This is a genomic window from Mesorhizobium sp. M0898 (assembly GCF_040319695.1).
Classification (GTDB): Bacteria; Pseudomonadota; Alphaproteobacteria; order Rhizobiales; family Rhizobiaceae; genus Mesorhizobium.
In genome coordinates this window covers 1-56,514 of the sequence record NZ_JAMYOE010000037.1, presented here as the reverse complement: position 1 = coordinate 56,514, position 56,514 = coordinate 1, and the positions used below count along the sequence as shown (strand labels likewise).

The window sequence follows — 56,514 nt, the reverse complement described above, 5'->3', positions numbered from 1 at the left end:
CCGTCCCCCCCTGCTCCGTGTTCGCGTGGTGCGGGGCGTCTTGTATATACACAACCAACTCTAACTGTGGGGCGCTCTTCTACAACCACAAATTTTCCCGGGGGGGGGCCGCAAAAGCCCCCCCCCACGTCGACGAAGGTGACGATCGGGATCGAGAAGCAGTCGCAGAATCGCACGAAACGAGCCGCCTTGCGGCTGGCATCCGAATCGAGCACGCCGGCCAGCACCATCGGCTGGTTGGCGACGAAGCCGACGCTGCGGCCCTCGATACGGCCGAAGCCGGTGACGATGTTTTTCGCAAAATTCTGCTGGATCTCGAAGAAGTCACCCTCGTCGGCAACTTTAAGGATCAACTCTTTGATGTCGTAGGGTTTGTTGGCGTTGTCGGGGATCAGCCGGTCGAGCGACAGATCGTGATCGGTGACCGATTGGTAACATTCGATCTCGGGAATTTCCGCCGTGTTGGATGCGGGCAGCAGATCGACCAGCCGGCGCATCTGCAGCAGCGCCTCGACGTCATTGTCGTAGGCTCCGTCGGCGATTGAGGACTTCGTTGTGTGGACGGAAGCGCCGCCGAGGCTTTCGGCGGTGACCGTCTCGTTGGTGACGGTCTTCACTACATCCGGCCCGGTGACGAACATGTAGGAGGTGTCGCGGACCATGAAGATGAAGTCGGTCATCGCCGGCGAATAGACGTCGCCGCCGGCGCAAGGGCCCATGATCAGTGAAATCTGCGGAATGACGCCGGAGGCAAGTACATTGCGTTGGAAGATCTCGGCGTAGCCGCCGAGGGCTGCCACGCCTTCCTGGATGCGGGCGCCGCCGGCGTCATAGAGGCCGATGATCGGCGCGCGATTGCGCAGTGCCATCTCCTGCACCTTCACCACCTTTTCGGCATGCGCCTCGGACAGCGAGCCGCCGAACACGGTGAAATCCTTGGCGAAAAGATAGACCGGGCGACCGTTGACGGTGCCCCAGCCGGTAACGACGCCGTCGCCGGCGATCTTGGTTTTCTCCATGCCGAAGTCGGTCGAGCGGTGCTCGACATACATGTCGAACTCCTCGAACGAGCCCTCGTCTAGAAAGACGTCTATGCGTTCGCGGGCGGTCAGCTTGCCCTTCTTGTGCTGGGCGTCGATGCGGGCCTGGCCGCCGCCCATGCGGGCGATCTCGCGGCGGCGCTCGAGTTCCTTCAGCACGTCCTTCATGACCGGTCCCCGAAACGGAAAGCTGCATTGTGGTAATCATGCCCGCGAGAGAGCGCAAGCGCCGCTTCCTCATGGCTTTTGCTGCGCTGCAACATCAGGCCCCTTGCATTTCGATGCGAACTGGGCCATATGCGGCGGCATAGGCGCTTGGGCCGGGACACTCCGGCCTTCTCGATGAATGAGACTGGTTGCGTCTGTTTTCCCTCTTCCCGACATATCGGCAAGGTGGCGAAAAAGCCCCGTGGCATGAAGCCTGCGGGCACGACAGCGCAGCCGTGCGGACGATGACGTCCGCCCGCCTTGTCGTTTCATGACAATTTTCGACGGCAGGTTGCGCCCTGCCGCCATCGATGTTTGCGGCCAGGAGCCGCATGAAAGAAGAATATTTTGACCAATGAAAACACTTTGACCGGTAAGGACACTGCGGAACTGAACGGTTTCGCCGCACTTGGAATCACCGGCGCACTGCTCAAGGCCACCAATGCCGCCGGTTTTACCGATCCGAAGCCGATCCAGGCCCAGGCGATCCCGCCGCAGCTCGAAGGCCGCGACATTTTCGGCATCGCCCAGACCGGCTCGGGCAAGACGGCGGCGTTCGCGCTGCCGATCCTGTCGAAGATCATCGCACTTGGTACCAAGCGCCGGCCGAAGACGGCCCGAGCGCTGATCCTGGCGCCGACACGTGAACTCGCGGTGCAGATCGAGGAGATGATCAAGCTGCTCGCCAAGGGCGCGCATGTCTCGACCGCGCTCGTGCTGGGCGGCGTCTCGCGCTTCAGCCAGGTGAAGAAGGTTGCGCCCGGCGTCGACATCCTGATCGCAACGCCCGGTCGGCTGACCGACCTTGTGCGTGAAGGCGACCTGATGCTTGCCGACACCAAATGGCTGGTGCTCGACGAAGGCGACCGCATGCTCGACATGGGCTTCATCAACGACGTGAAGCGCATCGCCAAGGCGACGGCGCCGGACCGTCAGACGGTGCTGTTCTCGGCGACCATGCCGGCCGAGATCGCCGAACTGGCGAAAGGCCTGCTGAAGAACCCGATCCGCGTCGAAGTCGCTCCTCACAGCACCGCGGCAGCCGAGATCGTGCAGGGCGTCGTCTTTGCCCGCACCAAGCAGAAGCGCCAGGTGCTGGCCAACATGCTTGCCGATGAGGCGATGAAGTCCGTCATCATCTTCTCGCGCACCAAGCATGGCGCCGACAGGGTGACCAAGGATCTCGAGCGCGACGGCTTCAAGGCCGCCGTCATCCACGGCAACAAGTCGCAGAATGCCCGTCAGAAGGCACTCAACGATTTCCGTGAGGGTTCGGTGCGCATTCTCGTGGCGACCGACATTGCGGCACGCGGCATCGACGTGCCCGGCATCAGCCATGTGGTGAATTTCGACCTGCCGGACGAGGCGGAGAGCTATGTCCACCGCATCGGCCGCACCGGCCGCAACGGCATGGACGGCATCGCCATCACACTCTGCGACCCGTCTGAAAACAGCAAGCTGCGTCAGGTCGAGCGCATCATCCGCACCAAGCTGCCGATCGTTGCCGACCATCTCGGCAGCCCCGATCCGCAGCGCAATCCCGCCGAGAAGAACGAGCGCAGCTTCGAACCGGCCAACGATCGCAACGACCACAATGGCCGTCGCGACGGCAGGCGGCCCGGCGGCGCAAACAACGGCTTCGGCAAGAAGCGGTTCGGGGACAAGCCGGCCTTTGCGGGCGAGCGCAAGCCGGAAGGCGCCAAGCCCTTCAAGGGCAATAACAAGCGCCGCTTCGGCGGCAAGCGGCCAGCAGCGCGGGCCGCATAATCTGACCGTGTTGCGGTCGGCCAAGCCTGGCTTGGTCACACACGATTGAAGAGAGCGACCGGAGCGATGCTTCGGTCGCTCTCTTGCTTTGGGGGCCTTTGGTTCACTTTACCACCGCCTCGATCCACACGACGATCCGCTGCGCGAGGAAAACCGTGGTCGATGGCGACAGCGCGTCGCCGGCAATGGCGTGGTTGTCCGGGTCGCCGGTATCGTCGACCGGTACCAATTCATGTGCGGCGCCCCAGCGACCCGCAAACACGATCGCTCGCCCATCACCGATCCTACTCGACTGGCGGCTTGCGGTCGAAATTCAGCGGCCGCGCATTCCAGCGGGTGACCGTGCTGATCACCCATCGGCAGAACGGCCTCGGCAGCATCCTGAGCAGTTTCAGCGTCCAACTCAGGCGGCGTGGGAAAGTGACTTCGAAGCCGCCGTATTCGATGCCTTGCGCGATGCGGCGCGAGGCCAGATTGACCGGCATCAAGCCTGGCATCGGCAGGAAGTTCTTTTCGGTCAGCCGCGTGTCGACAAAGCCCGGATTAATCACCTGGATGCGGACGTTCATCTTGTCGAAATCGTATTTCAGCGACTCGGCCAGGATATTGACCGCCGCCTTGGTGCCGCCATAGGCGGCGGTGGTGGGCCAGCCGAAATAGGCGGTGACCGAACCGATCAGCACGACATGGCCGCGCGAGCGCACGCGCATGCGTTCGATGACCGGCAGCAGGCCATTGATGATGCCAAAATAATTGACTTCGAAAGACCGACGGAAATTGCGCGCCACAAGATCCTCGCCCGGCGTTGCGATATAGCTTCCAGCGTTGAACACTGCCAACACGATCGGACCGAGATCTTTCTCGATCGCTGCAACCGTCTTCGCCATGCGTTTTTCGTCGGTCACGTCGCAAGGATAGGCTGCGACACGGCCCGCCATCTGCGCCGTTTCGACGATGAGCGTATCGATCGGATGGTCATCTGGCGCAGTCACCGCGACGACATAGCCCCGAGCGGCAAGATCCTTGGCCAGCGAACGGCCGATACCGCTGCTGCCGCCCGTAATCCAGGCGACGCCATGCTTCGGATTGGCCCGATAGAGTGTCATGTTGCGCCCCGCCGGCTCTTCTTAGCCTGTGCTCTACCGGTGAAGAAATCGAATGAAAAGAGTGCTTTTCGGTACATGGTTGAAATGAATACCGGTCGGGCGCTCCTGGCTGCAGGAATTGCAGTGTGCGAAATGCGACTGGACCAGGCAAATTCTTGCCTTGAAACCGAAGCTTCGGGTTTCTAGGGTTTCGCCGCACCCACAAAGGAATCTCCATGCCCCGTTCTGTGATCGACGTGATCGGCAACACGCCCCTGATCCGCCTCAACAAGGCCTCGGAAGCAACCGGCTGCGAGATCCTGGGCAAGGCCGAATTCATGAATCCCGGGCAGTCGGTAAAGGACCGCGCCGGCCTGTTCATCATCCGCGATGCCGAACAGCGCGGGCTGCTGCGGCCCGGCGGCGTCATCGTCGAGGGGACGGCCGGCAACACCGGCATCGGATTGACACTGGTTGCCAAGGCGCTTGGCTACCGCACCGTGATCGTCATTCCTGACACCCAGAGCCAGGAGAAGAAGGATACCATCAAACTGCTCGGCGCAGAGCTGATCGAAGTGCCCGCCGTGCCCTACAAGAACCCGAACAACTACGTGAAGCTGTCGGGCCGGCTGGCCGAGCAGATGGCGAAGAGCGAGCCGAACGGCGCGATCTGGGCTAACCAGTTCGACAATGTCGCCAACCGTGACGGCCATATCCGCACCACGGCCGAAGAAATCTGGAACCAGACCGACGGCAAGGTGGATGGTTTCGTGTCGGCGGTCGGTTCCGGCGGCACTCTGGCAGGCGTCGGTTTCGGGCTGAAGGCCAAAAACAATCAGGTCAAGATCGCGCTGGCCGATCCGCTGGGGGCAGCGCTCTATTCCTTCTACACCAGCGGCGAGCTGAAATCCGAGGGCAGTTCGATCACCGAAGGCATCGGGCAGGGGCGGATCACCGCCAACCTCCAAGGCTTTACACCCGATTTTGCCTTCCAGATCCCCGACGAGGACGCGCTGCCGATCGTATTCGACCTGATCCAGGAGGAGGGGCTTTGCGTTGGCGGTTCGACGGGCATCAACATTGCCGGCGCCATTCGCCTGGCGCGCGAGCTAGGCCCCGGCCACACTATCGTGACCATGCTTTGCGACTACGGCACGCGCTACCAGTCGAAGCTGTTCAATCCTGAATTCCTGCGCGAAAAGAAGCTGCCGGTGCCGGGGTGGATGGAGCAACAGAGCACGATTTCAGTACCGTTCGAAAGGGTTGCGTGATGGCGCACAAGACCGAAGCGCTGTTTCGTGACGACGCCTATCTGGGGACGGCCGACGCCACCGTCGTCGCAGTCAATGATCGCGGCGGCATCATTCTGGACCGGACGGTGTTTTACGCCACATCGGGCGGGCAGCCGGGCGACACCGGCAGCCTCGAACGCGCCGACGGCACCGGCATAGCGATTGCCGCTACGATCACCGGCGAAACCAAGGACGAGATCATCCATGTGCCGGCGCCGGAGCAGGCAGTTCCAAAGGTGGGCGAGCGCATGAGGCTCGCCATCGACTGGCCGCGGCGGCAGTTGCTGATGCGCATGCATTCTGCCTGCCACCTGCTTACCGTCGTCTGTCCGTTCCCGATCACCGGCGCCGCGGTTTCCGAGGACGACAGCCGTATCGATTTCGACATCCCGGATGCCGGCTTTACCAAGGAAGACGTGACGGCCAGACTGATGGAACTGGTGCGAGCCGACCATCCGATCTTCACCCGGCTCATTTCCGACGAGGAACTGGCATCCAATCCGGGCTTGGTGAAATCCAAGAATGTGCGGCCCCCGGCCGGCACGGGAAGGATCCGATTGGTCTGCATCGGCGAGAACGCCTCGATCGACAGCCAGCCTTGCGGCGGCACCCATGTAAAGAGCACCAGCGAAATCGGCGAGATCCATATCGGCAAGATCGAGAAGAAGGGCCGCGAGAACCGGCGCTTCCGCATTCGCTTTGGTCCTATGCCGCCAGCCTGATATAGGACTGCAACGGGCGGGACAGGAGAGAAAAGATGGCCGACGACAGTCCTTTCACCATCGATGCCGATTGGTTACAGAAGCGGCTCGGCGAACCCGGCCTGACGATTGTCGACGCGTCCTGGTATCTGCCGGCGCAAAAGCGTGACGCGCGCGCCGAGTACGACGTAGCGCATATTCCAGGCGCCCGCTTCCTCGACCAGGATGCGGTTTCGGACCCCGACGCGGCTCTGCCGCACACGCTGCCGTCGCCGCAGCATTTCGCGCAATATGTCGGCGCGATGGGTATTTCGGCCGATGACACGATTGTTGTCTATGACGGGCCAGGGTTCTTTTCTGCACCGCGCGCCTGGTGGTTGTTTCGCGTCATGGGCGTGTTCCAGGTCTATATACTCGACGGCGGGTTCGATCGTTGGAAAGCCGCCGGACGGCCGGTGACGGCGGAGCCGACGAAGATCGCGCCTTGCGTGTTTTATGCCAACTTCGATGCCGCCCGCGTCGCCAGCCTTGCCGACATGCGCCGGATCGTCGAGACGGGGGAGAGCCAGATCGCCGACGCGCGCTCGCCTGGCCGTTTTGCCGGCACCGAGCCGGAGCCGCGCCCCGGCATCCGCTCCGGCCATATGCCGGGCGCGCACAACGTGCCATTTTCGGCGCTTTCGGAAAACGGCGAATTGTTGCCGAAGGACAGGCTGCGCAAAGTGATCGAAGGAGCCGGCATCGACCTGTCGAAGCCGGTCGTCACCTCCTGCGGGTCGGGCGTCACCGCGGCAGCTGTCACGCTGGCTTTGGAGACGCTTGGCCATGCCGACAACAGGCTTTATGACGGTTCATGGACCGAATGGGGCGGGCTTTCCGACACGCCCGTCGTGACGGGCAAGGACTGACGGGGATGGAAGACGGATCGCTGGAAGACATCGACGTCACCGTGACGTTTCTCGAAATGCATGTGCCGCCTGCGTATTCGCCGCCGCTGCCGTACAACCGCCAGATCGCGCTGCTCAAGACCAAAGACATTCCGCTGCATTTCTACCGCTATTTGATGGATCGGGTGGGCCGCAAATGGCACTGGGTCAATGTGCTGAGGCTGAGCGACGAGGAGCTTGCGGCGGGCATCCACCGCGAGGACCGCGACATCAGGGTGCTTTATCTGGATGGTGCGCCGGCCGGCTTCTTCGACCTCAAGCCGCATTTGCCGGAGGAAGTGGAACTCGCTTATTTCGGAATGATGGAGCACGCGACCGGGCAAGGCATCGGCCGCTGGTTCCTTGGTGCGGCAATCGCCGCGGCATGGTCGCACGGGCCAAAGCGGGTGACGGTGCAGACCTGCACCCTCGATCACCCAGCAGCACTGCCGCTCTATCAAAAACTCGGCTTTACGCCAGTGGCGCAAAAAAAGGAGGTCGTACATCCGATGTCTTTTGCCGAGCGCGCGGCCAGCGTCATGCGGCCCTGATTTTCAGGCCCGTTCATCCGAGCTTCAGCTTGTCTTGCAATGTCCCAGAGTCTCTGGATCAACACTCAAAGGCGAGCCCGACTTGAATGAGCTTGGCTCTTTCCATATCGCTATCGTCTAAAAACCCGATGGGTGATGGAGGATCGCACGATGGCAATACGCGTGGTAATGGCCGGCGCGACCGGCTGGGTCGGCAAAGCGCTGGTTCCGGCGATCGGGGCGCAAGGCGACATGGCGCTGGCCGGGGCTGTATCCCGCAGCGGCGCGGGGCAGGATTCCGGTCTGCTGGTTGGTATGCCGGCTAATGGTATTGCCGTTTCGGCCTCGCTGGCCGAGGCGCTGGAGGCGCCGTCGGACGTGCTGGTCGACTTCACCAAGCCGCATGTCGTGAAAGACCATGTGCTGCTCGCCATCGACAACGGACGGCACACGGTGATCGGCACGTCGGGACTGGGAGCTGCCGACTATGCCGAGATCGACGCCGCGGCGCGCGCCAATGGCGTCGGCGTTGTTGCCGCTGGCAACTTTTCCATCACCGCCACGCTGATGAAGCGGTTTGCACTTATGGCGGCAAAATACGTGCCGGATGTCGAGGTCATCGATTATGCTAGTGCAAAGAAGCCCGACGCGCCCTCCGGAACCGCACGAGAGCTTGCTGAAGCGCTGGCCGACATCCGCAAGGCCTCAACGGCAAAGCCGGTCTCCGAGGTCTCCGGCGTGCCGGCCACACGCGGTGGTGCGGTCGGCGCAGGCGAGGGGGTGCAAGTGCACGCGCTTCGCCTGCCGTCCTACATCCTGTCCTGCGAGGCGCTGTTCGGTTTGCCAGACGAGCGGCTGACCATACGCCACGACGCCGGCTCGTCCGCGGCGCCTTACGTGGCGGGCACGCTGCTCGCCATCAGACGGGTACAGCAGATCAAAGGTCTGGTTCGTGGTCTCGACGCGCTGATGGATTGATCCATTTCGGCAGGAATCGGGTGGGAAACGCTGTCTTGCGAGCATAATTTCCGGTCGACGACACCGGAGATTTTGCCATGACGCTAAAATTCAAAGCCTTGCCAACCAATGCTGTCCGGGCACTTCAGCGCGGCGGGCCGGATGCTTATGGCTTGAAGCCAGAGCGGCAAATTTCGGATGGCGACGGCGTGCCTTGCCGTCATTGCTTGAAAAATATTGCTTTGGGAGAAGCCTATCTTGTTTTGGCCTATCGACCTTTTCCGGAGCTGCAGCCTTATGCCGAAACGGGGCCGATCTTTCTGCATGCGAAAGAATGCGAACGCGCCGCCGAGGGGAAAATGCTTCCCGAAATGCTCGAAAGCAGCGATTACATTGTGCGCGGTTATGGCAAGGACGACCGCATCGTTTACGGCAGCGGCGGCGTCATTCCGACCGACGCCATTGCCGCACGGGCAGAGACGTTGTTCGAACGCGACGACATCGCTTACGTCCACATCCGCTCGGCGCGCAACAATTGCTATCAGTGCCGGATCGACCGCGCGTAACCGGACAGGCTGCACCGGCTTGGCTGTCGTACTCTCGTCGCATACCAGCGGTAGAAAGAGACTGTCGATCGATTTGCCGACCGCGGATGAACCGGCGGGAATTTTCGACAACCGAGGAAGCGGGGCTTTGGCTCCGCTTTTTTGTTGTCCGGTTATTCTGCGCGCCCGACACTTTTCAGTTTTTCGACATAAGAAAAACCCGTCGGACGAATCCGACGGGCACTGGAGAGGCAGATTCGGAAGCTCAGGCGGCGAGAACGGCCTTCGGCTCGACCAGCTCGTAACCGAGCGCTTCGGCCACCGCGCGATTCGTGATCTTGCCCTTGTGGACGTTCAGCCCGTTGCGCAGATGGTGGTCGTCTACCAGCGCCTTGAGGCCCTTGTCGGCGAGCTGCAGGCCATAATGCAGCGTCGCATTATTGAGCGCGTGGGCCGAGGTGACCGGCACCGCACCCGGCATGTTGGCGACGCAATAGTGGATGACGCCGTCGACCTCATAGGTCGGCTCGGCATGGGTGGTGGCGTGCGAGGTCTCGAAGCAGCCGCCCTGGTCGATGGCGACGTCGACCAGCACGGCGCCTTTCTTCATGCCCGACAGCATCTCGCGCGTCACCAGCTTGGGCGCTGCTGCCCCCGGGATCAGCACGGCGCCGACGACGATGTCAGCCGAAAAACATTCTTCTTCCAGCGCCTCGACGGTCGAGTAGCGGGTGTGGACGCGGCCGCCAAAGATGTCGTCGAGCTGACGCAGGCGCGGGATCGAGCGGTCAATGATGATGACGTCGGCGCCAAGGCCGGCGGCCATCCGTGCAGCATGCAGGCCGACGACGCCGCCGCCGAGCACGGTTACCTTGCCGGGGAGCACGCCGGGCACGCCGCCAAGCAGCACGCCGCGGCCGCCATTGGCCTTTTGCAGCGCCGTTGCACCCGCCTGGATCGACAGGCGGCCGGCAACTTCCGACATCGGCGCCAAGAGCGGCAGACCGCCGCGCTCGTCGGTGACGGTCTCGTAGGCTATCGCGGTCACGCCGGAGGCCAGCAGGCCCTTGGTCTGCTCCGGATCCGGGGCAAGATGCAGATAGGTATAGAGGATCTGGCCGTCGCGGAGCTGAACCCATTCGTTGGGCTGCGGCTCCTTGACCTTCACGATCATGTCGGACTTGGCAAAAACGTCGGCTGCCGTCTTGGCGATCGTGGCGCCGGCGGCACGATACGCGTTGTCGTCGGCGCCGATGCCGGCGCCGGCGCCGGTCTCGATCAGCACTTCATGGCCATGCGCGACATATTCGCGGACCGAACCCGGCGTCAGGCCGACGCGATATTCGTGATTCTTGATTTCCCGGGGGCAGCCGATGCGCATCGTTCTTCTCCTGATCCGGCCCTTTGGGGCTCGTTCCCTGTCTAGAGATAGTGAACCACGAATCGTTCGGTAAGTGTTTGCGAATGCGCTTGCCTGAGAAGCCACTGTTCGATAATCGTTGCGCGAAACATTAGAATTGTCGCAGGAACCCGCAAAAATGCCGCTCGACAGGATTGATATCGCCATTCTCGAGACGTTGCAGAAGGATGGGCGGATACCCAACGCAGCGCTCGCCGAGAAGGTCGGCCTGTCCCAGTCGGCCTGCTCGCGGCGGCTGGACAATCTGGAGAAATCCGGAACCATCCGCGGCTATCACGCCCGGCTGTCCAACGCTGCACTTGGGCACCAGATGACGGCGATCGTGCATATATCGCTGTCCGGGCAATTCGAGAAGACGTTGTCGGATTTCGAGGCAGCGATAAAGCGCTGCCCGAACGTCTTGTCCTGCCATTTGATGTCGGGCGAATATGACTACATCCTGCGCATAGCGGCAAAGGATCTCGTCGACTACGAACGTATCCACAAGGAGTGGCTGTCGGCAATGCCGCATGTGACGAAGATCAATTCGTCCTTTGCCTTGCGCGAAATCGTCGATCGCACAGCCGTGGGAATGAAGCCTGAACTCGCCTAGGCCCCGAACTCGCCTAGGCCTTGGATGCCTCAGTCACCACACGGTCCATCGGAATGTCGTGCGGCTGCGGGTAGATGGTGACGATGCGCTGCAGTTCGTAGCCGACGCCGACGACCAGCGGTTTGAAGGGCATCGCGGCAAGCGTGCGATCGAAGAAGCCGCCGCCATAACCCAGGCGAAACTGCCCGGGATCGATGCCGACGATCGGCGAAATAACGATGTCGGGCAACACCGGATCACCCTCGGCCGGTATCGGGATATTCCAGACGCCCTTCTCCAGCCGGTCTCCGTGGGTATAGGCGCGAAAGACAAGCGGCCGGTCTTTCTCGACGACGACGGGCAACGCCGTGCGCCCGCCCCGCGCGTTAACGGTTTCCATCCACGGGCGCAGGTCCGGCTCGCCGCGAAACGGCCAGTAGAGGCTGACCAAACGGCCGGCGATGTCGCCGATCACCGCGTCGAGCCCTTCGGCAATACGCTGCGACATAGCTGCGCGCGTGTCGGCTGAAACGGCAAGGCGGGATGCGATCAACCGCTCGCGCTCGGCCTTGCGCCAGCGCCTTACGTCGGTCCAGTCGGATAGCGGCGCTTGAAACTCCGGATCGAGCTCGTGCATAAAACAAGGCGGCGAGGCGTACTGCGCTGAGCCTTCGTCTTCATCGCTAGCCATGCTTCACCTGCAATACAGTTCCAACCAAGTAGTATCCTGGACGCAGGCTATATCCGGGAACGAGTCCGCAGCATGCGTATTCACGACATCAAGCGACGACTCCCAGGTAGTTGCAGCGCAGGCATTGCTGCACTGCACAATGATACTTACATCAGCCTTGGCGAGAGGGATGAGCGAGATGAACACAGCCAACCATCACGTCGTCGTCGTAGGTGCCGGTTTCGGCGGCCTCGAGTTCACCCGCGCACTAGCCGGCTCGCCGGTGCGCATCACGATGATCGACAGGCGCAATCATCACCTTTTTCAGCCGCTGCTCTACCAGGTGGCGACGACGGCGCTGGCCACCTCCGAAGTCGCCTGGCCGATCCGCCATCTTCTGCGCAGGCGCAAGGACGTGACGACGCTGCTCGCCACCGTTACCGGCATCGACCGCACCGGCAAGCGCGTGCTGCTGCAGGACGGCGGCACGGTCGCTTACGACACGCTGGTGCTGGCCACCGGCGCGCGGCACGCCTATTTCGGCCATGACGAATGGGAACCGTTCGCCCCTGGCCTGAAGACGCTGGAGGACGCCACCACCATTCGACGGCGTATTCTTTTGGCTTTCGAGCAGGCCGAGCGGGAAACCGATCCCGCCCAGCGCCAGGCATTGCTGACCCTGGCGATCGTCGGCGGCGGGCCGACCGGCGTGGAACTGGCCGGCACCATTGCCGAGCTGGCGCACGACACGCTGCGCGGCGAGTTCCGCAACATCGACACGCGGCAGACGCGTGTGGTGCTGATTGAGGCCGGTGACCGCATCCTCTCCAATTTCGCTCCCGAACTCTCCGATTATGCAACGAAGGCGCTCGAACGGCTCGGCGTGACCGTCGAACTCGGCCGGGCGGTTACGCGCTGCGATGCCGAGGGTGTCGTCTTCGGCGACACACATTTGCCGGCCAGGACAATCCTGTGGGCGGCGGGCGTCGCCGCTTCGCCGGCCGCCGAATGGCTCGGCGCGGCAGCGGACCGCGCGGGCAGGGTGCTTGTCGAGCCCGACTTGAGTGTGCCGGGAAACCCGGAGATTTTCGTCATCGGTGACGCAGCGCACGTCCTGCGGCCGGATGGCCGGCTGGTGCCGGGCGTCGCGCCCGCCGCCAAGCAGCAGGGACGGCATGTCGCCGCGACGATCAAGGCAAGGCTTACCGGTGACACGACACCGCGTCCTTTCAGCTACAGGCATGACGGCGACCTGGCGACGATCGGCAAGCGCGCCGCGGCCATCGATTTCGGCTGGATCAAGCTTACCGGCCGGCTTGCCTGGTGGCTATGGGGCTTGGCGCATATCTACTTCCTGATCGGCTTTCGTAACCGGCTTGCGGTTTCCCTGAGTTGGCTATGGATCTACTTCACCGGTCAGCGCAGCGCGCGGCTGATCACGCAGGGCGACGACGACAAGGGCTGATTGTTCGCTGCCGGACATTCATCGGCGCGTCACCTCCTCTTGATGGAATCGGCTTCTGGACTCGACTGGATTTCGGCGCGAAGCTTTGCTTCGGGCAGGACTTGTCACGTCGTGGAAGAAAGAGAAAACGAATGTCCCAATTGCGCCACCTCGTCTCACGCCGCGATTTCCTCGCCGGCGTCGCCGCCAGCGGAGCGCTGATCATGCTGCACCCGTTCTCCGCCCGGGCTCAAGCCAATCAGGCGCATCTGAGGATTATGGAGACGACCGACATCCACGTGAATGTGCTGCCTTACGACTACTACGCCGACAAAGCTAACGACACGATGGGGCTGTCGCGAACGGCATCGTTGATTGAAGCCGTGCGCAAGGAAGCAACCAACACGATGCTGATCGATAATGGCGACCTTCTGCAAGGCAACCCGATGGGCGACTACATCGCCTACGAGAGGGGGATGAAGGATGGCGATCTGCATCCGGTCATGAAGGGCATGAACCTGCTCGGCTACGAATGCTCGACCCTCGGCAACCACGAGTTCAACTACGGCCTGTCGTTCATGGACAAGGTGCTGGCCGGTGCCAATTTCCCATTTGTCTGCGCGAATTTGATCCGCGGCACGGAGCTCGCCGCGAACCCGCGCGACGACAGGCTTTATCTCAAGCCTTACGTCATCCTCGACAGGAAGATCAAAGACGGGTCGGGCGCCGAGCAACCGATCAGGATCGGCATCATCGGCTTCGTGCCGCCGCAGATCATGGTCTGGGACCTGAAAAATCTCGAGGGCAGCGTCAAAACACGCGACATCGTCGAGGCGGCCAAGGCGTGGGTGCCGCAAATGAAGGAAGAAGGCGCCGACATCGTCATTGCGCTCTCCCATTCCGGCATCGACGTGAAGCAAAGTGACATGATGGAGAACGCCTCCTTCTTCGTTGCCGGTGTCGAAGGTATCGATGCGGTGTTCACCGGTCACCAGCATCTGGTCTTCCCCGGCAAGAAGGACTTTCAGTCGCTGGAAGCCGTCGATACGGCGAAAGGCACGTTGCAAGGCAAGCCCGCCGTCATGGCCGGCTTCTGGGGCTCGCACATGGGGCTGATCGATCTGTTGCTGGAGCGCGACGGATCGACGTGGAAAATCGTCTCGGCGACCTCTGAGGCCAGGCCGATCTTTGAGCGGGTCGACAAGACGAACAAGCCGACCGTCGCGGACGACCAGCGCATCATCGACGGGCTCAAACAGGACCACGAGGCGACGCTTGCCTATGTGCGCCGGCCGGTCGGCAAAACCTCGGCGCCGCTCTATTCCTATTTTGCGCTGGTCGCCGATGATCCATCGGTGCAGATCGTCAGCCAGGCGCAGAACTGGTACTTGAAGGACATCCTGAAGAACACAGAGTGGAAGGATATGCCGCTGTTGTCGGCGGCGGCACCGTTCAAGGCGGGCGGGCGCAACGGCGCCGACTATTACACCGACGTGGCGGTGGGCGATATCGCCATCAAGAACGTCGCCGACCTCTACCTCTATCCAAACACGGTGCGCGCCGTTGAAATCACCGGGGCAGAGGTGAAAGAATGGCTGGAAATGTCGGCCGGCATCTTCAACCGGATCGAACCGGGCAAAGCCGACCAGGCGCTCATCAACACTGACTTCCCATCCTATAATTTCGACGTGATCGACGGCGTCACATACAAGATCGATCTGTCGCAGTCACCGAAATATGATTCGAAGGGCGGGCTGGTGAATGCTGGCTCGACCCGCATCATTGACTTGATGTTCGACGGCAAACCGATTGATCTCAAGCGGAAATTCGTCGTCGCCACCAACAACTACCGAGCCGGCGGCGGGGGCAATTTCCCGGAGATCAATGCCTCGAAGATCATCTACGAAGCGCCCGACACCAACCGCGATGTGATCGTGCGCTATATCGTAAGCAAAGGCACCATCAACCCGTCGGCGGACGCCAACTGGTCGTTTGCGCCACTGCCGGGAACCAGCGTCGTATTCGAGACCGGCGCCAAGGCGAAGGAGTTTATTGCGCAAGTGAAGTCGCTGAAGATCGAGCCGGCGGGCGAGGGCGAAGCGGGCTTTGCAAAATACCGCATCACTCTTTGAGGCGAGGATTTGAAGGTCGGCTCGAAACTGTCTCAGCGTTAAGATACTGCCCCCATACGGCCAGTCCGTTTGAGACAGGAGGCCTCTGCAAGCAGGTGGTGCGAAACGCCGCTTGACGGCGGCCAGATCCTGCGCGTCCGTCGAAATCCCGCCGGAATAATCGTGTCGCAGTCGGTCGATCGAGGCGGGGAGCGGTCGTCGAAGCCGAGCGGGTTATCTTTCCAAGGCGCCCTGTGGCGGTAGCGCCATTCTGGCCAGCAAGCATCGCAGCAGACAGACCACAAAGGCCATTAAGATTCGGGGAGGGTCCCCAGCAGCGTTGGAATCGCTATGGTTGCAACCGTCCATATGCGCTAGTTTTAGTCATGCGTTATGTCATCGTCATCACGACCGTCACATTTTTCCTGATCTGGGACGGCATTTACAACCAAGGCCGCTACCTCGACAGGACGGTCAGGGAGGTGACCCGCATCGTGCACTATGTAACGAGCATGGTGTAGTTTCTCTTCGCAGCTATGGTTCGCAGACGCGACAAACCTGCCGATTGACGGCACGCTGCCGCTGACACAAAAGAACGCCGGTCCAACGGTCGAGGAGGCTGGGTTGATCCGGCATATCGTTTTCTTCAGCGCACGGCATAAAGCGGATGTCGAGGCAGTGCGCACGGGCCTCCTGGCGCTTGGCAAGATACCTCATTCGCGTCATTTCGAGGTAACGCTCAACACCAAGGTCGACCCGCTCTCGGATGAGATCGATGTGGTCGTCTACGCCGAGTTCGAGGACGAAGCGGCGCTCGCCGCCTACAAGGCGCATCCGCTCTATGCAGAGACGACCAGCCGGGTCAAACCTCTGCGCGAATTACGCTATTCGGCCGACATCGTTGCAAGTTGACCGCCTCCCAAGGCAGATTTGACGTCGCGGAGGGGCTCCGCGCCGTAGCCCGCTTCACTCCGTCTGAGCCGCGGAGGTTTCGGTCGGATCGACGCCCGGCCGCTTTGGCGCGTTCCAGATCAGCACGGCGATAACTGCTATCGCAATAACGGCTAGGGCGATGAAAAGGTCTCTTCCCATAGCAATGAGCTAGGATGATTTTTGCGGGCGGCAAGTCGGCTCCTCGCGGCCGAGGCCTGCGATCGCCGCTGAGGCACCGGCTAAGCCCTTGAACCATTTTCAGGAATGAGGCACATCGCGCGGGACATGACCGAAAACACCCCCGCAAGGCCTCATCCGCTCGATCACCTGGTGCTGCCGACAGCAAGCCTCGATGTTGCGCGGGCGCGCTTGGCCCTGCTCGGCTTTACCGTTGCGCCGACAGGTATCCACCCTTTCGGAACGCAAAACTGCTGTGTCTTTCTCACCGACGGCACCTATCTCGAGCCGCTCGCGGTCGCTGACCGGCAGGCCGTGGCAACGGCGATCGCGAACCGCAATGTCTTTGTCGTGCGTGATCGCACGTATCGCGAAGAAAACGGCGATGAAGGATTTTCTGCCGTGGCGCTGGGCACCGAAAGCGCCGCCGCGGACCACGCGCGCTACATGGAAGCCGGTCTGTCGGCGGGAGACGCGCTAAGCTTTTCGCGCGCCTTCACCGATGCGGCGGGAAAGAGCGACACCGCATCGTTCAAACTGGCCTTCGCGGCTACAGGCAAGACAGCGGACGCTTTTCTCTTCGCCTGCGAGCGGATCAATGCGCCGAACGTTGACCGCACTGCGTTGCAGGCCCACGCTAATGGCGCAACCGGCATTGTCGAAGTCGTGGCAGTCACTGGCGAACCTTTCGAACAAGGCCGTTTGATTTCGATCGCAGCCGGAATCGAGGCGCAGGGCGGCGGCACTGTCTATGAGCTGCCGAATGCCGTCGTGACCGTTCTGGATCCTGCAGCCTATTCGGCACGCTTCGGCATTCCTGCCGGCGCACCATCTGAACTCCGCTTTGCTGGGATCGTCTTTTCGATTAGGCACGGCGATGCCGTCGCCAAGCTGCTTGCAGCCAATTCTGTCGAACACCACATGCGCGGCGGTGATACCATCGTGCCGCCGGCGCCAGGGCAGGGCGCAGCCTTCATTTTCCGGGAGATCGCATGAACAAGCTCAATCCACTGATGCCGAACTCTTCCGTTGCGGTCGGCAAAGTCATTTTCGGCAACAGCGCGCCCCTATCGCTGATCGCTGGTCCATGCCAGCTGGAATCGCGGCAGCACGCTTTCGACATGGCCGGTGCGCTAAAGGAATTGACCGACAGGCTCGGCATTGGGCTCGTCTACAAGACCAGCTACGACAAGGCCAATCGCACCTCGCTTGGCGGCACGCGCGGCGCGGGACTTGAAGCGGCAATGCCGATCTTCGACGACTTGCGCAAGAATTTTGCCTTGCCGATCCTGACCGACGTCCACACTGAGGAACAATGCGCGATCGTCGCGCTTCATGCCGATATCCTGCAGATTCCTGCCTTCCTCAGCCGCCAGACCGATTTGCTGATTGCTGCGGCAAAAACCGGCAAGGTGGTCAATGTGAAGAAGGGGCAATTCCTCGCGCCGTGGGACATGAAGAACGTCGTCGCCAAAATCATCGGCTCCGGCAACGCCAATGTCTTGGTCACCGAGCGCGGCGCATCCTTTGGTTACAACACCCTGGTGTCCGACATGCGGGCGCTGCCGATCATGGCCGAGATCGGCGCGCCGGTGATTTTCGATGCCACCCATTCCGTGCAGCAGCCGGGTGGGCAGGGCGGTTCGTCTGGCGGCGACCGGCGCTTTGTCGAGACGCTGGCGCGCGCGGCCGTCGCGGTTGGCGTCGCCGGCGTCTTCATCGAGACGCACCAGGACCCCGACAACGCGCCTTCCGACGGTCCCAACATGGTGCCGCTAAAGGATCTTCCCGCATTGCTTGAACGGCTGATGGCGTTCGATCGCATTGCCAAAAGCGTGGGTTGAACCAGCAGTTGCGCCACAGCAGCGCCGCCAGGAAACTTTGAAGAATTTCGAACCTGCCTGGAACCTTAGCCCGCGGCCCTCATTGTCAAAATCTAATGTCAACGACGACGAGGAGCACACCATGACGACCCAGACGGGACACACCGAAGCCATCGCCGCTTCGCGGGTTATCGGCACATCGGTCTACAATACGGAAGGCACTCATATCGGCGACATCGAGGACGTCATGCTCGACAAGCTGTCGAACGGAATCATGTTTGCCGTGATCGGTTTTGGTGGATTTCTCGGCATCGGCGAGAAATACCACGCCATTCCGTGGGCGAGCCTTGACTATGACGAGAACAAGGGCGGCTATGTCGTGCCGTTCACCAAAGACCAGCTGATGGCCGCTCCTTCCTATTCGATCAACGAGTTGACCGGCGCCGACGGCGAGGCCGCGCGTGATGCCTCATACAACTACTACAAGGTCGAGCCTTACTGGCACTGACCTTACTGGCACTGACTAAGTCTCCTGGAATCAAAAAGGCCCCCGGGAAATCGGGGGCCTTTCGATGTGGCGGGATGCTACTGCGCAATCTGCAGGGCCGGCAAAGGCGACGATCCCTGCGGGGGTTGCTGATTGTCGCACGACGTCAGGAACGCAGCCGCGATCAGGAACAAACTCACAATACCGCTCAACTGGGACATGGCGAAACTCCTCCTGTTTCGCCCCGCGCGACAACAGCCATAAACCAGAAACCGGCATGCCGCGTATGACAAATGATGACAGCGCTTCGTGCTTCGTGAATCCGTAGCGCACGGGCAATATTTGCAAGTGCCCCGATTGCGTTTTGCGGCGCTTTGGCTAAGAGGTGCGCGACGCTTCAATCGATCAATCGGGGACATCGCAATGACGGCCATCATCGACATTGTCGGGCGTGAAATCCTGGACAGCCGCGGAAATCCGACCGTCGAGGTCGACGTCGTGCTCGAAGACGGTTCGATGGGTCGCGCCGCGGTGCCTTCCGGCGCCTCGACCGGCGCGCATGAGGCGGTCGAACTGCGCGATGGCGGCCCCCGCTATCTCGGCAAGGGCGTGCTCACGGCGGTCGAGGCGGTGAACGGCGAGCTGTTCGAGGCGATCGGCGGCATGGAGGCAGAGAATCAGATCCATATCGACCAGACCATGATCGAGCTCGATGGTACGCCCAATAAGAGCCGGCTCGGCGCCAATGCCATCCTCGGCGTGTCGCTGGCTGTGGCCAAGGCTGCGGCCGAAGCGGCCGACCTGCCGCTCTATCGTTATGTCGGCGGCACCAAGGCCCATGTGCTGCCGGTGCCTATGATGAACATCATCAATGGCGGCGCGCATGCCGACAACCCGATCGATTTCCAGGAATTCATGATCCTGCCGATCGGCGCGCCGACGCTGCGCGACGGCGTGCGCTGGGGCTCGGAGATCTTTCATACGCTGCGAAAGAAGCTGAAGGACGCCGGCCATAACACCAATGTCGGCGACGAGGGCGGCTTTGCCCCCAACCTGAAGAGCGCGCCGGCCGCGCTCGACTTCATCATGGAATCGATCGAGCAGGCTGGCTTCAAGCCCGGCGAGGAGGTTGCGCTAGGCCTCGACTGCGCGGCGACCGAATTCTTCAAGGATGGCAACTACGTCTATGAAGGCGAGAGGAAAACCCGCGACCCGAAGGTGCAGGCCAGATATCTGGCCAAACTTGCTGCCGACTACCCGATCATCACCATTGAGGACGGCCTGGCGGAGGATGACTGGGACGGTTGGAAAATACTGACCGATCTCATCGGCAAGCAAACGCAGCTGGTTGGCGACGATCTGTTCGTCACCAACACGGCGCGGCTGCGCGACGGCATCCGCATGGGTGTCGCCAATTCGATCCTGGTCAAGGTCAACCAGATCGGCTCGCTTACCGAAACGCTCGACGCCGTCGAGACCGCGCACAAGGCCGGCTATACCGCGGTGATGTCGCACCGCTCGGGCGAGACCGAGGATTCGACCATCGCCGACCTCGCCGTTGCCACCAATTGCGGGCAGATCAAGACGGGCTCGCTGTCACGCTCGGATCGCATGGCCAAGTACAACCAGCTCATCCGCATTGAGGAGGAGCTCGGCAAGCAGGCGCGATATGCCGGCAAGTCGATCGTGAAAAGCTGATTTCGAGAGAAAATCCGTGGCGGCGAGGGCGGGGACATTCCCGCCCTTTTTTGCTTCCTGGCTCTGAATCCAACAGGCTGTAACCGTCCATTAAGCACAATCGGGCGACAAAGGCGGCGTAGAGGATTCGGACCATGTGGACACGCCAGCACAAGCAAAGAAACACCGGCCGGCTGATCATCCCCTCGCTCTGCGTGGTGTTCCTGACTTATTTCGGCTTCCATGCCTATCATGGCGAGTTCGGCATCTATTCCAAGTATCAGCTCGAAGCTGAGACTGCCGAATTGCAGGGCAGGCTCGATGCCGTCAGGGCGCGCCGGATCGATCTCGAGCGCCGCGTTCAGCTGATGCATGAGGGCACCCTGGAGAAGGACATGCTGGACGAGCAGGCGCGCAAGGCGCTTAATCTGTCCCACGCGGACGAGATCACCATCATGCTGCCGGTTGCAAGATAACCGGATTTCAGTTAATCGGTGATATTTGCAATGATTTTAATTGCTTAGATGCATGACAGCCATGCGTTTTCGGCATGGCGAAAGCCTTCCCTGCATGTTAGCCTGCCTCAAATCGGTGGGAGAACTGATCTCCCTCGCTGTCCGCCAAGAGACGCCAACAGGGAGTGATGCATGGCCACCGCCACCAGAAAAGCGCCTGCCAAATCCAAATCGGACGGCAAAACGCCGGGCCTTTCCACCCCAAAGCCTGTTGAATTCACCAAAGACCAGGAGCTTGCCGCCTACCGGCGCATGCTGCTCATCCGCCGCTTCGAGGAAAAGGCCGGCCAGCTTTACGGCATGGGCTTCATCGGCGGTTTCTGCCACCTCTACATCGGGCAGGAAGCGGTCGTTACCGGCATGAAGATGGCGCTGATCGATGGCGACCAGATGATCACCGCCTATCGCGACCATGGTCATATGCTGGCCATGGAGTTGTCGCCGCGCGGCGTCATGGCCGAACTGACCGGGCGCCGTAGCGGCCTGTCCAGAGGCAAGGGCGGCTCGATGCACATGTTCTCCAAGGAGAAGCATTTTTACGGCGGCCACGGCATCGTCGGCGCGCAAGTGTCGCTCGGCACCGGCATTGCGTTCGCCAACCGCTATCGCGGCAACAACAATGTGACGCTGACCTATTTCGGCGATGGCGCGGCGAATCAAGGCCAAGTCTACGAAAGCTTCAACATGGCCTCGCTGTGGAAGCTTCCGGTGATCTACATCATCGAGAACAACCGCTACGCCATGGGCACCTCGGTCTCGCGCTCGTCGGCCGAGACGGATTTCTCGCACCGCGGCGCGTCCTTCAAGATTCCAGGCATCCAGGTCGACGGCATGGATGTGCGCGCTGTAAAGGCAGCCGGCGACCTCGCCGCCGAATGGTGCCGCGCCGGCAACGGGCCGCTCATTCTCGAAATGCAGACCTATCGTTACCGCGGCCATTCGATGTCGGATCCGGCTAAATACCGCTCCAAGGAAGAAGTGCAGAAAATGCGCTCCGAACGTGACCCGATCGAGCAGGTTAAGGCGCGGCTGCTCGATAAGAAATGGGCAAGCGAGGACGAACTCAAGGCCATCGACAAGGAAGTCCGCGACGTTGTCGCCGACGCCGCAGAATTTGCCCAGAACGACGCGGAGCCAGATCCGTCCGAGCTCTGGACCGACATCGTACTTTAACGAGAGGGCAAGGACATGCCGATCGAAATTCTCATGCCCGCCCTCTCGCCGACCATGGAAGAGGGTAATGTTTCGAAGTGGTTGAAGAAAGAAGGCGACAAGGTCGCGGCCGGTGACGCCATTGCCGAAATCGAGACCGACAAGGCAACGATGGAAGTCGAAGCCGTCGACGACGGCACGCTTGCCAAGATCGTGGTTCCTGCCGGCACCGAAGGCGTCAAGGTCAACACACTGATCGCTGTGCTGGCCGTCGATGGCGAAGACATCGACGAGGCGGGCGAAGGCATTGGCGAGGAGGCTGTCGTGTCGCAAGCGGCAGCGCCCGCGGCTGCTCCGCCCCCCGTTGCTGCTCCGGCCAAGAGCGAAGCGGCAGCACCTGTTGCCGCCGCACCCAGGCTGGAAATTGCCGCCGATCCGGACATCCCGGCCGGCACCGAAATGGTCTCGACCACGGTGCGTGAAGCGTTGCGCGACGCAATGGCTGAGGAAATGCGCCGCGACGGCGACGTCTTCGTCATGGGCGAGGAAGTCGCCGAGTACCAGGGCGCCTACAAGATCACACAAGGCCTGTTGCAGGAATTCGGTCCGCGGCGCGTAGTCGACACGCCGATCACCGAGCACGGCTTTGCCGGCGTTGGTGTTGGCGCGGCGATGGCCGGCCTGAAGCCGATCGTCGAATTCATGACCTTCAACTTCGCCATGCAGGCGATCGACCAGATCATCAATTCAGCCGCCAAGACGCTCTACATGTCCGGCGGCCAGATGGGCGCCCCGATCGTCTTTCGCGGCCCGAACGGCGCGGCTGCCCGCGTCGCCGCGCAGCATTCGCAATGCTATGCCGCCTGGTACAGCCATGTTCCCGGGTTGAAGGTGGTGATGCCCTATACCGCCGCCGACGCCAAGGGTCTGCTCAAGGCGGCGATCCGTGACCCGAACCCGGTCATCTTCCTCGAGAACGAAATCCTTTACGGCCACTCCTTCGACGTGCCGAAGATGGACGATTTCGTGCTGCCGATCGGCAAGGCGCGCATTCACAAATCCGGCAAGGACGTGACCATCGTCTCGTTCGGCATCGGTATGACCTACGTGATCAAGGCCGAGGCGGAGTTGCGCGGCATGGGCATCGATGCCGAGATAATCGACTTGCGCACCATCCGCCCGCTCGACTTCGACACGATCATCGCCTCGGTCAAAAAGACCAATCGCCTCGTGGTGGTCGAGGAAGGCTTTCCGCAGAACTCGGTCGGCGACCATGTCGCCAATCAGGTCTCGCAGCGCGCCTTCGATTTCCTCGATGCACCGGTCATTACAATTGCCGGCAAGGACGTGCCGATGCCCTATGCGGCGAACCTCGAAAAGCTGGCGCTGCCCAATGTCGGCGAGGTCGTCGAGGCGGTCAAAGCCGTCACGTATCGCTGAGCAGGGCGGGAGGACAAAATGCCTATCAACATCACCATGCCGGCGCTGTCGCCCACAATGGAAGAGGGCAACCTTTCCAAGTGGCTGGTCAAGGAGGGCGACAAGGTTTCGCCCGGCGACGTGATTGCCGAGATCGAGACCGACAAGGCAACGATGGAAGTCGAAGCCGTCGACGAAGGCACGGTTGCCAAGCTGGTGGTTCCGGCCGGCACTGAAGGCGTCAAGGTCAATGCGCTGATCGCGGTGTTGGCGGCTGAGGGCGAGGATGCGGCGGCCGCCGCGAAAAGCGGTGACGGCGCCGCGCCGGCAAAGGCTGAGGCGAAGCAGGACAAAGCACCAATCTCCCCACCCGTGGGGGAGATGTCGACGAAGTCGACAGAGGGGGGCGCTGTCCCTCCTGCCGCAGGGAGCGAGGCGCCCCCCTCTGGCCTGCCGGCCATCTCCCCCACACGGGGGGAGATCAGCCAATCCGCAAACGGTGAGCGCATCTTCGCCTCGCCGCTGGCCCGGCGCATCGCCAGCGAAGCTGGTATAGATGTCGCGGCGCTGACAGGCTCCGGCCCCCGCGGCCGCGTGGTAAAGGCCGATGTCGATGCCGCAATTTCCAGTGGCGGCGCCAAGGCGGCACCAGCAGCAAAAGCGGCGCCCGCCGGCGCTCCGGCGCCTGCGGCCGCAGCACCCAAACCAATGTCCGACGAGCAGGTGCTCAAACTGTTTGCCGAAGGCTCCTACGAGCTGGTCCCCCACGACAATATGCGCAAGACCATTGCGCGGCGGCTGGTCGAGGCCAAAACCACCATCCCGCATTTCTATCTGACGCTCGACTGCGAGCTCGACGCGCTTCTGGCCCTGCGCACGCAGATCAATGCGGCCGCCCCGGCGAAGAAGACCGAGAAGGGCGAAACGCCGGCCTACAAGCTTTCGGTCAACGACATGGTTATCAAGGCTCTGGCCATGGCGCTGATGGCGGTGCCGGATGCCAATGTGTCGTGGACAGAAAACGCCATGGTCAAGCACAAGCATGCCGATGTCGGCGTTGCCGTGTCGATCCCCGGCGGCCTGATCACCCCGATCATCCGGCGTGCCGATGAAAAGACGCTGTCCGTCATCTCCAACGAGATGAAGGATCTTGCCGGCCGCGCCCGTAGTCGCAAGCTGAAACCGGAAGAATATCAGGGCGGCACCACGGCGGTGTCCAATCTCGGTATGTTCGGCGTCAAGGATTTTTCTGCCGTCATCAACCCGCCGCATGCGACGATCCTGGCGGTCGGCGCCGGCGAGCAACGCGCAGTGGTGAAGAACGGCGAGATCAAGATCGCCACGATCATGTCGGTGACGTTGTCGACCGATCACCGCGCCGTCGACGGTGCGCTCGGCGCCGAGTTGCTCGTCGCCTTCAAACGCATGGTCGAAAACCCGATGGGCATGCTGGTTTAAGAGAGGGGAACAGGGCGGTGCGGAAATTCTTCACCAGCCTTTTTGCCTTCTTTCTTTCCGGTTTGGCGGGCGGATTGGTGGCGCAGTGGCTCGCCGTCGCTACCAATGCCGACGTAGAGTACATCCTTGTGTTCATGATCTCGGCTCTCGTCACCGTCCTCGTGACGGTCGCGTTCTTCATCGCACAATTCATGTCGGACCCACGACGGGCAACAAAGCTGACGGCGACCATAGGGGTAGCGTTTTTTGTGCTCGTTGGAGTTGCCCTGATCGGCTGGACTTTCTCCCAGCCCCCAGGCAAGAGCCAGTGGTCGGGCGATCTTCCCGTAGTCGCAGGTCTCGTCCTGCCAGGCATCGCTACGGTGCTGGTCCAGTGGCTTTTCGTGCGCTGGCGATTGGCGCGCTCGCAACCGGGTTTCGGCGGGGCAGGCACATGAAGACGGTCCTCTGCTACGGCGATTCGCTTACCTGGGGCTATGACGCGGCAAACCTCGGCCGGCATCCGCTGGAAGATCGCTGGCCGAGCGTGCTGCAGGCGGCATTGGGCAGCGGCGTCGAGGTCATCGCCGAAGGCCTGAATGGCCGAACCACCGCCTTTGACGATCACTTGGCCGGAGCGGACCGCAATGGCGCAAGGCTGTTGCCAACCATCCTGACGACGCACGCACCGATCGACTTGATCGTCATCATGCTCGGCGCCAACGATATGAAGCCGTGGATTCATGGTAATCCGGTCGCGGCCAAGCAAGGCATGCAACGCCTGATCGATATCGTGCGCGGTCACGATTACCCGTTCGATTGGCCGGCGCCGCAGATCCTGATCGTCGCGCCGCCCGTAGTCAGCCGCACGGAAAACGCCGAGTTCAAGGAAATGTTCGCCGGCGGCGATGACGCGTCAAAGCGGCTGGCGCCGCAATATTCCGCCCTTGCCGACGAGGCCGGCTGCGGCTTCTTCGATGCCGGCACGGTAGCCAAAACCACGCCGCTCGACGGCGTCCACCTGGACGCAGAAAACACGCGGAACGTCGGGCAAGCGCTGGCGCCGCTCGTGCGCCTCATGTTGGAATTGTGAAGGAGAAAGCCGTGGCTGAGAACTACGACGTCATCATCATCGGCTCCGGCCCCGGCGGCTATGTCACTGCAGTGCGTTCGGCCCAGCTTGGCTTCAAGACGGCGATCGTCGAGCGCGAGCACTTGGGCGGCATCTGCCTCAACTGGGGCTGCATTCCGACCAAAGCGCTGCTGCGCTCCGCCGAGATCATGCACTATTCGGATCATCTGAAGGACTACGGCCTGAAGATCGATGGCAAGGTCAGCGTCGACACAGCCGCCGTCGTCGATCGCTCGCGAAAGGTCTCGCTGCGGCTCAACGGCGGCGTCGGCTTCCTGATGAAAAAGAACAAGGTTGACGTCATCTGGGGCGAAGCCAAGCTGACCAAACCTGGCGAGATCGTCGTGTCGAAATCGTCGAAGAAGCCGATGGAGCCGCAGCCGCCGGCGCCCAAGGGCGTCAAGGGCGAGGGCACCTACAGCGCCAAGCACATCATTCTGGCGACCGGAGCGAGGCCGCGCGCATTGCCCGGCATCGAGCCGGACGGCAAGTTGATCTGGACCTATTTCGAGGCCATGGTGCCGAAAGAGATGCCGAAATCGCTGCTGGTGATGGGCTCGGGCGCCATCGGCATCGAGTTCGCCTCGTTCTACCGCACCATGGGCGCCGAGGTGACGGTGGTCGAACTGCTGCCGGCTGTGATGCCGGTCGAGGACGCCGAGGTCTCGAAATTCGCGCAGAAGCAGTTCGAGAAGCAGGGCATGAAGATCATTCTAGAAGCCAAGGTGACCAAGGTCGAGCAGGGCACTAACTCGGTCACGGCGCATGTCGAGATGAAGGACGGCAAGGTCGAGAAGATCACCGCCGATCGTATGATCTCGGCCGTCGGCGTACAGGGTAACATCGAAAACCTCGGCCTCGAGACGCTCGGCGTGAAGACGGACCGCGGTTGCGTCGTCGTCGACGGCTACGGCAAGACAAATGTGCCGGGCGTCTACGCCATCGGCGACGTTGCCGGACCGCCGATGCTCGCCCACAAGGCCGAGCATGAGGGCGTGGTCTGTGTGGAAAAGATCGCCAATTTCCCCGGCGTGCATGCCATCGACAAGCTGAAGATCCCGGGCTGCACCTATTGCAATCCGCAAGTCGCCTCGGTCGGACTGACGGAAGCCAAAGCGAAAGCCGATGGCAAGGACATCCGCGTCGGCCGCTTCCAGTTCGCCGCAAACGGCAAGGCGATTGCGCTGGGCGAAGACCAAGGCTTCGTCAAGACCATTTTCGACAAGAAGACCGGCCAGTTGCTGGGTGCCCACATGGTCGGCGCAGAAGTAACCGAACTGATCCAGGGCTTCGTCGTGGCGATGAATCTGGAGACCACCGAGGAAGAGCTGATGCACACGATCTTCCCGCACCCGACGCTGTCGGAGATGATGAAGGAGAGTGTACTCGACGCCTATGGCCGCGCACTGAATGCATGATAAATTAGTTGGGCGAGTCTCACACGGAAGACACAGAGGAACTCGACGGCAGAGCAATTCGTTTCGCAGGCATCATCCATCATACAAGGAGAGGGCATATGGAAATGAACGGCGTGGGCTGGGTTGCAGCCATCATCATCGGCGGCCTGGCGGGATGGCTCGCCGAGATGGTCATGAAGAGCAATACCGGCATCCTCATGAACATCGTTCTCGGCATTGTCGGCGCAATAGTGTTGAATGCCATCTTGCAGGCCCTGAACATCGGCATCTTCGGCGTCGGCTGGATAGCCTATCTGATCACCGGCTTCATCGGTGCCTGCATTCTGATTGCGGTCGGACGACTGGTGCGCCGCTAACCTCTGTCGGCACTTGCTATGCGAAAAAGGCCACCGCGGCATGCGTGATCGCGGCCTTTTTCTTTTCTCCGAAAAGTCCTAGATGACGTGGGTAGAGCGAGCGCTGGACAAGCGCTTGCCAATGAGCCGGGTTTCACATGGTCACCGTCCTCGACACGATTGCCAATGCGCCGCGCCTGCGGCATCCCGAAAAGGCGCACAAGCCGGATCAGGACGTACTGCGCAAGCCTGACTGGATCCGCGTCAAGGCGCCGATGTCGAAAGGCTATGCCGAGACGCGCGAAATCGTGAAGTCTCACAAACTGGTGACGGTTTGCGAAGAGGCGGGCTGCCCCAATATCGGCGAGTGCTGGGAGAAGAAGCACGCCACCTTCATGATCATGGGCGAGATCTGCACGCGGGCCTGCGCCTTTTGCAATGTCGCCACCGGCATCCCGACCGCACTCGATCCCGACGAGCCGGCGCGCGTCGCGCATGCGGTCAAGCAAATGGGCTTGAGCCATGTCGTCATCACCTCCGTCGATCGCGACGATCTGGCCGACGGCGGGGCCCAGCATTTTGCTGATGTCATCCGTGCGATCAGGGCAGCAACCCCGTCGACGACGATCGAAATCCTGACGCCCGATTTCCTGCGCAAGGACGGTGCGCTGGAGATCGTGGTGGCGGCCAGGCCGGATGTTTTCAACCATAATCTCGAGACCGTGCCGTCTAACTATCTGACGGTTCGGCCGGGCGCGCGCTATTTCCACTCGATCAGGCTCTTGCAGCGGGTCAAGGAGCTTGACCCCTCGATCTTCACCAAGTCCGGCATCATGGTCGGCCTTGGCGAGGAGCGGAACGAAATTCTGCAGCTGATGGACGATTTGCGTTCGGCCAATGTCGACTTCATGACCATCGGCCAATATCTGCAGCCGTCGAAGAAGCACCATCCGGTGATCCGCTTCGTCACGCCGGAGGAATTCAAGTCCTTTGAGACGATCGGCAGGACCAAGGGCTTCCTGCTGGTAGCGTCGAGCCCGCTGACGCGCTCGTCGCACCATGCCGGGGACGACTTTGCCAGGTTGCGCGCGGCGCGCGAAGCGTTTCTCAAAAAGTCCGCCTAACACTGGTTTTATGCCACAATTCGAAGCCCATCGCCGCGTTGCGCATACGCCGGAGCAGATGTTCGCTCTGGTCGCCGATGTCGAATCCTATCCGCAATTCCTGCCGCTTTGCGAGGCACTGACGGTTCGCTCACGCAAGGAACGCGACGGGCGCACCTTGCTCATCGCCGACATGAGCATCGGCTACAAGGCGATCCGCGAGACCTTTACCACGCAGGTGCTGCTGAAGCCGGACGAGAACGCCATAGATGTCAAATACATCGACGGCCCTTTCAAATATCTGAGCAATGTCTGGCGCTTCGACCCGGCGGACGGCGCTGGTTGCAACGTCTGCTTCTTTATCGACTACGAGTTCAAGAGCCGCATTTTGGGTGCGTTGATGGGAACCATGTTCGACCGCGCCTTCCGCATGTTCTCCGAGGCGTTCGAGAAACGGGCCGAAATCATCTACGGCGCGCCATCGACGGCCTGATCCGCAGCGAGCGCGCGCAGACCCAGTTCAAGCGCATGACGGACCGTCTCCCTGCGGATGTAATCGCGGCCCTTGTCGGCGAACAGCTGGCATTCGCTGACTACCGGCCGGCCAGCCACGGCAACGCCGAACCAGACCAGGCCGACAGGTTTTTCCGCCGAGCCGCCGTCCGGACCGGCGGTGCCGGTCACCGCCAGGGCGAGCCCGGCCGGCGAATGCGCCAAGGCTCCGGCCGCCATCTCCACCGCAGTCTCGCGCGAGACCGCGCCGTGCGCCTCGAGCGTAGCGGCCGAGACGCCGAGCATCTCGGTCTTGGCCTGGTTGGAATAGGTGATGAAGCCGCGATCGACCACCGCGGAAGAGCCGGCGATGTCGGTCAGCGCGGCGATGATCATGCCGCCGGTGCAGCTCTCCGCCGTCGCCAGCATCATGCCGCGCTGCTGGCAGGCCTTAAGCAGGGCATCTGCGAGACCGCTATTGCTCATTCAGGGACATCCCCTGGAAACACAACGCTGGCAGTCGCGATGGCCGCTATGCCTTCCTCACGGCCGACGAAGCCGAGCTTCTCATTGGTTGTCGCCTTGATCGAGATGCGATCGCGCGAAATTCGCAGCATTGCCGAAAGCGCTTCGGTCATGGCCTCGCGATGCGGGCCGACGCGCGGCGCCTCGCAGATCAGGGTGATATCGGCGTTGGCGATGCGTCCGCCGCGCGCGCGCACCAGCTTCACCGCGTGTTCGACGAAGATGCGTGAAGCGGCCCCTTTCCACTGCGGGTCGGAGGGCGGGAAATGCGTGCCGATGTCACCGGCGCCGCAGGTGGCGAGCAGGGCGTCGGTCAAGGCGTGGAGACCGACATCGGCATCCGAATGGCCGGACAACTTCCTATCGTGTGGAATGGCGACGCCGCACAGGGTGACATGGTCGCCGGGCACGAACGCATGGACGTCATAGCCATTGCCGGTTCGGATGTCGGGAAAACGCGGGGCGCTGGAAAGCCGCTGATCCGCCATTGCAATATCCCGTGCCCAGGTCAGTTTGACGTTGTCCGGCGAGCCGGGAACGATCTTCACCGGAATATGCGCCCATTCGGCGATTGCCGCATCGTCGGTGAAATCCGCTTTGCCCAGATGATGAGCCTTTTCGTGCGCAGCCAGGATCGGCCAGAACGGAAAGCCTTGCGGTGTCTGTGCGGCATGAAGCCCGGCCCTGGACACGGTTTCGCCGATCATGCCTTCGGCCGTTTCGCGCTTGAGCGTATCGGCAACCGGCAAGGCAGGCAGTGCCCCCTGGCGCTCGCCAATGGCGGCGATCGTGCGGTCTATCAGTTCCGCATCGACAAACGGCCGGGCCGCATCATGGATCAAGACCCGGCCCGGCGCATTGCTTCTCAACGCCAGCAGTCCAAGGCGGACGGACTCCTGCCGTGACGTACCGCCGGTCACCGCGACGACACGGTCGGCGTTCGCACCGGCCGCACGGCGGAAAAGCGCGCCGTCGTCGGCATGGATAGCAACGACGACAGGTCCAATCTTCGGATGCGTCAGAAAGGCGCCGAGCGTGCGTGCGATAACGGCGCCGCCGCCGATTTGCTGGTACTGCTTCGGCCCCTTGGCCTGTCCGGCGCGCGCGCCGCGGCCGGCAGCAACGATGACCACGGCGACCTTGTCGTCCGCAGCTTGCTTTTCGCTCGCATCTCTCATGCCGAGACGCTTAACGCATGATCCCGAAAAGTGGTATCGCTTTTGGAAGACCCAGGATTGATGCGGTGCGGCGATCCGTATTTTTCCCAAATGCGCCTTAATGTCACGACATTGCGCGTTGCACATTGCCGCCGTTCTGGCTAGAGAATGTGCAGCAACCGAAGGTGCTTGGTTTTTGTGCATGCCTGATGTGACCAAATTGGCTTCGCCGCTGGATGTGGGTGGCGTGAGAATCCGCAATCGCGTATTTCTCGCGCCCATGTCGGGCATCACCGACGAACCGTTCCGGCAACGCGCCCATGCGCATGGCGCCGGGCTGGTCGTATCGGAAATGGTGGCGAGCGGCGAGCTTGCAAAGGGCAGGGCTGGTTCCGGCCTGCGCATCCGTCATTCCGGGCTGCCTGTCCACATGGTCCAGCTTGCCGGCCGTGAGGCGGCGCACATGGCCGAGGGCGCGCGAATCGCAGCCGGCGAAGGCGCCGACATCGTCGACATCAACATGGGCTGTCCGGCCAAAAAGGTGACGGGCGGCTATGCCGGTTCGGCACTGATGCGAGATCTCGACCACGCGCTGTCGCTGATCGAAGCGGTAGTCGGCGCGGTCGACGTGCCGGTCACGGTCAAAATGCGGCTCGGCTGGGACGAAGGCGCGCTCAACGCGCCGATGCTGGCGCGACGCGCCGAGCAGGCCGGGGTGATGATGGTGACGGTGCATGGCCGCACACGTTGCCAGTTCTATCAGGGCACGGCCGACTGGCGTGCCATCGCACGCGTCAAGCAGGCCGTCTCGATCCCTGTGGTTGCCAATGGCGATGTCGGCTCGCCGGCAGAGGCTGCGTCGATCCTTGACCAATCCGGCGCCGACGCGGTGATGATCGGCCGTGCGCACTATGGCGCGCCGTGGACCGCCGGCAGCATTGTAGCGGCCGCGCTGGCCGAGCCGGTATCCGGCATGCCGGAAAGCCCGCAAGCGCTGACCGATTACGTCATTGCCCATTACGAAGACATGCTGACGCTCTATGGCGTGGAAAGCGGATTGCGCCAGGCGCGCAAGCATCTCGGCTGGTATCTCGACCGCCACGCCGCCACAAGCGACGACCGGCGCAAGGCCATACTCACGTCTTTCGAGCCTGGGCGCGTCATTTCCTTGCTGCGCGACGTATTTTCAAGCGCTCCCGAAGCAGCGAACCTGCGGAGTGCGGCATGAACGCCACCGTCACACAGAGCACGGATATGGCGGACGCCGCGCATATTGTGCTCAACACCATTCGTCGGCCGGTGATCATGGTCGATCCGCAAGGCTTCATCACCTTCGCCAATGCCGATGCCGAGGATTTTTTCCGTTCGAGCGCCACGATGCTCGCCCGCAACACGCTGCACAAGCTCATTCCTTTCGGCAGCCCGCTGCTGACGCTTGTCGACCAGGTGCGCGAGCGCCGGGCGCCAGTCAACGAATACCGGGTGGACGTGTCGTCGCCGCGGCTCGGCATCGAGAAGGTGGTCGATCTCTACGTCGCGCCTGTGACGGAATTTCCAGGCTCCGTCGTGGTAATGTTCCAGGAACGCTCAATGGCCGACAAGATCGACCGGCAGATGACGCATCGCGGTGCGGCGCGCTCGGTCACCGGCCTTGCCGCGATGCTTGCCCATGAGATCAAGAACCCGCTGTCCGGCATTCGTGGTGCCGCGCAGCTGCTTGAACTGTCGGCGTCCGACGAGGATCGCGCACTGACCAGGCTGATCACCGACGAGACCGATCGCATTGTCTCGCTGGTCGACCGCATGGAGGTGTTTTCGGACGAGCGGCCGATCGACCGCTACCCCGTCAACATCCATGTCGTGCTCGACCATGTCAAGGCAATCGCCAAGAACGGTTTTGCCAAGCGGATCAAGATATTGGAGGATTATGATCCATCATTGCCTCCGGTTTTTGCCAATCGCGACCAGCTCATCCAGGTCTTCCTCAATCTGGTAAAAAATGCCGCCGAGGCGATCGGCAGCGATCCACAGGGCGAGATCATGCTGTCGACCGCCTTCCGCCCGGGCATTCGCGTTTCTGTGCCCGGAACACAGGACCGCGTGTCGCTGCCATTGGAATTCTGCGTGCGCGACAACGGTTCGGGTGTCTCCGAGGATATCCTGCCGATCCTGTTCGATCCCTTCATCACCACCAAGCCGAACGGCTCCGGTCTCGGTCTGGCGCTGGTCGCAAAGATCGTCGGCGAGCATGGCGGCATCATTGAATGCGAATCGACGCCGCGCGGGACCACCTTCCGTATCCTGATGCCGGCATGGAAAGAAACCCAGTTTGGCACCGACGACGACGGTGAAGGAGACCGCAAATGACCGTTCGCGGCAATATTCTCGTCGCTGACGACGATGCGGCCATCCGCACAGTCCTCAACCAGGCGCTTTCGCGCGTCGGTCACGACGTGCGCGTCACCTCCAATGCCTCGACGCTGTGGCGCTGGGTGGCGGCGGGCGAGGGCGATCTGGTCATCACCGACGTTGTCATGCCCGACGAGAACGCCTTCGACATGCTGCCGCGCATCAAGAAGGCGCGACCGGAACTGCCGGTCATCGTCATGAGTGCGCAGAACACGTTCATGACCGCGATCCGGGCCTCCGAAACCGGAGCCTATGAATATCTGCCGAAACCGTTCGACCTGACGGAACTGCTCAACATCGTCAACCGCGCGCTTTCCGAGCCGCGGCGGCCCAAGATCGATACGCGTGCCGACGAGCCGCCTGAAACGATGCCGCTGGTCGGCCGCTCGGCGGCCATGCAGGACATCTACCGCATGCTGGCGCGCATGATGCAGACCGACCTGACGGTGATGATCTCGGGCGAATCGGGTACCGGCAAGGAACTGGTGGCGCGCGCGCTGCATGAATATGGCCGTCGTCGTGGTGGCCCCTTCGTCGCCATCAACATGGCGGCGATCCCACGCGACCTGATCGAATCGGAACTATTCGGGCACGAGAAGGGCGCCTTTACTGGCGCACAGAACCGCTCCACTGGCCGTTTCGAGCAGGCCGAAGGCGGCACGCTCTTCCTCGACGAGATCGGCGACATGCCGATGGAAGCGCAGACGCGGCTGCTGCGTGTGCTGCAGCAGGGCGAATACACCACGGTCGGCGGCCGCACGCCGATCAAGACCGACGTGCGCATCGTGGCTGCCACCAACAAGGACCTGCGCACGCTGATCAATCAGGGGCTTTTCCGCGAGGACCTGTTCTACCGCTTGAACGTTGTGCCGCTCAGGCTGCCGGCGCTGCGCGAGCGCTCGGAGGACATTCCGGACCTCGTCCGCCACTTCTTCAAGCTCGGCGTCAGTGAAGGCTTGCAGACCAAGCGCATTTCCACCGGCGGCATCGAGCTGATGAAGCGCTACCCATGGCCCGGTAATGTGCGCGAACTCGAAAATCTCATCCGCAGGCTGGCCGCACTGTATTCGCAGGACGAGATCTCCGCGGAGATCATCGAGGCGGAGTTGAAGACCGGCGAAAGGCCTGTCGTTCCAGGTGGCGGCAACCTCATTCCCGACGACCTTTCCATCGGCCAGGCGGTGGAGCATTTCCTGCAACGCTATTTTGCCTCGTTTGCCGGCGACTTGCCCCCGGCCGGGCTCTATCAGCGAATCCTCTCCGAGGTCGAATATCCGCTGGTCCTCGCCTCGATGACCGCAACGCGCGGTAACCAGATCAAGGCTGCGGAATTGCTGGGGCTCAACCGCAACACGCTGCGCAAGAAGATTCGCGAACTCGGCGTCAACGTCTACAAGTCGTCCAGGCAGGTCTAGACGAATCCCTTTAAGAGCGCTTTCCAGGGGATCGATTGCCGAAAGATTTCCGTCTCGGCCACACTTGTTGCATAATCGCCACAATGCGTTGCATACATCCGACGCAATCACTGGCTCTAGACGGCGACATGGCCCTGCACGCACCGACACTGAGCAAATCGCTTTTCAGCAATACCGGCGCGCGAGACGGTCGCCGGCTGCTTGCGCTGCCGGGCGTGATCGCCGTTGCCGGTGCGCTGGTGACGGCGGCGATCTCCTTCGCCATTCTGGTCGGCGCGACGCCGATCACGCCCGACGCGAGGACGACGCTGGCGCTGATTGCGCTTAATGCGGCGTTCGTCCTGTTTCTGATCTTGCTGGTCGGCCGCGAGGTGCATCGCATCCTGATGGCACGCCGGCACGGCAAGGCTGCGTCGCGCCTGCATGTGCGCATAGTGGCGATGTTTGCGCTAGTCGCCGCCATCCCCGCGATCATGGTGGCGATCATCGCGTCGATCACGCTCGACATCGGCCTCGACCGCTGGTTCGAGATCCGCACCAAGACGATCGTCAATTCGTCATTGTCGATCGCTGACGCCTATGTGCAGGAAAACGCCCGAAATCTTCAGGGCACGACGTTGTCGATGGCTTACGACCTCGACGCTTCGCGCACGCTTTACGGCCTCGATCGTACCGGTTTTCTCGACCTCATGAACAAGGAGGCGGTGGGACGCTCGCTGGCGCACGCAGCACTCATCAAGCCCGATGGTTCCTTCGTTATGAGCGCCAAGACCGACGCGGACTTTGCCATGCCGGAGCCGCCTGAGGGCGCCGTGGCAAGCGCTGCCGACGGCAAGCCGGTGCTGATAGAGCCGCGCACCCGCAACATCATGGGTGCCATCGTCAAGCTGCGCGAGATCGACGGCCTCTATCTCTACACCATTCGCCTCGTCGATCCCGAGGTGATAAAGGCGCGGCAGATCGTCAAGTCCAACACCGCCGAATATCGCGGTCTCGAAGACAATCGCCGCACCTCGCAAGTGGCTTTCGCGCTTCCCTATCTGTCGCTGACGCTGATCATCATCCTGTCCGCCATCTGGACCGGCATTGCGGTGGCCGACCGCCTGGTGCGGCCGATTCGTCAGCTCATCGGCGCGGCCGACGAGGTCGCTACCGGCAATCTCGACGTGGCCGTGCCTGTCCGCCCCTCCGACGGTGACGTCGCCTCGCTCGGCGACACCTTCAACAAGATGCTGATGGAGCTGAAATCGCAGCGCAACGAGATCCTGTCGGCCAAGGATTTGATCGACGAGCGGCGGCGCTTTTCGGAGGCGGTGCTTGCCGGCGTCACCGCCGGGGTCATCGGCGTCGATCCATATGGCATCGTCACCATCGTCAACCGTTCGGCGGAAACGATGCTGGCCATATCCGCCACGGCAGCGCTTGGGCAGAACCTTTCGGCCGTGCTGCCGCATGTCGGCCGCGTCTTCGAGATCGGCCGCAAGTCGGGCAAGCCGGTCTATCGCGAACAGGTCACCTTCTATCGTGCCGGCACTGAACGGACCTTCAACGTACAGATCACGATCGAAGCCGGCGACGACGGTTCGGAGGATAAATCCTACGTCGTTACAGTCGATGACATTACCGATCTGGTCCAGGCACAGCGTTCCTCCGCATGGGCCGACGTGGCGCGACGCATCGCCCACGAGATCAAGAATCCACTGACGCCGATCCAGCTTTCGGCCGAGCGTATCAAGCGGCGTTACGGCAAAGTCATCACCGAGGACCGTGAGGTTTTCGATCAATGCACCGACACCATCATCCGGCAAGTGGAGGACATCGGCCGCATGGTCGACGAGTTCTCGGCGTTCGCCCGCATGCCGAAACCGGAAATGAAGGCCATCGATCTGCGCGATTCGTTGCGCGAAGCCTCGTTCCTGGTCGAAGTGAGCCGGGCCGACATCACCTTCGAGCGCGTCTTCGGCAATGAGCCGCTCAAAGGCACGTTCGACAGCCGGCTGATGGCGCAGGCTTTCGGCAACGTCATCAAGAATGCTGCCGAAGCCATCGACGGACTTGATGCAGAGGATCGTCCGCACGGCATAATCCGGATTCAAGCCGGGCGTCAGAATGGCGCGATTCGAATCGACGTCATCGACAACGGCAGGGGCTTGCCGCGCGAGAACCGGCAGCGCTTGCTCGAGCCTTACATGACGACACGCGAGAAAGGCACCGGGCTTGGCCTCGCTATCGTCAAGAAGATCGTGGAGGACCATGGCGGGCGACTCGAATTGCACGATGCACCAGCGGACTTCCACGATGGGCGGGGTGCAATGATCAGCATCATCCTGCCGGTTGCCGCCACCGTTCCGGTACGCGGCGAGGGCAAGACGGAACACGAAAAAGAAACTGAAAAGGTCGGTAATGGCGTCTGATATTCTCATCGTCGATGACGAGGAAGACATCCGCGAACTCGTCGCCGGTATCCTGAGCGACGAAGGTCACGAAACACGCACGGCGTTTGATGCCGACAGCGCGCTGGCGGCGGTCGCCGACCGGGCACCCAGGCTGATCTTCCTCGACATCTGGCTGCAGGGCTCGCGGCTCGATGGCCTGGCCTTGCTGGACGAGATCAAGACGATGCACCCGAACCTGCCGGTGGTAATGATCTCGGGCCACGGCAACATCGAAACGGCAGTCTCGGCCATCCGCCGCGGCGCCTATGATTTCATCGAAAAGCCATTCAAGGCCGACAGGCTGATCCTCATTGCCGAACGGGCGCTCGAAACCTCCAAATTGAGACGCGAGGTTTCGGATCTCAAGCTGCGCAGCGGCGAGACTTTCGACCTCATCGGCATGTCGTCGGCAATGAGCCAATTGCGCCAGACCATCGAGCGCGTCGCGCCGACCAACAGCCGCGTCATGATTATCGGCCCCTCCGGCTCGGGCAAGGAACTGGCGGCGCGCGCCATCCACGCACTGTCGGCGCGCAAGAGTGCACCGTTTGTGACGCTGAGCGCCGCCAACATCACGCCTGAGCGTATGGAGATCGAGTTGTTCGGCACCGAATCGAACGGCGTCGAACGCAAGGTCGGCGCGCTGGAGGAAGCCCATCGCGGCATTCTCTACATCGATGAAGTGGCCGACATGCCGCGTGAGACGCAAAACAAGATCCTGCGCGTGCTGGTCGAACAGCAGTTCGAGCGGGTAGGGGGCACCAAGCGGGTCAAGGTCGACGTGCGCATCGTCTCGTCGACCTCGCAGAACCTGGAAGCCATGATCGCCGACGGCCGTTTCCGTGAGGACCTTTATCATCGCCTGGCCGTGGTTCCGGTCATGGTGCCGGGACTGGCCGAGCGTCGCGAGGACATTCCTTATCTGGTCGACAATTTCATGAAGCAGATCGCTCGCCAGGCCGGCATCAAGCCGCGCCGCATCGGCGACGACGCGCTGGCGGTGCTGCAGGCGCATAACTGGCCGGGCAACGTTCGCCAGTTGCGCAACAATGTCGAGCGGCTGATGATCCTGGCGCGCGGCGACGATGTCGATGCGCCGATCACCGCCGATCTCCTGCCTGCCGAGATCGGCGACGTCATGCCGCGCACTCCAAACAAATCCGATCAGCACATAATGGCGCTGCCGCTGCGGGAAGCGCGCGAACAATTCGAGAAGGACTATCTGATCGCCCAGATCAACCGTTTTGGCGGCAATATCTCGAAGACGGCAGAGTTTATCGGCATGGAACGCTCTGCATTGCACCGCAAGCTGAAGTCGCTGGGCGTCTGACAGCCAAACCAGTCGTGGCCCACGCAATTATCGGTTACGGCGGTCTTGGAATCGCATAAGAAAGCTCGACTTCTTTCAGGGGTTAGCCATGCCGCGCATTGCGTATGTGAACGGGCGCTACGTCGCTCACGCCGAAGCTTCCGTGCATATCGAGGACCGTGGCTATCAATTCGCCGACGGCGTCTACGAGGTCTGCGAGGTGGCACGAGGCTTCATCGTCGACATGCCCCGCCATCTCGCCCGATTGAACCGCTCACTTGCCGAACTCTCGATCGATTGGCCGATCACGCGCGGCGTGCTGCCGCTCGTCATGCGCGAGGTGGTGCGCCGCAACCATGTCGTCGACGGCCTGGTCTATGTCCAGGTGACACGCGGCGTCGCCAGCCGCGAGTTTTTCTTCCCGCCGGCGGAGACGAAGCCGTCGCTGGTGGTGACTGCCAAAAAAGCCGATCCTGCAGCTGCCGCGAAGCGGGCCGAGAGCGGGATCCGGGTTATCACAGTGCCGGAGAACCGGTGGGATCGGGTCGATATCAAGTCGGTCGGCCTGCTGCCGAACGTGCTGGCCAAGCAGAAAGCCAAGGAAGCCGGCGCTCAGGAGGCCTGGTTCGTCGATGTCGACGGCACCGTCAAGGAAGGTGGATCGTCGAACGCCTGGATCATCACCGGGGATGGCGTGCTGGTGACGCGGCCGGCCGAGCACGGCATCCTGCGCGGCATCACCCGTACGACGCTGTTCGACGTGGCCGCCAAGCTCGGCCTGAAGATCGAGGAGCGCGGTTTTTCGGTGGCCGAAGCCAAGGCCGCGCGCGAGGTTTTCATCAGCTCCGCGACCACGATTGCCATGCCGGTGGTGGCGATCGATGGCGCTCCCGTCGCCAACGGCCACCCGGGCTCGATAACAGTTTCATTACGGCAGGCCTTTTTTGACGTTGCGGAAAAAAGTCCAGCCTGATAACCGCACAGATGGAATGAACATCAATATATCTCGTTCTGCTTGTCGTTACTGACGGCAAGATGGTGTTTGCGTGCTTGACATGTGCCGGCTAATTTGGCGCATTGGCCTGCAAACCGAAGGGGATCGGCGAAAGACAAGAACAATGGCGGAACGATCGCAAAATCTTCAGGACCTGTTCCTGAATTCAGTTCGCAAGAGCAAAAATCCACTCACCATCTTTCTCATCAACGGCGTGAAGCTGACCGGCGTGGTCACTTCGTTCGACAATTTCTGCGTTCTGCTGCGTCGCGACGGCCATTCCCAGCTTGTCTACAAGCACGCTATTTCCACGATCATGCCGAGCCAGCCGGTTCAGATGTTCGATGGTGAGGAAAGCCAGGGCGCCTGATTGGCACGTGAGAAAGACGCGGACCGCCGCGTTCGCGGAAAACCAGCACATCAGACCGGGAAAGAGGCCAACGGCCCGACCCGGGCGGTGGTAATCGTGCCGGTGCTTACCCGGCAGCCGCGTGGCGACGACGACACCAACCGCCCCCGCCTGACCCGTTCCGCCGAGGCTCGTCGCGACGAGGCCGTCGGCCTCGCCAGCGCCATCGACCTCGACCTGGTCCACACGGCGGTGGTGACCGTCAACGATCCACGCCCGGCGACCTTGCTCGGCAGCGGCAAGGTGGCGGAGTTCGCTGAGATCGTCAAAGAGGGCCACGCGGAAGTGGTCATTGTCGATCATCCGCTGACCCCGGTACAGCAGCGCAACCTCGAAAAAGAGTTGAACGCCAAGGTGCTCGACCGCACCGGGCTGATCCTGGAGATTTTCGGCGAGCGCGCCCGCACCAAGGAAGGCACGCTGCAGGTCGATCTTGCCCATCTCAACTACCAGAAAGGCCGCCTTGTGCGGAGCTGGACCCACCTCGAGCGCCAGCGTGGCGGCGCCGGCTTTCTCGGCGGCCCTGGCGAGACCCAGATCGAGTCGGATCGGCGTGTGCTGCAGGACAAGATCACCAAGCTGAAGCACGAGCTCGAAACTGTGCGCCGCACCCGCGACCTGCACCGCGCCAAGCGCAAGAAGGTGCCATTTCCGGTAGTGGCGATCGTCGGCTACACCAATGCCGGCAAGTCGACTCTGTTCAACCGGCTGACCGGAGCAGGGGTGCTGGCCGAAGACATGCTGTTTGCCACGCTCGACCCGACGCTGCGCCGCGTGCGTCTGCCGCACGGCACGCCGATCATCCTTTCCGATACGGTCGGCTTCATTTCCGACCTGCCAACGCATCTGGTCGCGGCCTTCAGGGCGACGCTGGAGGAAGTGGTCGAGGCAGACCTCGTCATTCATCTGCGCGACATCTCCGATCCCGATACGGCCGCGCAGGCCGAAGATGTCGAGCGCATCCTTGCCGATCTCGGCGTCGATGCCCGCGATAGCAAGCGCGTCATCGAAGTATGGAACAAGATCGACCGGCTCGACGAGGGCAACCGGGCGCGGCTGCTTGCCGATGGTGCTGACGGCAAGAAGGCACCGCCGATCGCCATATCGGCGGTAACCGGCGAGGGCATCGATGCGCTGAAGGCGATCATCGAGACGATGATGTCGGGCGAACTGGAGACCTTCACCGTCACACTCAAGCCCGACCAACTCGGCGTCGTCGACTGGCTTTACCGCAACGGCGACATCATCTCGCGCGACGACAATGAGGATGGCAGCGTAACCGTCGCGCTCAAGGCTACACACAGCGCTCGGCAGGAGATCGAAAGCCGATTGCGCCGTCAAAACAACGGGTAGAGGCGGTTACTTCGCGCTTTTTGCCTGCTGCCAGAGCGCTTCCATCTCGTCCAGTGTCGCCTCTTCCAGGCTGTTTCCCGACGCTTGCAGCGTCCGCTCGACATAGTGGAAGCGCGACCGGAATTTTTCGTTGGTGCCGCTGAGTGCCGCTTCGGAATCAATTTTGAGGTGCCGGCCGAGATTGACGACCGCAAACAGCATGTCGCCGAACTCGTCCTTGATCGGCGCAGTGTCGCCTTTGGCCAGCGCCTCGCGTAGTTCGCCGATCTCCTCCTCGATCTTGTCGAGGATCGGCGCCGCCTCGCTCCAGTCGAAGCCGACGCGGGCGGCCTTTTCCTGCAGCTTGAGCGCCCGGGTCAGCGCGGGCAGGGCGACCGGCACGCTGTCGAGAAAGCCCTTGCCATGGTCTTCCGGGTCGAGCCCACGGGCGAGGCGCGCACTGCGCTTCTCCGCCTTTTCCTCTGCCTTGATCTTTTCCCACATGCCCTTGGCCATGCCGGCGCTGCGCGCCTTGTCGTCGCCGAAGACATGGGGGTGGCGGCGGATCATTTTTGTGGTGATGGCCAGGACCACATCGCCGAATGAAAATTCGCCGGCCTCCTCGGCCATTTGCGCGTGGTAGACCACTTGCAGCAGGAGATCGCCGAGTTCATCCCGCAGATCGTCCAGATCGCCACGCGCAATGGCGTCCGCCACTTCGTAGGCTTCCTCGATCGTGTACGGCGCGATTGTCGAAAAGTCCTGCTCGATATCCCACGGGCAGCCGGTTTCCGGCGCCCGCAGCGCTGCCATGATCTCGATCAGTCGGGAAATGTCTTTCGAGGGTTTCATCTGGGAAACGCTATCCTGTACACGGCTGTGCGGCCAACGGCTTCAGCCGGTGAGGGCGCCTTGTCCACAGACGGGCCGCCAGACCATGATACGAAAGTGGAAGCCGGTTTCCGGAAGATCCTAGTTAGCAAAAGCATCAGTCGAGCACGGAGACTATCGCCTTGGCGAGCGCATCCATGCCGTCCTCGGGCAGGCCGGCAACGTTGATGCGGCTGTCGCCGACCATATAGATGGCATGCTCGGCGCGCAGCCGCTCGACTTGCGCCTCCGACAGGCCAAGCCGGGAAAACATGCCGCGATGGCTGGCGACGAAATCGAAACGGTCGGAGTTGGACTGCCGCCGCAGCGCCTCGGCGAACTGGACGCGCAGCCGCAGCATGCGCAGCCGCATCTCTTCAAGCTCTGCCTCCCAGTCGGAACGCAATGCGGGGTCTTCAAGCACGATGCGCACCGCCGCCGCGCCGTGGTCCGGCGGCATCGAATACATGGCGCGCGCCGCCGACAGCATCTGGCCCATCGCCAAATCCGCCTGCGCGCCACCTTTCGCCATGATCAGCGCTGCACCGACTCGGTCGCGATAGACGGCAAAGTTCTTCGAGCAGCTGGAGGCAACGACCATTTCCGGAACTTTTGCCGCCAGAAGGCGCAAGCCGGCGGCATCCGCATCAAGTCCCTCGCCAAAGCCCTGATAGGCGATGTCGACAAAGGGCAGCAGGCCGCGCTCAACGACAAGATCGGCAATGGCAGCCCATTGCGAGATGTCTAGATTGGCGCCTGTCGGGTTATGGCAGCAGCCATGCAACAATACGACGTCGCCAGGATTCGCGGTTCTCAATGCATTCAGCATGTCGTCGAAGCGAACCGCACCAGAAGCAGCGTCGAAATAGGGATATTCGCGTATCTGCAGGCCAGCGGCGCGCATCACCGGCATGTGGTTCGGCCATGTCGGATCCGACAGCCAGACCATCGCGTCGGTGCGGGTCCTTTTCAGCAGCTCTGCTACCAGCCGCAGCGCGCCGGAGCCGCCTGGCGCCTGCGCCGCACGAATGCGCGTCATGTCGGCGGCTGGGCCGAACACCAACCTGGCCATCGCCGCGTTGAAGGCGGTATCGCCGGCAAGGCCGAGATAGGTCTTGGTATCCTGGCCCTGCAGCAGCCGCTTTTCGGCTTCGCGCACCGCGCGCATCACCGGCGTCTTGCCGTCGCGATCCTTATAGACGCCGACCCCAAGATCGACCTTGTCGGGACGCGGGTCGGCGCGATAGAGGCCGATCAAGGCCAGGATCTTGTCGGCAGGCGCGGGCTGGAGATTTTCGAACATCGATAAGGTTCCGTTGGCGGCGGAGTGATACGCAAACCGGCCGTGCTTTGCCAGCAGTTTCATATGCGCCAACTCGGCGCCGGTTTGCCTCGAAGGCGGCCGATACTATCTGGCGGGCGAGAGCGGGCCCGATATCTCCCAGGACGAGAACGCGGCGAGCCGTAAGAAAATTTCGGGGAGAGCGGGATTAACATCCCGACCTGCTCCGTAAACAGGACATGAAACGGCCGATGCCACGCTTCGATATTCTGGGACAGCTCGGTTCGCTGCGCCGCTATGCACGCTCGCTGACGCGCGACAGCGCCGATGCAGAGGATCTGGTGCATGATGCGCTGGTGCGTGCCTATGAGCGACGCGGCAGCTTCCGCTCCGGCGGAAATCTTCGCGTATGGCTGCTGTCGATCGTCCATAATGCATTCATCGACGGTCTGCGGTCCCGCAAATCCGAAGCAATGCGCATCGAACAGGCCGGCTATCTCGCCGAGGCGAATGTCCCGGCGCCGCAGGAACATTCGGTCCGTCTGGCGCAGGTGCGCGAAGCGTTTTTCGAATTGCCGGAGGAGCAGCGTTCGGCGTTGCATCTCGTCGCCATCGAGGGGCTTAGCTACAGCCAGGCCGCTGAGGTGAGTGGCGTGCCGCTTGGCACACTGATGTCGCGCATCGGCAGGGCGCGTGCGGCCCTGCGCGAGATGGAGGACGCGGTGCCGGCACGCGCGAAAGGCCATCTGAAGATCGTCGGAGGTGGATCATGAACCAACTGCGCGATCCCGTGACCGACGCCGATCTCGACGCCTATGTCGACGATCAGCTGGATGTGGCTCGTCGCATCGAGGTCGAAGCGTTCCTTTCGGCCCGCCCGGACGCGGCCGCGCGGGTGATGTCCGACTTACGGATGCGTGACGAATTGCGCGTGGCGCTTGCCGGATCGAAAGGCATGGCGCGGCCCGCGACGGCCGATGCTGCACGGCGGCTGGAGCGGGGATTGGCGCGCGGCCGCGTCCTTGGTGCTTTGCAGCGAGCTGCGGCAGTCGCTGTCTTCGTCGCTGCCGGCTGGCTTGCGAACGGGCTCATCGGACCGATATCGGTGACGGAAGTCGTCGCTTCGACCCATCCGCCGGCCTATGTGGAGGACGCGGTCCGGGCGCACCGCACGACGCTCGTGCGTGAGGCGATGTCGTCGCAACCCGAAGCACCCGGCTACAATGCCGACGAAATCCGCGCCGCGACGGCGATCGTGATGCCATCGCTGCCAGCGGACTGGACGGTCCGTGACGTGCAGATCTATCCATCGCAATTCGGACCGAGCATCGAGATGGCTGTCGAGACGAAAGAGATGGGGCTGGTCTCGTTGTTCGCGATCAGGCCCGGAACATTCGACGTCGTCAAGCCGACCGTCGTTCCCTCGGGCGAAGTTTCCTCGGCTTATTTCCAGATCGGCGAGGTCGCCTACGCGGTCGTCGGACGCAGCGATGTCGGCGGTCTCGATCGCACGGCCGAAGCGCTCGCCAAAACGCTTTACTGATCGACCTGCAAGAAGGAGAACCACATGAACAATCTCGGATATATCGGGGCCGGAGCCCGAGCCGGAGCTGTCTACGATGAAGGCCTGCGCCGGCACATGCTGCGCGTCTATAACTATATGGGCCTTGGCCTCGTCGTTACGGGCGTGATCGCGTTCGTGGTGGCTTCCACGCCCGCCCTTTACGTGCCGATCTTCTCCACACCGCTGAAATGGGTGGTGATGCTGGCCCCGCTGGCCTTTGTGCTCTTGTTCTCGTTTCGGATGCAGGCGATGTCGGCAGCCGGCGCCCAGGCGATGTTCTGGGCATTCTGCGCGGTCATGGGCCTGTCGCTGGCTTCCGTGTTCCTGGTCTTTACCGGCACCAGCATCGCACGCACCTTCTTCATCGCCGCCACCATGTTCGGCGCGACCAGCCTTTACGGGTACACGACCAAACGCGACCTGACGCAGTTTTCGTCGTTCCTGATCATGGGCCTGATCGGCGTGGTGATCGCCAGCATCATCAATATCTTCCTGGGCTCGACCGCGCTCCAATTCGCGATCTCTGTGATCGGCATCGCCGTCTTCATCGGCCTCACCGCCTGGGATACCCAGACGATCAAGGAGCAGTATGCGGAAAACTTCGGCGCGGAATCACAGCAGAAACTCGCTGTCTTCGGTGCATTCTCGCTCTATCTGAACTTCATCAACATCTTCCAACTGCTGTTGAACTTCACCGGCGAGCGCGAATAGCCGGCGTTGAACCAAGACCGGAGTTGGACATCATGGACAGAAACGATCAGCAAGCGATCGGACAGCTCTTCGAGAAGTTGGCAAGCGCCGAGCGCCAGGCGCCGCCGCGCGATGCCGAAGCAGAGCGCTTCATTCAGGACCAGATCACCCAGCAGCCTGGGGCGCCATATTACATGGCCCAGACGATCGTGGTTCAGGAGCAGGCCCTGAACGCAGTTCAGGCGCGCATAGAAGAACTGGAGGAGCAGGCGCGGCAGCCGGCCGGCGGTGGACCGCTCAGCGGCTTCTTCGGCCGCAGCGGCGGCAGGCGCTCAGGCTCGGTTCCGCGGGTAGGGCGCACCGCCTCCGTTGCAACTGAAGGGCCGCAGGACACGCCACAGCGGGCAGGCGGCGGTTTTCTTGCCGGCGCCGCGCAGACCGCGATGGCCGTGGCGGGCGGCGTGCTGCTCGGCAACGCGATCGCCGGCGTGTTTGGCGGCAGCGAAGCGAAGGCAGCTGAACAGCCGACACCGCAGCCGGACGAAGCCGATCAGGCAGGCGATTCCAGCTCCGACAATGGCGGGGACTTCGGTGATATGGAGTTCTGACGAGCGACTCGACCTGTGCCTGTGCTGGGGCTGGTGACGATTGCGGGTCAGCATAGGCGAGGTGGCGAAGGCAACATCCGGGAAGCGAGCCCTCGCCGGCGGCTAATAGCCCAGGCGCTTCAGTTCAGCCTTGACCGCTGCGATCGTCTTGAAGCGGAAGCGCTTCGTTGCGCCGTCGCGCCAATGGCAATCGCATGTGGCATCGAACTTCCGGCTCGCTTTCAATTGAGTCAGCGCCTTCTGGCCTGGCTTGGGGCCATGGAAGATGCGAACCTCGTAGAGCGTCCCTTCGACATCGTAGTGCATCTGAGCCCAGGAAAGTATCACGATCAGTTCCTTTGCCGGGTCGTGGTCGGCGTTGGCGAGGCCGAGCGCGATGTCCGGTGTGTCGCCCTCTTGTTCACCGATCGTGACCTGGATTGCGCGATATCTGTTGTCAGCTAGCCGTTGCAGCGCGACGAGCGGGCGTTCCGGATATTCCTCGGCGGTCTGATAATCGACGAAGAGTGTCTGGAGGCCGTTCCAGCTCACGGCTGTGGTGTGCGGATCAGCATTGTCGGCGAACCCAACAACACGTTTGGCGAAAGCCAGGTCGTTCTCGCCTGGCGCACGACTGACATCCTGAGCTCGCGCGTCGGTGATCGCGCAGGCGAGGGTGAGGGCAAGACCTGCAAGCAGCGGAAGCGTCTTCATGATTCGCAATCCTAGCATGCCCGTTGCCTCCACAGCGCTGTTGCGAATGTCTAAGAGTGAACGGTCTAATCTCGCCGCCAACGGATGCTATAGCCTTTAGTCGCATAAGATAGATTATGGAACTGGCGTAGCCGATTGGATGTGGCGTGAAGATAGCACTCCGCGAGATCCAAACCCGCGAACCCAGCCGTAAAAACCTCGCCCTTCACGCTGATTCGTAAGGGATTTCGATCGTCATGCCGTCATAAGCAGGCTCGACGTTGGCCGGCGTCTCGGCCATTACCGTGGCGTAGTCGAGCGGAACATGCATATGCGTCAGCACCGCGTTCTTCGGCGCCAGTCCTTCGATCCAGCCAAGCGCCTGGCCAAGCGACAGATGGCTCGGATGGACGGTGTATTGCAGCGCGTCGATGACCAGCATGTCCAGCCCGCGCAAACGCTTGGCGGTCGCCTCCGGAAAGTCGCTGACGTCAGGGCAATAGGCCAGCCCGCCGATGCGGAAACCCAGCGAGGTGATGTCGCCATGGAGCTGCAGCAGCGGTTCGAGGGTGAGGGCGCCGCCCTCGCCTGCGATCACCACCGGCCTGTGGTGGTCGATGATATGGGCGTTGACGATCGGCGGATACGAACTGCCTTGCGGTGTTTCGAAACAGTAGCGGAACGCCTCGCGTAGGCGCAGCATGGTAGCCTGATCCGCATGGATGTCGATCCGGTGGCGCTGCTCGAGCACGAAGCCGCGCAGATCGTCGATGCCGTGGATATGGTCGGCATGCGGATGTGTATAGACCACCGCATCGATGCGCTTGACGGATGCCAGCAGCATCTGCTCGCGGAAATCCGGGCCGGTGTCGATGACGACCGTGGTCCGGGCGCCATTCGCCGCGATCCGCTCGACAAGCGCTGCGGTGCGCGTGCGCCGGTTCCGGGGATTTGCTGGATCGCAATTGCCCCAGTCGCCGGTGATGCGTGGCGTGCCCGGCGATGAGCCGCAGCCGAGGACGGTAAGACGTAACCGGTCGCTCATGCGTCAGGCGCCCGTCGCGCTCGGGCGCGGCATTTTCCTGAACAGCCGGATGAAGTTATCCGTGGTGATGTCAGCGATCTCGGCATCGCTGACGCCGATCGTCTCGGCCAGCACCTTGGCTGTATGCGCGACATAGGCGGGCTCATTGCGCTTGCCGCGAAACGGGATCGGCGCCAGGTATGGCGCGTCGGTTTCGACCAGCAGACGGTCGCGCGGCACATCGGCGGCGACGGCGCGCAGCTCGGCGGAGTTCTTGAAGGTCAGGATTCCGGAAAACGAGACGTACCCGCCGAGCGCCACGCCGATCTCGGCCAGCCGGCGTCCCGACGAAAAACAGTGCAGGATGAAGGGGAAGGCGCCCTTCCCTGTTTCTTCTTCGAGGATATTAGCCATGTCGTCGTCGGCGTCGCGCGAATGGATGACCAGCGGCAGACCGGTCACGCGCGCCGCGGCGATGTGGGTGCGAAAGCCCTGCGCCTGTGCGTCGCGCGGCGCATGATCGTAGAAATAGTCGAGTCCGGCCTCGCCGATCGCCACCACTTTGCGATGAGCAGAGAGCCGCACCAGATCATCGACACTGACGTCAAGCTCTTCGGCCGCATTATGCGGATGGGTGCCGACCGAGCAATAGACCTCATCGAAAGTCTCTGCAATCTCAAGCACTTGGTTAAATCGCTTCACCCTCGTCGAGATCGTCACCATTCGGCCGATGCCGGCCGCTAGGGCGCGGGCGACGATGGCCGCCCGCTCTTCGGCGAAATCCGGAAAGTCGAGATGGCAGTGACTGTCGACCAGCATCAGGCGCTTGTACCCGTTTGCTCGACATAGCGTGGAAATACCGGTTCCGGCGCCGGCAGCGGCGTACCGGATACCAGCGAATGGCCTTCCGCGACATGCTCGAAATTACGGCTGCCGGCCGGCACCGCCAAAAGGTCTAGCAGCTTTGCCGCCGACTGCGGAATGAAGGGCTGGCACAGCAACCCGACACGCCGGATCACCTCAGCGGTCGTCCACAGTACCGTTTCCATGCGCGCCGGATCGGTCTTCTTCAGTGCCCATGGCTCCTGCCCGGCGAAATAGCGGTTGGCTTCGGCCACCACGCCAAAGATCGCCGCCAGAGCAAAGTGGATGCCCTGGTCGGCCATCGTCCTGCGCGCCGTGACAAGGGCGGTATCTGCCTGATCGAGGATCGCTTTGTCGGCATTGCTCAATTCGCCGCGCTTAGGCACCACGCCGCCGCAGTTCTTGGCGATCATGGACAGCGAGCGCTGCGCCAGATTGCCGAGATCGTTGGCGAGGTCGGCATTGGTGCGGTTGACGATTGCATCATGGCTGTAGCTGCCGTCCTGGCCGAACGGCACTTCGCGCATGAAGAAATAGCGCACTTGGTCGAGGCCGTAGTGCTCGATCATCGCGAACGGGTCGACGACATTGCCGACCGACTTCGACATCTTCTCGCCACGGTTGAACAGAAAACCATGCGCAAACACGCGCTTCGGCAATTCGATGCCGGCCGACATCAGGAATGCCGGCCAGTAGACCGCGTGGAAGCGGATGATATCCTTGCCGATGACGTGGACGTTCGCCGGCCAGAAAGACCATCTCTCATTGGTCGGATCCGGATAACCGGCGGCGGTGATGTAATTGGTTAGGGCATCGACCCAGACATACATCACATGCTTCTCATCGCCGGGCACCGGCACGCCCCATTTGAATGTGGTGCGCGAGATCGACAGATCCTTCAGGCCGGATTTGACAAAGCTGATGATTTCATTGCGCCGCTCCGCCGGTCCGACGAACTCGGGGCTGTTCTCATAGAGCGCGAGCAGTCTGTCCTGATAGGCGGAAAGGCGGAAGAAATAGCTCTCTTCCTCGGTCCATTCGACAGGCGAGCCGAGCGGTTCGCGGCGCACGCCGTCGTCACCGACCTTGGTTTCGGCCTCGTCGAAATAGGCTTCCTGCCGCACCGAATACCAGCCACTGTAGCGGTCGAGGTAGATGTCGCCATTCTCAGCCATGCGCGTCCAGATCGCCTGGCAGGCCTTGTAATGACGCTCTTCGGTGGTGCGGATGAAAACGTCGTTCGAGCAACCGGTCGCTTCGAGCATCGAGCGGAAGATCGCCGAGTTGCGATCGGCAAGCGCTTTCGGCGTCAGGCCTTCGGCGTCCGCCGTCTGCTGCATCTTCAAACCGTGCTCGTCGGTTCCCGAGACGAAGAAGACGTCCTTGCCATCGAGCCGCTGGAAGCGGGCCAGCGTGTCGCTGGCGATGACATTGTAGGCATGGCCGATATGCGGCTTGCCGTTCGGATAGAAAATCGGCGTCGTGACGTAGTATTTTTCGCGTGCCATGGATGAGCCGTCATGAATGTCTGAATGAAAGATGTCGCGGTGAGATATCGCATCGAAACGGCAATTGCCATCCGACGCCAATGTGGTGGCTTCGAAGTTCCTGCGATTGATTGGGAATCAATACTCAGGGGATTCAAAAGCCACGCCAGCGGCCGTCACATTCGCATTGCAGAATTCAGGCGGTCGATCATGGTCAGGGCGTGCTGCTTTTTGTCGAGGTTGTAGGTCTCGGTTTCAGATATAGCGTTCAAAGCCGCGTGCCAAGTATCCGACAGCGTTTTGGCTCGCGCGAGATCGCCGGCGAGCGCGGCCTGGCTGGCGCCGGCCGACAGCAGATCAAGCGCGCGGCGATTGAATATCTCGAACGGGATCGCCTGGTCGCGGCCGGCGACCGCCTCGGCAAGACGGTAGGCGCCCGCGACATCTAACTTCTTGGACATCACCAGAGCGTCGAGGGTGGCGGCGATTTCGAGCCCGCCATACTGCGTCAACAGGATCGCATTGCGCGCGCTGCCCCCAGAGCGCTCCGCCAGCGCCGCGCGCGCCGCAGGATCCTCCGGTGGCGGCGGCTCGATGCCCTCCAGAACCGTCATCAAGCTCTCGGCATCGAGCGGCGCCAACCGCACCATCTGGCAGCGCGACCTGATCGTCGGTAGCAGACTGCCCGGCGCATGGACGATGAGGATGAATAAGGTGCGCGCGGGTGGCTCTTCAAGATTCTTCAGCAAGGCATTGGCAGCATTGGTGTTCATGTCGTCGGCGGGATCGACGATAACCACCCGGTAGCTGCCGTCGTGCGACGTCAGCGACAGAAAACGGCTGACCTTGCGGATTTCGTCGACCGTGACCACTGTCTTGAAGCTCTTGGTCTTGTCGTTCACCGGGCGTGTAAGATGCAGCACCGAAGGATGCGCGCCGGTGGCGATCTGTCGAAACAGCGACGAAGCCGGATCTGGAACGGCAAGGCTTTCCGGCGCCTGCTCGAAGGCCGGGTGCTTCAACAGATGATGCGCCAGGTGAAAGGCCAGCGTCGCCTTGCCGATGCCAACCGGTCCGGCAAAGATCAGTGCGTGCGGCAGCTTTCCCGAGCGGTAAGCGGTGGCGAGCATGTTGGCCGCCTGCAGGTGACCGACAAGACGCGGCGTCTCGGATGGCTCGGGCACCCCGTCCAGCGTGTCGTGCTGTTCGGGCGCGATGCGTTCGAAAATCATGCTGGCGCCGCCTGCCTTCTTTGCGCCGGCATCATCCTCTCGAGAGCCGCGAAGACCGCGGCGGTAACGACATCCTCCACCGCATCTAGGTCGGCTGAGGCATCGACGACAACGCAGCGTTCGGGTTCAGCTGAGGCGATCGCGAGAAACGCCTCGCGCCGGCGTTGGTGGATGGCCAATGTTTCTTTCTCGAAGCGGTCCGGTCCGTCACTGCTGCCCCGCCGGGCGGTAGCGCGCCTCAGGCCCTCGGCGGGGTCGATGTCGAAGATCAGTGTCATGTCCGGCACCATGCCGTTGATGGCGACCTTCTCCAATGCGTCCATGAATGCCGGGTCGAGGCCGCCGGTGACGCCCTGGTAGACGCGCGAGGAATCCATGAAACGATCGCAAAGTACGACCGAACCGCGCTCGACTGCCGGCCGGATGACCTGTTCGACATGGTCGGAACGCGCAGCGGCGAAAAGCAGAGCTTCCATCTTGGGGCCGAACGGCTCGGCTGCGCCTGAAAGCAGGACATGCCTGACCGCCTCCGCGCCCGGCGAGCCACCCGGCTCACGTGTCACCAGCACATCGTATTTCTTGGCGCGCATCTTCTTTGCCAGCCGCTCGATCTGCGTCGACTTGCCTGCTCCTTCGCCGCCTTCAAAAGTGATGAAAAATCCGCGCGCCAAAGCCTTTGTCCATACTTCGGGGACCGTATAGTCCCGGCGGGAAAAAAGGTCCACCGCGACGGTGCTAACGCAGCCAGCCGACGGCCAGTTCCTTGGCGGCGTCGAGCGCGCGCCGCGGCAGCGAACCGACACCGATCGACTCGGCGGCAAACAGCGGCGTCTCCTGGCTCAGCGTATCGCCGATCCAGACGCGCAGCGTACCCACCGGCTGCCCCTCCTCCACCGGCGCTGCCACCGGTCCGTCATAGACGATCCTGGCGGTGAGCTTGTCGCGGTTGGTGATCGGCAGGAAGATCTGCACCGGTCCTTTTGCCTTTAACGCGACACCGGACTTGGCACCGCCAAAGACCTGGGCTTCGCCAACCACTTCGTCCTTGGCGAATACTTCAGTCTTCTCGAAGGAGCGAACGCCCCAGTCGAGCAGCTTTCGCGCTTCCTCAGCCCGCTCACGGTCGTTTGCCAGACCGCTCATCGCCGCGATCACCCTTGTGCCGTTGTGGCTGACCGAGCCGACAATGCCGAACCCGGATTGCTCGCTGGCACCGACCGCGAGCCCGTCGGCGCCTATGTCCATGGCCAGTAGCGGATTGCGGTTCCTCTGGGAAATCTTGTTCCAGGTAAAATCCTTCTGGCCGTAATAGCGGTAGAGGTCCGGGTAGTTGCGCCAGATATGCAGCGCCAGAAGCGCGAGTTCGCGAACGCTCGTTTGCTGCCCATCGGCCGGCAGACCGGTGGAATTGACGAAAGTCGATTTCTGCAAGCCGATCTGGCGGGCACGCCCGGTCATCTGCGCCGCGAAGTTTGCTTCGGACCCGGCCATCCCTTCAGCGATGACGATACAGCCGTCATTGGCCGCCTGCACGGTCACGCCCTGGATCAGGTCTTCCAGCCGGATCGTCGACTTGAGCTTGGCGAACATGGTCGATGTCCCCGAAGGAGCGCCGCCTTTGCGCCAGGCGTTCTCGCTCACCACGAAGGTGTCATCGAGCGTCATGCGCCCTGATTTGATGGCGTCGAAAGCCACTTCCATCGTCATCAGCTTGGCCAGCGAGGCCGGCGGGATCAACCTGTCGGCGTCCTTGGAAAACAGCACGGTTCCGGTTTCGGCATCGATCATGAAGGCCTGGGCGGCCTTGGTCTCGAAAAGCTGAGCTGAGGCCTGCGCAAGCGAGAGCAGCAGCAGGCCGAGCGCCACAAGCCCGGTGAAAGGGTGAAAAGATTTCATCAGGTTCGACCAGTGAGCCGGCGCTTTTGCAAGTTGGCAGAAGCTATCAGGCTTTTGCCTGGCGGATCAATCGCGCGCGAAAAAACCAGGCAGCCCCGAACTCAGTTGCGTACCGCAAGCGCATCCGGCGCACCATGCGACCACGCTGCCTGCAGCATCTCGTCCAGGCTGCCACGACCGTTGGCAAAGAGGTTGACCGAGTACCAGTCCTTGCCTTCAAGTTCCGAGCGCTGGATTTCGGTCTTGCCGAAGCTGGAAAGCTGGGCAGCCACACGCTCCGCTTCGGCGGCATTCTCGAATGAACCCGCCGCGACATAGGCGGTGGGCGACCCGGCTGGAGGGGCTTGCCGCTTCCACGATTGAAGAAGCTCGGCGGACGACATGCCGGTGCGATCCAGCCCGGCAAACGCGTTGGAGGCGCGCTGCACGCGCTCGTCGGCGTAAGACAGCGACGCCATGGTGAACGGCGATTGCGCCGGCAGGTTTATCTCCGGACGCTCCGGCACGATCGGGCCGAAATCGGGCAGTACAATGTCTCCCGAAGCAGATGCTTGCACCGCCATGACAGGCCGTGCATCGGATCCCTGCCCGGAATTCGTCAGCTGACCGGGGAACGGCACGGCAGCAGCGCTCACCGGCAGGCTTGGCGACGGCCCATTCATCGCGACCATGACGCCGCTGGGCAGACCGTCCGACGGATCCGGCGCCCTGTTGCCTGGACGATACGAAGCCACCAGATACTGCCCGTCATTGCCTTCGAGCGGCGCACGGCCGACATATTCGACCTTCACCTCGGCCGTACCGACATTGGCATAATCGAGCATTTCAGCAGCGCGCTTCGACACATCGATGATGCGTCCATCATGATAGGGCCCGCGGTCGTTGACGCGCACGATCACCGAGCTGCCGGTCTTCATGTTGGTGACCCGCGCATAGCTCGGCAGCGGCATGGTCGGATGCGCCGCCGTCAGATCTGCCATGTCGTAGACTTCGCCGTTGGCCGTCAACCGGCCGTGGAAGGCCTCACCGTACCAGGATGCGAGGCCAACCTTGGCGTAACGTTTGTCTTCCTTCGGATAATACCACTTGCCGCGCACCTGATAGGGCTTGCCGAGCTGGTCGCGTCCGCGAGACGTCTTGAACATGACGCGCGGGCTGGCTTTCACGCCGTATTCGGCTTCGGAAAAATATTCCTTGGAGCGAGGTTTCTTGTTGACCATCGCCCTTTGCTGCGGCCCGGCACATGCTGCAAGAAAGGCTGCCGACAAGGCCAACAGCGCGAAAGCGGAAGCGCGACGAAGACGCGGGCGCGCCGTGGTCTGCATATTTTGATTGTCCCCTATAGCATCGACGAAGGCACCGCAGCATGAACGTCAGCGATGCCAAAGCACCCACTCCAGAAACGCCGGCGACGCCCTACCCCAATCCTTTTTGTGCGCAGGAATTGTTTATCACCGTATTAACCGATTGTGGTCGGAACCGGGCGAGATTGTGGCACGGACCGCCTCGCTGATCGGCATGAAAATCATCGCTTATCGATCAGAAACGCCATTCGTGGCGCACTTTGCCCCTGGCTTGGCGTGGCTGCGAGCGCAGATTCAGGGACCGAATATCACAAGTTCGGTGAACGTCAGATCTCCAGGTGCGGGTGGTCTGGGACCTTTGAAGTATTTCAGCCCCTTGTTGGGGCGGTACCATCCCACCAAGCCTGGAATCGGCTCCTTGGCGTCGACAAAGCAAACCAGGATTCCGCTTCGCAAGAGAAAGCGCCCCATCGCGCCGGCGCAGCGGCTCAAATCCGCAAGCGAGCGGCAATAGATGACCTGATGGCATCGAATAACACCGTGCAACATTCGGCGCGGCATCAACACCATGGGGAACGCTGCTCCGTCGCAAATGCAGATCAACGACAGGCAGCCCAGCGCGGCGTGTTCCGAGAGTATGTATCTCTCACTCTCGGGCAGCATCGCCAATTCCGGAAGATCGGGACGCACTTCGACCACGCGACATGACCGCTGCGCCGAACTTAAAGCCGGCAAGAAGGTAAATTGTCCGCTGGAGAAGAGCCGAAAGCCTAGCGCCCGGTTGGCTTTCAATGTCGCTTGTGCAGGCGAAATGTTCGTGTAGGTCACGTCCTTCCGCTTGAGAACCGCCGCAACCAACATGGCGCCATAGGGACGGAAATCTGCATCGACTGACCAGCTTGAAAGATTGCAGCGAATTTCCTCGCTCTCCGACCCGTGATAGCGAGCATAAAGGGTGAGCACAACGCCGACGATCCGACCGGCATGCTCCAAAGCAAAGCCATATTGTGGGAACTCGGCAACCACAGGCCGCTGCGACAAGCGGGTCAGAGCGTGTATCCAGTAACTCCGGTTACGCGCCGGAAAGCCCCTGCACAGGCAATCAACCACTCCCTCCCAGTCGGTTTCGCGGACTGGTCTACAGCGAAGACCGGGCGGGAGAGCGCCAAGTACGGCCAAAATCAACTCCAGAATACGATTTACTTACATGTGCCTAACGCGCCCAACATATCAGCGCTCAACGATTAATAGTCCGTGCGGGTTTTAAAAACGATTTTCCACACTCAGCACAAACACAGCTCGCCATGACGCTGCTCAACGCCCTGGATCGCGCCGAAAGGTGCGGCCGCCACGGTTGACTTGGCGTTGAATGCGGCTTTACAGGAATGGAGCGCGAACCGGTCGGGGAACGTCCTGGTGCCAATCCGGTACCGACAGCTCGAACCCGCTCCTCTCGCGATATCCTAAGTGATTGAAAAATCACCTTGGAGGGATGGCCGAGCGGTTTAAGGCACCGGTCTTGAAAACCGGCGTGGGTGCAAGCCCACCGTGGGTTCGAATCCCACTCCCTCCGCCATATCCGTCCTGTCCAACCCGGAGACATGGGTAACAGATTGTACTTAAGACATGGGTGACAACCTCGTGCCGAACGGGTTGTCGATGGTCTGCAA

57 protein-coding genes and 1 tRNA gene are annotated in these 56,514 nt (G+C 61.9%); 39 read left to right on the top strand and 19 right to left on the bottom strand.

The features are described 5' to 3' along the window. Positions 1-1,208: acyl-CoA carboxylase subunit beta (locus NKH90_RS27360; RefSeq protein ID WP_352822163.1), on the bottom strand; the 1,208-nt coding region annotated here is incomplete at its 3' end. Positions 1,209-1,595: 387 nt separating this feature from the next. Between NKH90_RS27360 and NKH90_RS27355 the strand changes: the two genes are divergently transcribed. After that, positions 1,596-3,014, top strand: coding sequence for a DEAD/DEAH box helicase (locus tag NKH90_RS27355; RefSeq protein ID WP_352613569.1), 1,419 nt, complete (start codon positions 1,596-1,598; stop codon positions 3,012-3,014). A 103-nt stretch (positions 3,015-3,117) separates the two neighbouring features. On the opposite strand, the gene NKH90_RS27350 is transcribed toward NKH90_RS27355, so the two are convergent. Next, complete coding sequence (locus tag NKH90_RS27350; protein ID WP_502893806.1) at positions 3,118-3,276, bottom strand: hypothetical protein; 159 nt, start codon at positions 3,274-3,276, stop codon at positions 3,118-3,120. A 22-nt stretch (positions 3,277-3,298) separates the two neighbouring features. Beyond that, a complete protein-coding gene (locus tag NKH90_RS27345; protein WP_352457508.1) occupies positions 3,299-4,120 on the bottom strand; it encodes an SDR family oxidoreductase in 822 nt (273 codons plus the stop codon). 215 nt (positions 4,121-4,335) lie between these two features. Here NKH90_RS27345 and NKH90_RS27340 point away from each other — a divergent pair, with 215 nt between their 5' ends. The 6 genes from NKH90_RS27340 (at position 4,336) to NKH90_RS27315 (ending at position 9,071) form a co-directional block, all read left to right on the top strand. Next, positions 4,336-5,370 (top strand): cysteine synthase A, encoded by a 1,035-nt coding sequence (locus NKH90_RS27340; RefSeq protein ID WP_023675106.1) that lies wholly within the window; start codon positions 4,336-4,338, stop codon positions 5,368-5,370. Then, on the top strand, positions 5,370-6,113 hold the full coding sequence (locus NKH90_RS27335; protein ID WP_023675105.1) for an alanyl-tRNA editing protein: 744 nt from the start codon (positions 5,370-5,372) through the stop codon (positions 6,111-6,113). Before NKH90_RS27340 ends, NKH90_RS27335 begins: the two co-directional genes overlap by 1 nt. A 35-nt stretch (positions 6,114-6,148) precedes the next feature. Next, positions 6,149-7,000, top strand: a complete 852-nt coding sequence (sseA, locus tag NKH90_RS27330) for a 3-mercaptopyruvate sulfurtransferase (protein WP_023675104.1) — start codon at positions 6,149-6,151, stop codon at positions 6,998-7,000. Positions 7,001-7,005: 5 nt separating this feature from the next. After that, on the top strand, positions 7,006-7,569 hold the full coding sequence (locus NKH90_RS27325) for a GNAT family N-acetyltransferase (RefSeq protein WP_352448953.1): 564 nt from the start codon (positions 7,006-7,008) through the stop codon (positions 7,567-7,569). A gap of 150 nt (positions 7,570-7,719) precedes the next feature. Continuing rightward, entirely contained in the window at positions 7,720-8,526 is an 807-nt protein-coding gene (gene dapB, locus NKH90_RS27320; RefSeq protein WP_352448952.1) for a 4-hydroxy-tetrahydrodipicolinate reductase, read from the top strand. Positions 8,527-8,603: 77 nt separating this feature from the next. Then, the gene (locus NKH90_RS27315) at positions 8,604-9,071 is read left to right on the top strand and encodes a DUF1203 domain-containing protein (protein ID WP_352471826.1); all 468 of its coding nucleotides are present in this window, start codon (positions 8,604-8,606) and stop codon (positions 9,069-9,071) included. A gap of 244 nt (positions 9,072-9,315) precedes the next feature. On the opposite strand, the gene ald is transcribed toward NKH90_RS27315, so the two are convergent. Then, entirely contained in the window at positions 9,316-10,431 is a 1,116-nt protein-coding gene (gene ald / locus NKH90_RS27310; RefSeq protein ID WP_352822159.1) for an alanine dehydrogenase, read from the bottom strand. 157 nt (positions 10,432-10,588) lie between these two features. Between ald and NKH90_RS27305 the strand changes: the two genes are divergently transcribed. Further along, on the top strand, positions 10,589-11,062 hold the full coding sequence (locus NKH90_RS27305) for an Lrp/AsnC family transcriptional regulator (RefSeq protein WP_023675099.1): 474 nt from the start codon (positions 10,589-10,591) through the stop codon (positions 11,060-11,062). Positions 11,063-11,075: 13 nt separating this feature from the next. On the opposite strand, the gene NKH90_RS27300 is transcribed toward NKH90_RS27305, so the two are convergent. After that, entirely contained in the window at positions 11,076-11,732 is a 657-nt protein-coding gene (locus NKH90_RS27300) for a 5-formyltetrahydrofolate cyclo-ligase (RefSeq protein ID WP_352766645.1), read from the bottom strand. Positions 11,733-11,910: 178 nt separating this feature from the next. Between NKH90_RS27300 and NKH90_RS27295 the strand changes: the two genes are divergently transcribed. The 7 genes from NKH90_RS27295 (at position 11,911) to NKH90_RS27265 (ending at position 18,707) form a co-directional block, all read left to right on the top strand. Continuing rightward, on the top strand, positions 11,911-13,176 hold the full coding sequence (locus tag NKH90_RS27295; RefSeq protein ID WP_352502939.1) for an NAD(P)/FAD-dependent oxidoreductase: 1,266 nt from the start codon (positions 11,911-11,913) through the stop codon (positions 13,174-13,176). Between the two features lie 131 nt (positions 13,177-13,307). Beyond that, positions 13,308-15,287, top strand: a complete 1,980-nt coding sequence (locus NKH90_RS27290) for a bifunctional 2',3'-cyclic-nucleotide 2'-phosphodiesterase/3'-nucleotidase (RefSeq protein WP_352822156.1) — start codon at positions 13,308-13,310, stop codon at positions 15,285-15,287. 365 nt (positions 15,288-15,652) lie between these two features. Continuing rightward, positions 15,653-15,787 (top strand): hypothetical protein, encoded by a 135-nt coding sequence (locus NKH90_RS27285; RefSeq protein WP_292655342.1) that lies wholly within the window; start codon positions 15,653-15,655, stop codon positions 15,785-15,787. Between the two features lie 103 nt (positions 15,788-15,890). After that, complete coding sequence (locus tag NKH90_RS27280; RefSeq protein ID WP_254817185.1) at positions 15,891-16,178, top strand: Dabb family protein; 288 nt, start codon at positions 15,891-15,893, stop codon at positions 16,176-16,178. A gap of 306 nt (positions 16,179-16,484) precedes the next feature. Continuing rightward, positions 16,485-17,372 carry a VOC family protein gene (locus NKH90_RS27275; protein ID WP_352541999.1) on the top strand — a complete coding sequence of 296 codons (888 nt, stop codon included), beginning with the start codon at positions 16,485-16,487 and terminating at the stop codon, positions 17,370-17,372. Next, positions 17,369-18,220, top strand: coding sequence for a 3-deoxy-8-phosphooctulonate synthase (gene kdsA / locus NKH90_RS27270; RefSeq protein WP_352613583.1), 852 nt, complete (start codon positions 17,369-17,371; stop codon positions 18,218-18,220). The genes NKH90_RS27275 and kdsA overlap by 4 nt, the downstream gene beginning before the upstream one ends. A gap of 121 nt (positions 18,221-18,341) precedes the next feature. Further along, positions 18,342-18,707 (top strand): PRC-barrel domain-containing protein, encoded by a 366-nt coding sequence (locus NKH90_RS27265; protein WP_023675091.1) that lies wholly within the window; start codon positions 18,342-18,344, stop codon positions 18,705-18,707. Positions 18,708-18,784: 77 nt separating this feature from the next. Here the strand turns inward: NKH90_RS27265 and NKH90_RS27260 are convergent, their stop codons facing one another. Next, positions 18,785-18,907 carry a hypothetical protein gene (locus NKH90_RS27260; RefSeq protein WP_084642452.1) on the bottom strand — a complete coding sequence of 41 codons (123 nt, stop codon included), beginning with the start codon at positions 18,905-18,907 and terminating at the stop codon, positions 18,785-18,787. Positions 18,908-19,109: 202 nt separating this feature from the next. Between NKH90_RS27260 and eno the strand changes: the two genes are divergently transcribed. The 11 genes from eno (at position 19,110) to NKH90_RS27205 (ending at position 29,367) form a co-directional block, all read left to right on the top strand. Continuing rightward, positions 19,110-20,384: a phosphopyruvate hydratase gene (eno, locus tag NKH90_RS27255; RefSeq protein WP_352471834.1), complete on the top strand. Its 1,275-nt coding sequence runs from the start codon at positions 19,110-19,112 to the stop codon at positions 20,382-20,384. Positions 20,385-20,518: 134 nt separating this feature from the next. Next, positions 20,519-20,839 carry an FtsB family cell division protein gene (locus NKH90_RS27250; RefSeq protein WP_023675088.1) on the top strand — a complete coding sequence of 107 codons (321 nt, stop codon included), beginning with the start codon at positions 20,519-20,521 and terminating at the stop codon, positions 20,837-20,839. Positions 20,840-21,010: 171 nt separating this feature from the next. Further along, the gene (gene pdhA / locus NKH90_RS27245; protein WP_352502934.1) at positions 21,011-22,051 is read left to right on the top strand and encodes a pyruvate dehydrogenase (acetyl-transferring) E1 component subunit alpha; all 1,041 of its coding nucleotides are present in this window, start codon (positions 21,011-21,013) and stop codon (positions 22,049-22,051) included. 15 nt (positions 22,052-22,066) lie between these two features. Next, the gene (locus NKH90_RS27240; RefSeq protein WP_352542001.1) at positions 22,067-23,470 is read left to right on the top strand and encodes a pyruvate dehydrogenase complex E1 component subunit beta; all 1,404 of its coding nucleotides are present in this window, start codon (positions 22,067-22,069) and stop codon (positions 23,468-23,470) included. Between the two features lie 18 nt (positions 23,471-23,488). Next, positions 23,489-24,907, top strand: a complete 1,419-nt coding sequence (locus NKH90_RS27235; protein WP_352822152.1) for a pyruvate dehydrogenase complex dihydrolipoamide acetyltransferase — start codon at positions 23,489-23,491, stop codon at positions 24,905-24,907. Between the two features lie 17 nt (positions 24,908-24,924). Beyond that, a complete protein-coding gene (locus NKH90_RS27230; protein WP_352705511.1) occupies positions 24,925-25,344 on the top strand; it encodes a hypothetical protein in 420 nt (139 codons plus the stop codon). Continuing rightward, a complete protein-coding gene (locus NKH90_RS27225) occupies positions 25,341-25,979 on the top strand; it encodes an SGNH/GDSL hydrolase family protein (protein WP_023675083.1) in 639 nt (212 codons plus the stop codon). The genes NKH90_RS27230 and NKH90_RS27225 overlap by 4 nt, the downstream gene beginning before the upstream one ends. An 11-nt stretch (positions 25,980-25,990) precedes the next feature. Continuing rightward, complete coding sequence (lpdA, locus tag NKH90_RS27220; protein WP_352471838.1) at positions 25,991-27,436, top strand: dihydrolipoyl dehydrogenase; 1,446 nt, start codon at positions 25,991-25,993, stop codon at positions 27,434-27,436. 98 nt (positions 27,437-27,534) lie between these two features. Continuing rightward, positions 27,535-27,792 (top strand): GlsB/YeaQ/YmgE family stress response membrane protein, encoded by a 258-nt coding sequence (locus NKH90_RS27215; RefSeq protein WP_023675081.1) that lies wholly within the window; start codon positions 27,535-27,537, stop codon positions 27,790-27,792. A 137-nt stretch (positions 27,793-27,929) separates the two neighbouring features. Then, complete coding sequence (gene lipA / locus NKH90_RS27210; RefSeq protein WP_352471839.1) at positions 27,930-28,895, top strand: lipoyl synthase; 966 nt, start codon at positions 27,930-27,932, stop codon at positions 28,893-28,895. Positions 28,896-28,905: 10 nt separating this feature from the next. Further along, complete coding sequence (locus NKH90_RS27205) at positions 28,906-29,367, top strand: type II toxin-antitoxin system RatA family toxin (RefSeq protein WP_352471840.1); 462 nt, start codon at positions 28,906-28,908, stop codon at positions 29,365-29,367. Here the strand turns inward: NKH90_RS27205 and NKH90_RS27200 are convergent. Further along, a complete protein-coding gene (locus NKH90_RS27200; RefSeq protein WP_352822150.1) occupies positions 29,343-29,852 on the bottom strand; it encodes a CinA family protein in 510 nt (169 codons plus the stop codon). The two genes, NKH90_RS27205 and NKH90_RS27200, sit on opposite strands and share 25 nt — an antisense overlap. After that, complete coding sequence (locus tag NKH90_RS27195; RefSeq protein WP_352502929.1) at positions 29,849-31,069, bottom strand: bifunctional 2-C-methyl-D-erythritol 4-phosphate cytidylyltransferase/2-C-methyl-D-erythritol 2,4-cyclodiphosphate synthase; 1,221 nt, start codon at positions 31,067-31,069, stop codon at positions 29,849-29,851. The genes NKH90_RS27200 and NKH90_RS27195 overlap by 4 nt, the downstream gene beginning before the upstream one ends. A 181-nt stretch (positions 31,070-31,250) precedes the next feature. On the opposite strand from NKH90_RS27195, the gene dusB reads away from it, so the two are divergent. From dusB to hflX, 8 genes are all read left to right on the top strand, one after another. Then, on the top strand, positions 31,251-32,276 hold the full coding sequence (gene dusB, locus NKH90_RS27190) for a tRNA dihydrouridine synthase DusB (protein ID WP_352542008.1): 1,026 nt from the start codon (positions 31,251-31,253) through the stop codon (positions 32,274-32,276). Further along, the gene (locus NKH90_RS27185; protein ID WP_023675075.1) at positions 32,273-33,415 is read left to right on the top strand and encodes a two-component system sensor histidine kinase NtrB; all 1,143 of its coding nucleotides are present in this window, start codon (positions 32,273-32,275) and stop codon (positions 33,413-33,415) included. The genes dusB and NKH90_RS27185 overlap by 4 nt, the downstream gene beginning before the upstream one ends. Next, complete coding sequence (ntrC, locus tag NKH90_RS27180; protein WP_254817199.1) at positions 33,412-34,872, top strand: nitrogen regulation protein NR(I); 1,461 nt, start codon at positions 33,412-33,414, stop codon at positions 34,870-34,872. The genes NKH90_RS27185 and ntrC overlap by 4 nt, the downstream gene beginning before the upstream one ends. 128 nt (positions 34,873-35,000) lie before the next feature. After that, positions 35,001-37,286, top strand: a complete 2,286-nt coding sequence (locus NKH90_RS27175) for a sensor histidine kinase NtrY-like (protein WP_352502927.1) — start codon at positions 35,001-35,003, stop codon at positions 37,284-37,286. Further along, positions 37,276-38,637, top strand: a complete 1,362-nt coding sequence (gene ntrX, locus NKH90_RS27170; protein ID WP_352471845.1) for a nitrogen assimilation response regulator NtrX — start codon at positions 37,276-37,278, stop codon at positions 38,635-38,637. Before NKH90_RS27175 ends, ntrX begins: the two co-directional genes overlap by 11 nt. A gap of 88 nt (positions 38,638-38,725) precedes the next feature. Then, on the top strand, positions 38,726-39,589 hold the full coding sequence (locus tag NKH90_RS27165; RefSeq protein ID WP_352448933.1) for a D-amino-acid transaminase: 864 nt from the start codon (positions 38,726-38,728) through the stop codon (positions 39,587-39,589). 145 nt (positions 39,590-39,734) lie between these two features. Then, positions 39,735-39,980 (top strand): RNA chaperone Hfq, encoded by a 246-nt coding sequence (gene hfq / locus NKH90_RS27160; RefSeq protein ID WP_006202172.1) that lies wholly within the window; start codon positions 39,735-39,737, stop codon positions 39,978-39,980. After that, a complete protein-coding gene (gene hflX, locus NKH90_RS27155; RefSeq protein WP_352822146.1) occupies positions 39,981-41,372 on the top strand; it encodes a GTPase HflX in 1,392 nt (463 codons plus the stop codon). A gap of 6 nt (positions 41,373-41,378) precedes the next feature. Here hflX and mazG read toward each other — a convergent pair whose 3' ends face one another. Both mazG and NKH90_RS27145 read right to left on the bottom strand, forming a co-directional pair. Further along, positions 41,379-42,203 (bottom strand): nucleoside triphosphate pyrophosphohydrolase, encoded by an 825-nt coding sequence (gene mazG, locus NKH90_RS27150; protein ID WP_352471848.1) that lies wholly within the window; start codon positions 42,201-42,203, stop codon positions 41,379-41,381. 136 nt (positions 42,204-42,339) lie between these two features. Then, the gene (locus tag NKH90_RS27145) at positions 42,340-43,524 is read right to left on the bottom strand and encodes an amino acid aminotransferase (protein WP_352682713.1); all 1,185 of its coding nucleotides are present in this window, start codon (positions 43,522-43,524) and stop codon (positions 42,340-42,342) included. Between the two features lie 218 nt (positions 43,525-43,742). On the opposite strand from NKH90_RS27145, the gene NKH90_RS27140 reads away from it, so the two are divergent. From NKH90_RS27140 to NKH90_RS27125, 4 genes are read left to right on the top strand one after another with little or no spacing between them, the layout of a single operon-like run. Next, positions 43,743-44,276, top strand: coding sequence for a sigma-70 family RNA polymerase sigma factor (locus tag NKH90_RS27140; protein WP_502896504.1), 534 nt, complete (start codon positions 43,743-43,745; stop codon positions 44,274-44,276). Continuing rightward, the gene (locus NKH90_RS27135; protein WP_352577854.1) at positions 44,273-45,046 is read left to right on the top strand and encodes an anti-sigma factor family protein; all 774 of its coding nucleotides are present in this window, start codon (positions 44,273-44,275) and stop codon (positions 45,044-45,046) included. Before NKH90_RS27140 ends, NKH90_RS27135 begins: the two co-directional genes overlap by 4 nt. Positions 45,047-45,070: 24 nt before the next feature. Beyond that, positions 45,071-45,778, top strand: coding sequence for a Bax inhibitor-1/YccA family protein (locus NKH90_RS27130; protein ID WP_352682715.1), 708 nt, complete (start codon positions 45,071-45,073; stop codon positions 45,776-45,778). Between the two features lie 32 nt (positions 45,779-45,810). After that, positions 45,811-46,365: a DUF2076 domain-containing protein gene (locus NKH90_RS27125; RefSeq protein WP_352822142.1), complete on the top strand. Its 555-nt coding sequence runs from the start codon at positions 45,811-45,813 to the stop codon at positions 46,363-46,365. A gap of 102 nt (positions 46,366-46,467) precedes the next feature. Here NKH90_RS27125 and NKH90_RS27120 read toward each other — a convergent pair whose 3' ends face one another. The 9 genes from NKH90_RS27120 to NKH90_RS27080 all read right to left on the bottom strand — a co-directional run bounded on the left by NKH90_RS27120 (position 46,468) and on the right by NKH90_RS27080 (position 55,870). After that, positions 46,468-47,058 carry a hypothetical protein gene (locus NKH90_RS27120; protein WP_352822140.1) on the bottom strand — a complete coding sequence of 197 codons (591 nt, stop codon included), beginning with the start codon at positions 47,056-47,058 and terminating at the stop codon, positions 46,468-46,470. 205 nt (positions 47,059-47,263) lie between these two features. Then, on the bottom strand, positions 47,264-48,082 hold the full coding sequence (locus tag NKH90_RS27115) for an MBL fold metallo-hydrolase (RefSeq protein ID WP_352542013.1): 819 nt from the start codon (positions 48,080-48,082) through the stop codon (positions 47,264-47,266). A gap of 3 nt (positions 48,083-48,085) precedes the next feature. Beyond that, complete coding sequence (locus NKH90_RS27110) at positions 48,086-48,880, bottom strand: TatD family hydrolase (RefSeq protein ID WP_352542014.1); 795 nt, start codon at positions 48,878-48,880, stop codon at positions 48,086-48,088. Then, on the bottom strand, positions 48,880-50,466 hold the full coding sequence (metG, locus tag NKH90_RS27105; RefSeq protein ID WP_352542029.1) for a methionine--tRNA ligase: 1,587 nt from the start codon (positions 50,464-50,466) through the stop codon (positions 48,880-48,882). Before metG ends, NKH90_RS27110 begins: the two co-directional genes overlap by 1 nt. Positions 50,467-50,588: 122 nt before the next feature. Beyond that, positions 50,589-51,644: a DNA polymerase III subunit delta' gene (locus tag NKH90_RS27100; RefSeq protein ID WP_352822139.1), complete on the bottom strand. Its 1,056-nt coding sequence runs from the start codon at positions 51,642-51,644 to the stop codon at positions 50,589-50,591. Then, the gene (tmk, locus tag NKH90_RS27095; RefSeq protein ID WP_352448921.1) at positions 51,641-52,315 is read right to left on the bottom strand and encodes a dTMP kinase; all 675 of its coding nucleotides are present in this window, start codon (positions 52,313-52,315) and stop codon (positions 51,641-51,643) included. The genes NKH90_RS27100 and tmk overlap by 4 nt, the downstream gene beginning before the upstream one ends. Positions 52,316-52,379: 64 nt before the next feature. Beyond that, positions 52,380-53,540 (bottom strand): D-alanyl-D-alanine carboxypeptidase family protein, encoded by a 1,161-nt coding sequence (locus tag NKH90_RS27090; RefSeq protein ID WP_352822136.1) that lies wholly within the window; start codon positions 53,538-53,540, stop codon positions 52,380-52,382. Positions 53,541-53,641: 101 nt separating this feature from the next. Further along, positions 53,642-54,865 carry a septal ring lytic transglycosylase RlpA family protein gene (locus tag NKH90_RS27085; protein WP_352822133.1) on the bottom strand — a complete coding sequence of 408 codons (1,224 nt, stop codon included), beginning with the start codon at positions 54,863-54,865 and terminating at the stop codon, positions 53,642-53,644. A 273-nt stretch (positions 54,866-55,138) separates the two neighbouring features. Continuing rightward, positions 55,139-55,870 carry a hypothetical protein gene (locus tag NKH90_RS27080; RefSeq protein WP_352766616.1) on the bottom strand — a complete coding sequence of 244 codons (732 nt, stop codon included), beginning with the start codon at positions 55,868-55,870 and terminating at the stop codon, positions 55,139-55,141. 460 nt (positions 55,871-56,330) lie between these two features. Between NKH90_RS27080 and NKH90_RS27075 the strand changes: the two genes are divergently transcribed. Further along, a tRNA-Ser gene (locus tag NKH90_RS27075) sits at positions 56,331-56,420 on the top strand. Positions 56,421-56,514 lie beyond the last annotated feature (94 nt).

Excerpts from the sequence above, each read along its gene's own strand:
- NKH90_RS27305 (WP_023675099.1), top strand. The coding sequence starts at position 10,589 with ATGCCGCTCGACAGGATTGATATCGCCATTCTCGAGACGTTGCAGAAG.
- kdsA (WP_352613583.1), top strand. The coding sequence starts at position 17,369 with ATGAACAAGCTCAATCCACTGATGCCGAACTCTTCCGTTGCGGTCGGC.
- pdhA (WP_352502934.1), top strand. The coding sequence starts at position 21,011 with ATGGCCACCGCCACCAGAAAAGCGCCTGCCAAATCCAAATCGGACGGC.
- mazG (WP_352471848.1), bottom strand. The coding sequence starts at position 42,203 with ATGAAACCCTCGAAAGACATTTCCCGACTGATCGAGATCATGGCAGCG.
- NKH90_RS27275 (WP_352541999.1), top strand. The coding sequence starts at position 16,485 with ATGACCGAAAACACCCCCGCAAGGCCTCATCCGCTCGATCACCTGGTG.
- NKH90_RS27100 (WP_352822139.1), bottom strand. The coding sequence starts at position 51,644 with ATGATTTTCGAACGCATCGCGCCCGAACAGCACGACACGCTGGACGGG.
- ntrX (WP_352471845.1), top strand. The coding sequence starts at position 37,276 with ATGGCGTCTGATATTCTCATCGTCGATGACGAGGAAGACATCCGCGAA.
- NKH90_RS27240 (WP_352542001.1), top strand. The coding sequence starts at position 22,067 with ATGCCGATCGAAATTCTCATGCCCGCCCTCTCGCCGACCATGGAAGAG.
- NKH90_RS27340 (WP_023675106.1), top strand. The coding sequence starts at position 4,336 with ATGCCCCGTTCTGTGATCGACGTGATCGGCAACACGCCCCTGATCCGC.
- eno (WP_352471834.1), top strand. The coding sequence starts at position 19,110 with ATGACGGCCATCATCGACATTGTCGGGCGTGAAATCCTGGACAGCCGC.
- hfq (WP_006202172.1), top strand. The coding sequence starts at position 39,735 with ATGGCGGAACGATCGCAAAATCTTCAGGACCTGTTCCTGAATTCAGTT.
- NKH90_RS27215 (WP_023675081.1), top strand. The coding sequence starts at position 27,535 with ATGGAAATGAACGGCGTGGGCTGGGTTGCAGCCATCATCATCGGCGGC.
- NKH90_RS27290 (WP_352822156.1), top strand. The coding sequence starts at position 13,308 with ATGTCCCAATTGCGCCACCTCGTCTCACGCCGCGATTTCCTCGCCGGC.
- NKH90_RS27125 (WP_352822142.1), top strand. The coding sequence starts at position 45,811 with ATGGACAGAAACGATCAGCAAGCGATCGGACAGCTCTTCGAGAAGTTG.
- NKH90_RS27110 (WP_352542014.1), bottom strand. The coding sequence starts at position 48,880 with ATGCTGGTCGACAGTCACTGCCATCTCGACTTTCCGGATTTCGCCGAA.
- NKH90_RS27250 (WP_023675088.1), top strand. The coding sequence starts at position 20,519 with ATGTGGACACGCCAGCACAAGCAAAGAAACACCGGCCGGCTGATCATC.
- NKH90_RS27120 (WP_352822140.1), bottom strand. The coding sequence starts at position 47,058 with ATGAAGACGCTTCCGCTGCTTGCAGGTCTTGCCCTCACCCTCGCCTGC.
- NKH90_RS27090 (WP_352822136.1), bottom strand. The coding sequence starts at position 53,540 with ATGAAATCTTTTCACCCTTTCACCGGGCTTGTGGCGCTCGGCCTGCTG.
- NKH90_RS27205 (WP_352471840.1), top strand. The coding sequence starts at position 28,906 with ATGCCACAATTCGAAGCCCATCGCCGCGTTGCGCATACGCCGGAGCAG.
- NKH90_RS27085 (WP_352822133.1), bottom strand. The coding sequence starts at position 54,865 with ATGCAGACCACGGCGCGCCCGCGTCTTCGTCGCGCTTCCGCTTTCGCG.
- ald (WP_352822159.1), bottom strand. The coding sequence starts at position 10,431 with ATGCGCATCGGCTGCCCCCGGGAAATCAAGAATCACGAATATCGCGTC.
- ntrC (WP_254817199.1), top strand. The coding sequence starts at position 33,412 with ATGACCGTTCGCGGCAATATTCTCGTCGCTGACGACGATGCGGCCATC.
- NKH90_RS27265 (WP_023675091.1), top strand. The coding sequence starts at position 18,342 with ATGACGACCCAGACGGGACACACCGAAGCCATCGCCGCTTCGCGGGTT.
- NKH90_RS27225 (WP_023675083.1), top strand. The coding sequence starts at position 25,341 with ATGAAGACGGTCCTCTGCTACGGCGATTCGCTTACCTGGGGCTATGAC.
- sseA (WP_023675104.1), top strand. The coding sequence starts at position 6,149 with ATGGCCGACGACAGTCCTTTCACCATCGATGCCGATTGGTTACAGAAG.
- NKH90_RS27295 (WP_352502939.1), top strand. The coding sequence starts at position 11,911 with ATGAACACAGCCAACCATCACGTCGTCGTCGTAGGTGCCGGTTTCGGC.
- NKH90_RS27185 (WP_023675075.1), top strand. The coding sequence starts at position 32,273 with ATGAACGCCACCGTCACACAGAGCACGGATATGGCGGACGCCGCGCAT.
- NKH90_RS27285 (WP_292655342.1), top strand. The coding sequence starts at position 15,653 with ATGCGTTATGTCATCGTCATCACGACCGTCACATTTTTCCTGATCTGG.
- dapB (WP_352448952.1), top strand. The coding sequence starts at position 7,720 with ATGGCAATACGCGTGGTAATGGCCGGCGCGACCGGCTGGGTCGGCAAA.
- NKH90_RS27300 (WP_352766645.1), bottom strand. The coding sequence starts at position 11,732 with ATGGCTAGCGATGAAGACGAAGGCTCAGCGCAGTACGCCTCGCCGCCT.
- NKH90_RS27260 (WP_084642452.1), bottom strand. The coding sequence starts at position 18,907 with ATGTCCCAGTTGAGCGGTATTGTGAGTTTGTTCCTGATCGCGGCTGCG.
- NKH90_RS27140 (WP_502896504.1), top strand. The coding sequence starts at position 43,743 with ATGAAACGGCCGATGCCACGCTTCGATATTCTGGGACAGCTCGGTTCG.
- NKH90_RS27345 (WP_352457508.1), bottom strand. The coding sequence starts at position 4,120 with ATGACACTCTATCGGGCCAATCCGAAGCATGGCGTCGCCTGGATTACG.
- NKH90_RS27175 (WP_352502927.1), top strand. The coding sequence starts at position 35,001 with ATGGCCCTGCACGCACCGACACTGAGCAAATCGCTTTTCAGCAATACC.
- NKH90_RS27145 (WP_352682713.1), bottom strand. The coding sequence starts at position 43,524 with ATGTTCGAAAATCTCCAGCCCGCGCCTGCCGACAAGATCCTGGCCTTG.
- NKH90_RS27325 (WP_352448953.1), top strand. The coding sequence starts at position 7,006 with ATGGAAGACGGATCGCTGGAAGACATCGACGTCACCGTGACGTTTCTC.
- NKH90_RS27335 (WP_023675105.1), top strand. The coding sequence starts at position 5,370 with ATGGCGCACAAGACCGAAGCGCTGTTTCGTGACGACGCCTATCTGGGG.
- NKH90_RS27315 (WP_352471826.1), top strand. The coding sequence starts at position 8,604 with ATGACGCTAAAATTCAAAGCCTTGCCAACCAATGCTGTCCGGGCACTT.
- NKH90_RS27115 (WP_352542013.1), bottom strand. The coding sequence starts at position 48,082 with ATGAGCGACCGGTTACGTCTTACCGTCCTCGGCTGCGGCTCATCGCCG.
- NKH90_RS27200 (WP_352822150.1), bottom strand. The coding sequence starts at position 29,852 with ATGAGCAATAGCGGTCTCGCAGATGCCCTGCTTAAGGCCTGCCAGCAG.
- NKH90_RS27130 (WP_352682715.1), top strand. The coding sequence starts at position 45,071 with ATGAACAATCTCGGATATATCGGGGCCGGAGCCCGAGCCGGAGCTGTC.
- NKH90_RS27165 (WP_352448933.1), top strand. The coding sequence starts at position 38,726 with ATGCCGCGCATTGCGTATGTGAACGGGCGCTACGTCGCTCACGCCGAA.
- NKH90_RS27135 (WP_352577854.1), top strand. The coding sequence starts at position 44,273 with ATGAACCAACTGCGCGATCCCGTGACCGACGCCGATCTCGACGCCTAT.
- NKH90_RS27235 (WP_352822152.1), top strand. The coding sequence starts at position 23,489 with ATGCCTATCAACATCACCATGCCGGCGCTGTCGCCCACAATGGAAGAG.
- lipA (WP_352471839.1), top strand. The coding sequence starts at position 27,930 with ATGGTCACCGTCCTCGACACGATTGCCAATGCGCCGCGCCTGCGGCAT.
- dusB (WP_352542008.1), top strand. The coding sequence starts at position 31,251 with ATGCCTGATGTGACCAAATTGGCTTCGCCGCTGGATGTGGGTGGCGTG.
- NKH90_RS27195 (WP_352502929.1), bottom strand. The coding sequence starts at position 31,069 with ATGAGAGATGCGAGCGAAAAGCAAGCTGCGGACGACAAGGTCGCCGTG.